This window comes from Kocuria atrinae, assembly GCF_039531425.1.
Lineage (GTDB): Bacteria > Actinomycetota > Actinomycetes > Actinomycetales > Micrococcaceae > Kocuria > Kocuria atrinae.
In genome coordinates, this window is record NZ_BAAAQA010000023.1 from 1 (window position 1) to 57,671 (window position 57,671).

49 protein-coding genes (1 of these 49 running past the window's edge) are annotated in these 57,671 nt (G+C 64.6%); 23 read left to right on the forward strand and 26 right to left on the reverse strand.

The window, feature by feature from the left end:
- Positions 1-416 precede the first annotated feature (416 nt).
- Genes ABD283_RS11050 through ABD283_RS11060 form a run of 3 tightly spaced genes read right to left on the reverse strand, consistent with a single transcriptional unit; the run spans position 417 to position 5,574 of the window.
- Entirely contained in the window at positions 417-2,168 is a 1,752-nt protein-coding gene (locus ABD283_RS11050; protein WP_344225077.1) for an AMP-binding protein, read from the reverse strand.
- 21 nt (positions 2,169-2,189) lie between these two features.
- The gene (locus ABD283_RS11055) at positions 2,190-3,428 is read right to left on the reverse strand and encodes an acyl-CoA dehydrogenase family protein (RefSeq protein WP_344225078.1); all 1,239 of its coding nucleotides are present in this window, start codon (positions 3,426-3,428) and stop codon (positions 2,190-2,192) included.
- 46 nt (positions 3,429-3,474) lie between these two features.
- Positions 3,475-5,574 carry a 3-hydroxyacyl-CoA dehydrogenase NAD-binding domain-containing protein gene (locus tag ABD283_RS11060; RefSeq protein WP_344225079.1) on the reverse strand — a complete coding sequence of 700 codons (2,100 nt, stop codon included), beginning with the start codon at positions 5,572-5,574 and terminating at the stop codon, positions 3,475-3,477.
- Positions 5,575-5,717: 143 nt separating this feature from the next.
- Between ABD283_RS11060 and ABD283_RS11065 the strand changes: the two genes are divergently transcribed.
- Positions 5,718-6,272 (forward strand): GNAT family N-acetyltransferase, encoded by a 555-nt coding sequence (locus ABD283_RS11065; protein ID WP_344225080.1) that lies wholly within the window; start codon positions 5,718-5,720, stop codon positions 6,270-6,272.
- On the opposite strand, the gene ABD283_RS11070 is transcribed toward ABD283_RS11065, so the two are convergent.
- Together ABD283_RS11070 and nagA are read right to left on the reverse strand one after the other, a co-directional pair.
- Complete coding sequence (locus tag ABD283_RS11070) at positions 6,236-7,003, reverse strand: TetR/AcrR family transcriptional regulator (protein WP_344225081.1); 768 nt, start codon at positions 7,001-7,003, stop codon at positions 6,236-6,238. The genes ABD283_RS11065 and ABD283_RS11070 overlap by 37 nt on opposite strands.
- 48 nt (positions 7,004-7,051) lie before the next feature.
- Positions 7,052-8,239: an N-acetylglucosamine-6-phosphate deacetylase gene (gene nagA, locus ABD283_RS11075; RefSeq protein ID WP_344225082.1), complete on the reverse strand. Its 1,188-nt coding sequence runs from the start codon at positions 8,237-8,239 to the stop codon at positions 7,052-7,054.
- A 153-nt stretch (positions 8,240-8,392) separates the two neighbouring features.
- Here nagA and nagB point away from each other — a divergent pair, with 153 nt between their 5' ends.
- Positions 8,393-9,184 (forward strand): glucosamine-6-phosphate deaminase, encoded by a 792-nt coding sequence (nagB, locus tag ABD283_RS11080; protein ID WP_344225083.1) that lies wholly within the window; start codon positions 8,393-8,395, stop codon positions 9,182-9,184.
- Positions 9,185-9,340: 156 nt separating this feature from the next.
- Here nagB and ABD283_RS11085 read toward each other — a convergent pair whose 3' ends face one another.
- From ABD283_RS11085 to ABD283_RS11100, 4 genes are all read right to left on the reverse strand, one after another.
- The gene (locus tag ABD283_RS11085) at positions 9,341-12,082 is read right to left on the reverse strand and encodes a beta-eliminating lyase-related protein (RefSeq protein WP_344225084.1); all 2,742 of its coding nucleotides are present in this window, start codon (positions 12,080-12,082) and stop codon (positions 9,341-9,343) included.
- 151 nt (positions 12,083-12,233) lie between these two features.
- The gene (locus tag ABD283_RS11090) at positions 12,234-13,148 is read right to left on the reverse strand and encodes an SMP-30/gluconolactonase/LRE family protein (protein WP_344225085.1); all 915 of its coding nucleotides are present in this window, start codon (positions 13,146-13,148) and stop codon (positions 12,234-12,236) included.
- On the reverse strand, positions 13,145-13,594 hold the full coding sequence (locus ABD283_RS11095; protein ID WP_344225086.1) for an acyl-CoA thioesterase: 450 nt from the start codon (positions 13,592-13,594) through the stop codon (positions 13,145-13,147). Before ABD283_RS11095 ends, ABD283_RS11090 begins: the two co-directional genes overlap by 4 nt.
- A 180-nt stretch (positions 13,595-13,774) precedes the next feature.
- Complete coding sequence (locus tag ABD283_RS11100; protein WP_344225087.1) at positions 13,775-15,382, reverse strand: AMP-binding protein; 1,608 nt, start codon at positions 15,380-15,382, stop codon at positions 13,775-13,777.
- A gap of 381 nt (positions 15,383-15,763) precedes the next feature.
- Here ABD283_RS11100 and ABD283_RS11105 point away from each other — a divergent pair, with 381 nt between their 5' ends.
- Positions 15,764-17,335 (forward strand): molybdopterin-dependent oxidoreductase, encoded by a 1,572-nt coding sequence (locus tag ABD283_RS11105; protein ID WP_344225088.1) that lies wholly within the window; start codon positions 15,764-15,766, stop codon positions 17,333-17,335.
- Positions 17,336-17,432: 97 nt separating this feature from the next.
- The gene (locus ABD283_RS11110; RefSeq protein ID WP_344225089.1) at positions 17,433-18,698 is read left to right on the forward strand and encodes an MFS transporter; all 1,266 of its coding nucleotides are present in this window, start codon (positions 17,433-17,435) and stop codon (positions 18,696-18,698) included.
- Between the two features lie 86 nt (positions 18,699-18,784).
- Here ABD283_RS11110 and ABD283_RS11115 read toward each other — a convergent pair whose 3' ends face one another.
- The gene (locus ABD283_RS11115) at positions 18,785-19,669 is read right to left on the reverse strand and encodes an SDR family oxidoreductase (RefSeq protein ID WP_344225090.1); all 885 of its coding nucleotides are present in this window, start codon (positions 19,667-19,669) and stop codon (positions 18,785-18,787) included.
- A gap of 64 nt (positions 19,670-19,733) precedes the next feature.
- On the opposite strand from ABD283_RS11115, the gene ABD283_RS11120 reads away from it, so the two are divergent.
- Positions 19,734-20,159: a Fic family protein gene (locus ABD283_RS11120; protein WP_344225091.1), complete on the forward strand. Its 426-nt coding sequence runs from the start codon at positions 19,734-19,736 to the stop codon at positions 20,157-20,159.
- Positions 20,160-20,256: 97 nt separating this feature from the next.
- Here the strand turns inward: ABD283_RS11120 and ABD283_RS11125 are convergent, their stop codons facing one another.
- From ABD283_RS11125 to ABD283_RS11135, 3 genes are read right to left on the reverse strand one after another with little or no spacing between them, the layout of a single operon-like run.
- Positions 20,257-20,763, reverse strand: a complete 507-nt coding sequence (locus ABD283_RS11125) for a MarR family winged helix-turn-helix transcriptional regulator (protein ID WP_344225092.1) — start codon at positions 20,761-20,763, stop codon at positions 20,257-20,259.
- Positions 20,760-21,422, reverse strand: coding sequence for a CE1759 family FMN reductase (locus tag ABD283_RS11130; RefSeq protein ID WP_344225093.1), 663 nt, complete (start codon positions 21,420-21,422; stop codon positions 20,760-20,762). Before ABD283_RS11130 ends, ABD283_RS11125 begins: the two co-directional genes overlap by 4 nt.
- 40 nt (positions 21,423-21,462) lie before the next feature.
- A complete protein-coding gene (locus tag ABD283_RS11135) occupies positions 21,463-22,641 on the reverse strand; it encodes an LLM class flavin-dependent oxidoreductase (protein WP_344225094.1) in 1,179 nt (392 codons plus the stop codon).
- A gap of 280 nt (positions 22,642-22,921) precedes the next feature.
- On the opposite strand from ABD283_RS11135, the gene ABD283_RS11140 reads away from it, so the two are divergent.
- From ABD283_RS11140 to ABD283_RS11170, 7 genes are all read left to right on the forward strand, one after another.
- Positions 22,922-23,329, forward strand: a complete 408-nt coding sequence (locus ABD283_RS11140) for a four-helix bundle copper-binding protein (RefSeq protein ID WP_344225095.1) — start codon at positions 22,922-22,924, stop codon at positions 23,327-23,329.
- Positions 23,330-23,416: 87 nt separating this feature from the next.
- Positions 23,417-23,896, forward strand: coding sequence for a transporter substrate-binding domain-containing protein (locus tag ABD283_RS11145; RefSeq protein ID WP_344225096.1), 480 nt, complete (start codon positions 23,417-23,419; stop codon positions 23,894-23,896).
- A complete protein-coding gene (locus tag ABD283_RS11150; RefSeq protein WP_344225097.1) occupies positions 23,893-24,870 on the forward strand; it encodes a cation efflux transmembrane domain-containing protein in 978 nt (325 codons plus the stop codon). The genes ABD283_RS11145 and ABD283_RS11150 overlap by 4 nt, the downstream gene beginning before the upstream one ends.
- Positions 24,871-24,941: 71 nt before the next feature.
- Positions 24,942-25,700, forward strand: a complete 759-nt coding sequence (locus ABD283_RS11155; protein ID WP_344225098.1) for a LamB/YcsF family protein — start codon at positions 24,942-24,944, stop codon at positions 25,698-25,700.
- Complete coding sequence (locus ABD283_RS11160) at positions 25,697-27,451, forward strand: 5-oxoprolinase subunit B/C family protein (protein ID WP_344225099.1); 1,755 nt, start codon at positions 25,697-25,699, stop codon at positions 27,449-27,451. Before ABD283_RS11155 ends, ABD283_RS11160 begins: the two co-directional genes overlap by 4 nt.
- Positions 27,448-29,187, forward strand: a complete 1,740-nt coding sequence (locus tag ABD283_RS11165; RefSeq protein WP_344225100.1) for an acetyl/propionyl/methylcrotonyl-CoA carboxylase subunit alpha — start codon at positions 27,448-27,450, stop codon at positions 29,185-29,187. Before ABD283_RS11160 ends, ABD283_RS11165 begins: the two co-directional genes overlap by 4 nt.
- Positions 29,188-29,207: 20 nt before the next feature.
- Positions 29,208-29,927 (forward strand): GntR family transcriptional regulator, encoded by a 720-nt coding sequence (locus ABD283_RS11170; protein ID WP_344225101.1) that lies wholly within the window; start codon positions 29,208-29,210, stop codon positions 29,925-29,927.
- 121 nt (positions 29,928-30,048) lie between these two features.
- Here ABD283_RS11170 and ABD283_RS11175 read toward each other — a convergent pair whose 3' ends face one another.
- From ABD283_RS11175 to ABD283_RS11190, 4 genes are all read right to left on the reverse strand, one after another.
- Complete coding sequence (locus ABD283_RS11175; protein WP_344225102.1) at positions 30,049-30,849, reverse strand: putative hydro-lyase; 801 nt, start codon at positions 30,847-30,849, stop codon at positions 30,049-30,051.
- Between the two features lie 5 nt (positions 30,850-30,854).
- The gene (locus tag ABD283_RS11180) at positions 30,855-32,123 is read right to left on the reverse strand and encodes an NRAMP family divalent metal transporter (protein WP_344225103.1); all 1,269 of its coding nucleotides are present in this window, start codon (positions 32,121-32,123) and stop codon (positions 30,855-30,857) included.
- Positions 32,124-32,426: 303 nt separating this feature from the next.
- Positions 32,427-32,882: a DUF4870 domain-containing protein gene (locus tag ABD283_RS11185; protein ID WP_344225104.1), complete on the reverse strand. Its 456-nt coding sequence runs from the start codon at positions 32,880-32,882 to the stop codon at positions 32,427-32,429.
- A gap of 73 nt (positions 32,883-32,955) precedes the next feature.
- Positions 32,956-34,563, reverse strand: a complete 1,608-nt coding sequence (locus ABD283_RS11190) for a hypothetical protein (RefSeq protein WP_344225105.1) — start codon at positions 34,561-34,563, stop codon at positions 32,956-32,958.
- A gap of 96 nt (positions 34,564-34,659) precedes the next feature.
- Here ABD283_RS11190 and ABD283_RS11195 point away from each other — a divergent pair, with 96 nt between their 5' ends.
- Both ABD283_RS11195 and ABD283_RS11200 read left to right on the forward strand, forming a co-directional pair.
- The gene (locus ABD283_RS11195) at positions 34,660-35,301 is read left to right on the forward strand and encodes a TetR/AcrR family transcriptional regulator (protein WP_344225106.1); all 642 of its coding nucleotides are present in this window, start codon (positions 34,660-34,662) and stop codon (positions 35,299-35,301) included.
- A 225-nt stretch (positions 35,302-35,526) separates the two neighbouring features.
- Positions 35,527-37,008 carry an ATP-binding cassette domain-containing protein gene (locus ABD283_RS11200; protein WP_344225127.1) on the forward strand — a complete coding sequence of 494 codons (1,482 nt, stop codon included), beginning with the start codon at positions 35,527-35,529 and terminating at the stop codon, positions 37,006-37,008.
- A 7-nt stretch (positions 37,009-37,015) separates the two neighbouring features.
- On the opposite strand, the gene ABD283_RS11205 is transcribed toward ABD283_RS11200, so the two are convergent.
- From ABD283_RS11205 to ABD283_RS11215, 3 genes are all read right to left on the reverse strand, one after another.
- Complete coding sequence (locus tag ABD283_RS11205) at positions 37,016-37,678, reverse strand: CPBP family glutamic-type intramembrane protease (protein WP_344225107.1); 663 nt, start codon at positions 37,676-37,678, stop codon at positions 37,016-37,018.
- A 64-nt stretch (positions 37,679-37,742) separates the two neighbouring features.
- Positions 37,743-39,200, reverse strand: a complete 1,458-nt coding sequence (locus ABD283_RS11210; RefSeq protein WP_344225108.1) for a tryptophan-rich sensory protein — start codon at positions 39,198-39,200, stop codon at positions 37,743-37,745.
- A 289-nt stretch (positions 39,201-39,489) separates the two neighbouring features.
- Positions 39,490-39,945, reverse strand: a complete 456-nt coding sequence (locus ABD283_RS11215) for an Lrp/AsnC family transcriptional regulator (protein WP_190782274.1) — start codon at positions 39,943-39,945, stop codon at positions 39,490-39,492.
- Positions 39,946-40,264: 319 nt separating this feature from the next.
- On the opposite strand from ABD283_RS11215, the gene pdhA reads away from it, so the two are divergent.
- The 3 genes from pdhA to ABD283_RS11230 are packed head-to-tail and all read left to right on the forward strand — an operon-like array spanning position 40,265 to position 44,133.
- Positions 40,265-41,485, forward strand: coding sequence for a pyruvate dehydrogenase (acetyl-transferring) E1 component subunit alpha (gene pdhA, locus ABD283_RS11220; RefSeq protein ID WP_344225128.1), 1,221 nt, complete (start codon positions 40,265-40,267; stop codon positions 41,483-41,485).
- The gene (locus ABD283_RS11225; RefSeq protein ID WP_344225109.1) at positions 41,485-42,495 is read left to right on the forward strand and encodes an alpha-ketoacid dehydrogenase subunit beta; all 1,011 of its coding nucleotides are present in this window, start codon (positions 41,485-41,487) and stop codon (positions 42,493-42,495) included. Before pdhA ends, ABD283_RS11225 begins: the two co-directional genes overlap by 1 nt.
- A 3-nt stretch (positions 42,496-42,498) precedes the next feature.
- A complete protein-coding gene (locus tag ABD283_RS11230) occupies positions 42,499-44,133 on the forward strand; it encodes a dihydrolipoamide acetyltransferase family protein (RefSeq protein ID WP_344225110.1) in 1,635 nt (544 codons plus the stop codon).
- Between the two features lie 56 nt (positions 44,134-44,189).
- On the opposite strand, the gene ABD283_RS11235 is transcribed toward ABD283_RS11230, so the two are convergent.
- Together ABD283_RS11235 and ABD283_RS11240 are read right to left on the reverse strand one after the other, a co-directional pair.
- The gene (locus ABD283_RS11235) at positions 44,190-45,311 is read right to left on the reverse strand and encodes a polyprenyl synthetase family protein (RefSeq protein WP_344225111.1); all 1,122 of its coding nucleotides are present in this window, start codon (positions 45,309-45,311) and stop codon (positions 44,190-44,192) included.
- A gap of 4 nt (positions 45,312-45,315) precedes the next feature.
- Positions 45,316-46,614 carry a cytochrome P450 gene (locus ABD283_RS11240; RefSeq protein WP_344225112.1) on the reverse strand — a complete coding sequence of 433 codons (1,299 nt, stop codon included), beginning with the start codon at positions 46,612-46,614 and terminating at the stop codon, positions 45,316-45,318.
- A gap of 138 nt (positions 46,615-46,752) precedes the next feature.
- Here ABD283_RS11240 and ABD283_RS11245 point away from each other — a divergent pair, with 138 nt between their 5' ends.
- Genes ABD283_RS11245 through ABD283_RS11255 form a run of 3 tightly spaced genes read left to right on the forward strand, consistent with a single transcriptional unit; the run spans position 46,753 to position 50,276 of the window.
- Positions 46,753-47,517, forward strand: a complete 765-nt coding sequence (locus tag ABD283_RS11245; RefSeq protein WP_095798509.1) for a succinate dehydrogenase cytochrome b subunit — start codon at positions 46,753-46,755, stop codon at positions 47,515-47,517.
- Positions 47,514-49,472: a fumarate reductase/succinate dehydrogenase flavoprotein subunit gene (locus ABD283_RS11250; RefSeq protein ID WP_344225113.1), complete on the forward strand. Its 1,959-nt coding sequence runs from the start codon at positions 47,514-47,516 to the stop codon at positions 49,470-49,472. The genes ABD283_RS11245 and ABD283_RS11250 overlap by 4 nt, the downstream gene beginning before the upstream one ends.
- A gap of 51 nt (positions 49,473-49,523) precedes the next feature.
- The gene (locus ABD283_RS11255; protein WP_016997465.1) at positions 49,524-50,276 is read left to right on the forward strand and encodes a succinate dehydrogenase/fumarate reductase iron-sulfur subunit; all 753 of its coding nucleotides are present in this window, start codon (positions 49,524-49,526) and stop codon (positions 50,274-50,276) included.
- Between the two features lie 60 nt (positions 50,277-50,336).
- On the opposite strand, the gene ABD283_RS11260 is transcribed toward ABD283_RS11255, so the two are convergent.
- Positions 50,337-50,921 carry a LysE/ArgO family amino acid transporter gene (locus tag ABD283_RS11260; protein ID WP_344225129.1) on the reverse strand — a complete coding sequence of 195 codons (585 nt, stop codon included), beginning with the start codon at positions 50,919-50,921 and terminating at the stop codon, positions 50,337-50,339.
- Positions 50,922-51,160: 239 nt separating this feature from the next.
- Between ABD283_RS11260 and ABD283_RS11265 the strand changes: the two genes are divergently transcribed.
- On the forward strand, positions 51,161-51,775 hold the full coding sequence (locus ABD283_RS11265) for a malonic semialdehyde reductase (RefSeq protein ID WP_344225114.1): 615 nt from the start codon (positions 51,161-51,163) through the stop codon (positions 51,773-51,775).
- A 92-nt stretch (positions 51,776-51,867) separates the two neighbouring features.
- On the opposite strand, the gene ABD283_RS11270 is transcribed toward ABD283_RS11265, so the two are convergent.
- The 3 genes from ABD283_RS11270 to speB all read right to left on the reverse strand — a co-directional run bounded on the left by ABD283_RS11270 (position 51,868) and on the right by speB (position 54,784).
- Positions 51,868-52,374, reverse strand: coding sequence for a MarR family winged helix-turn-helix transcriptional regulator (locus ABD283_RS11270; protein WP_344225115.1), 507 nt, complete (start codon positions 52,372-52,374; stop codon positions 51,868-51,870).
- A 194-nt stretch (positions 52,375-52,568) separates the two neighbouring features.
- Positions 52,569-53,744: an aminotransferase-like domain-containing protein gene (locus ABD283_RS11275; RefSeq protein WP_344225116.1), complete on the reverse strand. Its 1,176-nt coding sequence runs from the start codon at positions 53,742-53,744 to the stop codon at positions 52,569-52,571.
- Positions 53,744-54,784 (reverse strand): agmatinase, encoded by a 1,041-nt coding sequence (gene speB / locus ABD283_RS11280; RefSeq protein WP_344225117.1) that lies wholly within the window; start codon positions 54,782-54,784, stop codon positions 53,744-53,746. The genes ABD283_RS11275 and speB overlap by 1 nt, the downstream gene beginning before the upstream one ends.
- Positions 54,785-54,978: 194 nt before the next feature.
- Between speB and ABD283_RS11285 the strand changes: the two genes are divergently transcribed.
- Together ABD283_RS11285 and ABD283_RS11290 are read left to right on the forward strand one after the other, a co-directional pair.
- The gene (locus tag ABD283_RS11285) at positions 54,979-56,424 is read left to right on the forward strand and encodes a sodium:solute symporter family protein (protein ID WP_344225118.1); all 1,446 of its coding nucleotides are present in this window, start codon (positions 54,979-54,981) and stop codon (positions 56,422-56,424) included.
- Positions 56,421-57,671, forward strand: partial view of a thiamine pyrophosphate-binding protein gene (locus ABD283_RS11290; RefSeq protein ID WP_344225119.1) — the 5' portion only. It continues 378 nt past the right edge of the window; only the first 1,251 of its 1,629 coding nucleotides appear in the window; its start codon is at positions 56,421-56,423; the stop codon falls past the right edge of the window. The genes ABD283_RS11285 and ABD283_RS11290 overlap by 4 nt, the downstream gene beginning before the upstream one ends.

The following is a 57,671-nucleotide window of genomic DNA, read 5'->3' on the forward strand; positions in this document are numbered from 1 at the left end:
CCAAAAAATAAAACATTCTTGGTATCAACAAACTAGGCACACTATTGAGTTGACAAACAACAAACCACACAAGAAACCCGAAGGTCTTTTTGTCGGTTGGTCTTGCCGCTAAATTCGGAAGCTCTTCGCTTGCCCTTGCGGCAACCTCTCCAGCTTATCCATCCGTTTTCCTTTTCGCAAACTGACGTTCACGCCAAAGCGAAGCTCAGGAAGTGGTTGGAGGCTGTCGGCGGTGCCGGGAAGGCGATTTCTCGCTTGTCCGTCCTTGCGGCGACTCGGAATACTTTACACAGACTCCGACCACCGCGCAAAGCGGTGGCCGGAGTCTGTGTTATAAGTGGCCTGGGTCACTACGGTGCCCCTGCGCCCCTGGGGATGGCGCCTCTCTGACCAGTGGGCGCACCCGTCTGTGACCGCTACCCCCGCAGAAGGTTCTTTCGCACCTTGCCTGTGGCGGTTCGCGGTAGTTCGTCGCTGAAGGTCACGGTGTCCGGCACCTTGAATCCGCTCAGGCGTCCGCGCACGTGTTCACGCAGCTCATCCTCGGTCACTGAGGAACCGCCCGAACGAACCACGTGCGCTACCGGTCGTTCACCCCACTTCTCGTGAGGGACACCGATCACGGCCACATCGATCACGTCCGGGTGGGAGTACAGCGCCTGTTCGACCTCGATGGACGAGATGTTCTCGCCTCCGGAAATGATGATGTCCTTGGCGCGGTCGCGCAGCTGGATATAGCCGTTGGGGTGCATAACGCCCAGATCACCGGTGTGGAACCAGCCACCGAAGAAGGCCTTTTCCGTGGCCTCCGTGTCCTTGTAGTACCCGATCATCACGTTGTTGCCACGCAGCACTACTTCCCCGAGTGTCTCGCCGTCCGCGGGAACATCGTTCATGTCGGTGTCCACGATGCGCGCCGCTTCCGCCTGCACCATGCCCACACCCTGGCGGGACATCTGCTGAGCGCGTTCCTGCGGGGAAAGATCCTTCCACTCTTCTTGCGGCTCGCAAATAGTGATGGGTCCGAACACCTCGGTCAGCCCGTATACATGCACGATGCCGAACCCCGCATTCTCCAGACGCTCGATGATGCTCGGCGCCGGCGGGGCCCCCGCGGTGGTGATGCGAATGGGGCTCTCGAGTGAGTGCGCCTCCTCCGCGTCCACGATGATCGAGCACACGGCCGGTGCCCCACACAGGTGAGTAATGCCCTGGTTGTCGAACGCATCCCAGATGGCATCGGGGCGCACAGCACGCAAACACACGTGCGTACCACCGGCCGCGGTCACCGCCCACGTGGTGCACCATCCATTGCAGTGGAACATGGGCAGCGTCCACAGGTAGCGGGTCGCGCCGTCGAATCCGTTGTGGAACACCTCGCCCAGACTGTTCAGATACGCCCCGCGGTGCCCGTACAACACTCCCTTGGGACGCCCGGTGGTCCCGGAGGTGTAGTTCAACGTGATGGGTGAGTTTTCATCCGCCACCTTGTAGCTCACGCCTCGTTCGCCCGACGACGCCGCGCCGCCGACTTCCTGGGGCTCCATATCGATGAACTGGTCGAACGTGGGGATCTCGCCATAGGAGTGATCCCGCACGGGTTCGATACCGGCCTGCTCATCGGGCAGCTGGACGAGGGTGATGCCCTCCTTACCATCGATCGCGGAGACCACGGTGTCCAGTACAGAAGTGTCTGCGATGACCACGCTGGCCTCGCTGTGTTCGAGGATGTAGTCGAGCTCGCGCGTGGAGAGCCGCGGGTTCAACGGCACCAATACCGCTCCGGCCGCCGGCACCGCGTAGTGGGCCAGTAGCAGTGCAGGCAGGTTGGGTGCGATCACGGCCACTGTGGGGAGGGACCGCATCAGTTGCTCGGCACCCAGGTACTCCCCGTGCTCAGCCCCACCTCGTGCGGAGTCCTCACTGGAAGCTGCCGCACCGCCCGGTTTCCCGTTACCCGCGACGCCACTGGACGCGGCGGCGTCGTCAGAAGTGGAAACCGCCGGGAGGTGCGGCAGGAGCGCGGTGGCGAAGCGACGTACGTCTCGCTCGAACTCCTCGTAGGTCCACGATTGATCGCCGTAGACAATGGCCTCTCGCCGGGGAAATACTTCCGCGCTGCGCTCGATGAATCGCAGCGGGGACAGGGGCTGTGCGTTCGCGTACATGGTGCTCCTGTAATCGGTGACTTAGTTGTAGGCCGAGAAACCGGTGATGGACCTGCCGATGATGAGCGCCTGGACGGTTTCGGTGCCCTCGTAGGTGTGCAGGGCCTCGACGTCCGCAAAGTGACGCGCAACACGATTTTCCACCAGAATGCCGTTGCCACCCAAAAGATCGCGCGCATTGGCCGCAACACGACGGGCGGTGCGGGTCGCGGTGTACTTGGCCAGCGAGGCCTGGGGCCCGGTCAGGGTGCCTGCCTCTTCCTTGCGCGCCATGGCCATCACGAGCGTTTGCATGGAGGTCAACTCGCTGAGCATGCGGGCCAGCCGCTCCTGCACAATCTGCGACGCCGCCAGCGGTCGGCCGAACTGCTCGCGCTGGGCCGCGTACTGCACAGCGGTCTCATAACAGGCCACAGCCTGGCCCACGGCTGCCCAGGCCACCCCGATGCGCGTCGCGAACAGCACCGCGGAAGTGTCCCGGAACGAACCGGCACCCGGCAGAACGTTCTCGGTGGGCACGAACACATTGTCCATGCGGATGTGGGCCTGGTGGATGGCGCGCAACGCCAGCTTGCCGCGGATGGTCGTACCGGCGTAGCCCTCCGACTCCTGCGGGACCACGAACCCCTGCACCGCGTTGGTGGTGTCATTGCGAGCCCACACCACGGTGATGCCACCCATGGACCCGTTGCCGATCCATTTCTTCTCACCGTTGAGGATGAAACCGCCCTCAACGGGTGTGGCGCGGGTTTCCAAGCCGATCGAGTCGGAGCCGTGAGTGGGTTCGGTGAGCGCGAAGGAGCCCAACAGTTTGCCGGAGGCCATATCGGGCAGCCAGCGCTCACGCTGCTCATCGTTGCCACACATGGCGATCGAGCGCATGGCCAACCCGCCCTGCACGCCGCTCACGGTGGAGATGGAGCCGTCACCGCGCGAGAGTTCCATGGTCACCAGGCCCGCCGCCATTTTGGACATGGGTGCGTAACCGGTTACGTCCACGCCGTCGCGCAGCAGGTCAAGCTCACCCATGCGGTCAACCAGGTCCAGCGGGTACTCGCCGCGATCCCAGTGCTCATGGATCACGCCCAGCAGCTCGTCCTGCACGAACGCACGGGCGCGCATCCAATGGGCACGATCCTCGTCCGTGATGTCCGCGTAAACGCCGGCAGCATCCGTATCGAGCACGTCATTGAGTGAGTATTCGGGTTCGACCGTGCCCTGCGGGAACAGCTCCTGGTCGCCGGTGGGTTGCTGAGTCATGGTGTGATCTCTTTCGTGAATTCTCGGTGGTTCTCAGTGAGGTAAGTCAGTTCTGGGACGCGTCGAAGCGCTGGCCGCGCACGCGCTCGGCGGCGCCGCAACGGTCCAGGTACGGAGTGATGCCACCCAGATGGAACGGGTAGTTGGCGCCCAGAATCATGCACAGATCCACGTCACGGGCGGAGGCCACCACGCCCTCGTCGAGCATGTGCCCGATTTCGTCCGCGAGCGCGTCCTGGACACGCGTGAGCAACTGACCGTTGGCGCCGTCGTCCCCCGCCGACGACGCCGCCCCCTCACCTTGCGTGCGCTCCCGCGCCTGTTCGGCCTGCAGGGTGAGGTAGGTGTCGGATTCTTCGCCGCGCTTGGGCAGCACATTGGTGAGGCCCGCCTCGGCCACGGCGTCCAACCACGGGGACAGGGTGAAGCGCTCCGGGTAGGCATCGTTCATGGTGTGGGTGATGTGCACGAGCACCGCGGGGCCCACGAAGTCCAAGAGTTGCAGCGGCGACATGGGAAGGCCCATGGGCGCCAATGCCTGGTCTACGGTCTTGGGGTCACCGCCGGCGTCGATGGCGCGGCCGATCTCGTCATACATGCGGGTCAGCACCCGGTTGACCACGAAGCTCGGGGCGTCCTTGACGAGCACGGCAATCCGGCGCAGTTTGGCCGCGAGGTCGAAAGCGGTGGCCAGGGTGGAATCATCGGTGGACTCCGCAGCCACGATCTCGAGCAGCGGCGTGACCTCCACCGGGTTGAACACGTGGAATCCCACGAGCCGATCGGGGTGTTTCAGCCCCTCGCCCATGGCAGTCACGGACAGGGATGAAGTATTGGTCGCCAGGATCGCATCATCACGCAGTACCGGCTCCCACTGCGCGAAGACCTTCTTCTTGACCTCAAGTTCCTCGAAGACAGCCTCGATCACGAAGTCCGCGTCCGCCAGGTCCTCCGGTGACTCCGCGCCGGTGATCAGGGACCCCAGCTTCTCGGCCTGTTCGGGCTTCATACGGCCCTTTTCTGCCTGGGCCGTGAAACGGTCGCGGGTGCGCTGCACACCGGCGGCCAGACGCTCGTCGTCCAGATCGGTCATGACTACGGGGATCTGGGCGCCCTGGGCGATCAAACTCGCGAGCTGGCCCGCCATCAGACCCGCGCCAATGACGGCGGCCTTGCGGATGGGGCGCACGGGGGCGTCCGGCACGTTGGCGGCCTCGCGGCGGCGGGCGGTCACCAATTCGAACGCGTACAGGGAGGCCTTGGCGGCGTCGGTCCGAAGCACGGACGAGGCCAGCTGGACTGCGGCGGCAGCGTTGGCGTGTCGAGAATCCGTGCGGGCGCGGCCCACGAGATCGATGGCGGCCACGGGACCGGGCGCAGCTCCGTGCCAGGCCCGCTCGGCCTTGGCGCGGGCGGCGTCGACGGCGTCTTGCCAAGCGCCGTCGCCATCGGTGGTCTTGCGGGGCTCATGTTTGCCCTCGAGTGCGTCAACAACCCATTGCTGCCATTGTTGATCCCACTCTTCCGTGCCCGGTGAACCGTCCAGAACGGCGTCGACCATGCCGATTTCGAGGGCCTGTTGGGGCTTGAGGTTACGTCCACGCATGGAATCGGTGACGATCACGTCGAGCGCGGCTTTGGCACCGATCAAGTGCGGCAGCAGGTAGACGCCGCCCCAGCCCGGGAAGAATCCGAGGTGGCATTCGGGCAGACCGAGTTGCGCCTTGCCCGAGGTTGCCAAGCGATAGTCCGAGTGCAGGGCGAGTTCCATGCCGCCGCCAAGAGCCATGCCCGTGACGAGCGAGAAGGTGGGTACAGGCATGTCCGCGAGCACCGCGAAGGTCTCGTGGCCGGCCCAGATGTAATCTTCTGACACATCGTTGAGCTGAGCGTGGCGGATCTCCTTGAGATTTGCCCCGGCACCAAAGGACTTGGTGTTGCCGGTGACCACGACCGCCTCGACCGCGGCTGTGTCGATAGCGGTGAGTTCATTGCGCAGCTGCTGCAATGCCTCCGAGCCCCAGATGATCAACCCGTTGGAATCCGCGGAACCCAGGCTGAGTAGGGCAATCGGTCGTTCGCGACCGGGTAGGGCCGGATAATCCACGGTGATGGTCACGGTGGAGGGGAATTTGGACTCGGTCACGCTGAACTCCTGGGTACTGAAGGGGGCTGTGGCCCATGCCACATCATCATCCCCCAGATTGCCCTGAGACTGCGTCTCACGTCAAGATATTGCGTTTCATTCGGGGCAGCTTTTCAGGGCACCCCGTCGATAGGCTGAACGAGATGAAAAACGTGCTGCCCTTGCGCTCTCAGCGCCTGACTTTCCGCCGGCTCACCGAGGCAGATATTGAGCCGATGCACTCCTACCAATCTCATGACGATTACGCCGTCCACGCCTGGCGTGGACCGCGGGACATGGACGATGTCATAGGCATGGTCAAGGACCACCTGGGCGAACGCCCCTGGGCTGAGGACGGGGATCAATTCCGCCTTGCCGTCTCCCCCCACGACACGGACGAACTGGCAGGAGAAATCGTCCTGACGCTCGCCGATGCCGAGTCCGCCCAGGTCGAGATCGGCTGGGCGCTTCACCCGGACCACACGGGCAAGGGTTACGCCGCCGAGGCCGCCTACGCAGCCGTGGACGCCGCCTTCCAGAAGTTGGGCGCGCACCGTGTGTTCGCCCGCCTGGACAGCCTCAACGTGGCATCGGCCAAAGTCTGCGAACGCATCGGCATGCGCCACGAAGCGACCCTGCGCGAGAGCCACTTCCAGCTGGGCGAATGGCGCGATGAACTGATCTACGGGGTGTTGGTCTCGGAGCGCGAGTTCGACTGACGCCGGCCCGTAGCCAGGGCTTCGTAAACCGTGCGCGCCGTCTGCTCCGCGGCTTCCCGGGGGTCAGCCCCCTCCTGGAGCACCACGACGACAGGTGATGCCGACGCCGCTGCCTCTGGTTGGCGCGGCGCACTTGCTATACGGCCGGCCCCAGGCGACAGGCCGAAGGCCGTGCACAACCAGCCGATGCGCTGATTGAGTCCGGCGGCGAGCTGCTCACCGTTGTTCGCCTGCGGATCCCGCAGCCAGGTGCGGAGATAGGCGTTGTGCACGGCCACGGTGGCCGAGGCCAGGGATACCGCAGTGACGCGCTGATCCGCATTTTCGGGGAGCACCCTGCGCAGGAATCCTTGGAAGAGTCGCTCATAGCGGTGCGACGTAGCCAGCTCCCGGTCTCGGAGACTCTCCACCTGCTGCAGCAAGTGATGCCGGGCGATCGCGCGGTCCGAGTGATCCAGGTTGTGCCGGAAAACCAGCTGCACACCTTCCGCCAGTCCCGCCTGCGCGCTGAGACTCGGCCTGCTCAACAGTTGCTCGAGGCGTTCCAGGTTGGACGCGTGATCCGCGAAGACGATTTCCTCCTTGGACCCGTACTTACGGAAGAACGTGGCCCGACTGACCCCGGTAGCCTGGGCCAATTTGTCCACGGTGGTCGCGTGGTAACCCTGCGCGGCCAACAGGCGGATTGATTTGGTGACGACGTCGCCGGTCGTCCCGGGTGCGGTACTCATCTGGCCTCCTGCCGAGATGGTAGCCCTTGCCAGCACCCCTGTGGTGCTTCAGGTCGCTTTTTTACCGGCCACGTAGACGCTCTCTACGTTCAGGTCCTTGGTGAGCACCACGAGGTCGGCTCGCAAACCCGGCGCCAAACGGCCACGGTCTTCACCCGCGTTGATCGCACGCAACGGTGCCTGCGTAGCGGCATACACGGCCTGCTCCAGCGGTAGCCCCACTTCTTCGACCGCGCGCTTAACAACCTTGTCCATGGTGAGAGTGGAACCGGCAATGGAACCGCCACCGGCCAATCTCGCGACCCCATCTGTCACCGTGACCGGCAGTGAACCCAACGTGTAGTCGCCGTCGTGCATGCAGGTGGCGGACATGGCGTCCGTGATGAGCGCGGTGCGCTCCCGCGCGGAACCGAAGATCATGGCCATCACCTGCGGATGTACGTGCACCCCGTCGCAGATCAGTTCCAGCGTGATGTCTTCACGGGCCAGTGCCGCCACCACGGGCCCGGGGGCCCGGTGGTGGATGGCATTCATCCCGTTGAAGGCGTGGGTCAGGATTCGTGCGCCCGCATCAAAGGCCTGCCGTGCGTCTTCGTACGTCGCATCCGTATGCCCCACCGCCACGGTGATCCCCGCAGCGCACAGGTCGGTGATGGCACGTGCCGCCCCGTCCCGCTCCGGTGCCAGGGTGATCTGGCGCAGGGTTCCCCGTGCTGCTTCGATCAGTTCCACCGTGGCTTCCGTGGTGGGGTTGACCAGGAGCTTCTCATCATGAGCCCCTCGGTGGCCGGGATCCAGGAACGGGCCCTCCGCGTGGGAGCCGAGGACTGCGGGATGCTCTTCCGTGAGATGCGCGGCCCAGGCCAGTCGCTCGGCCATGGCCGGGACCGTGTCGGTCACGAAAGAAAGAACTGACGATGTAGTGCCGTGCTGTCGATGAACGTCAAGTGCTTTGAGCGCAGCGTCGGGGCCGTCATCGAAAGCGAATCCCCCCGCCCCGTGACAGTGAATGTCCACGAACCCGGGGGCCACCCAAGCCCCCTTTAGATCAACCACTTCCGTTTGATCATTCACGCCCGCCTGCGCAGTGGTCACCCGCGAGCGCCAAGACTCTCCGGTCCCCATGTCTTCGATCAGGCCGTCACGGAGCAGCAGCCAACCATCCCGAGTCACCTGGCCATCTGTGACCAAGTGGGCGCTGTGAAGCAGGATGCGCTCAGTGCGGTCCCGAATCATGTGGGGATTCCTCCTTGGACAGCCCGCGTGAAGTATGAATGTTCTTCATTATGCGTTCTTCGAGCGTCGATGTGACCACGTCTATTGAGGTTCCCTCAGGCATGAGTCACGCTGAATGAAACTGACGACCAAGAAGAGTGAAGGGCTGACGCCGTGCGACTGGTGCTGTGCGAATCCGTGGCGGAGACCGGGCAGGTTGCCGCGAGCATCTTTGCCGCGAGGGTCGAGCAGGGGCCCTGCGTACTCGGGCTCGCGACGGGGAGTTCACCGCTGCCCGTTTACCAAGATCTGATTCGCCGTTATCGCGAATCGGAGGTGTCCTTCGCCGAGTGCGTGGCCTTCACCCTCGACGAGTACGTGGGGCTACAGCCGTCTGATTCGCGGTCCTACAGGGCCACCATCCGCGACGGGTTCGTGGATCACGTGGATCTGCCCGTGGGTGCCCTGCACTCCCCCGACGCCGCCGACCCGGACCCCGAAGCACTGCGCCAAGCCGCCGCGACCTACGAAGAGACGATCCGCCTGTCCGGCGGGATCGACGTGCAACTGCTGGGAATTGGGGCCAACGGCCACATCGGCTTCAACGAGCCCTCTTCGTCATTGGCTTCACGCACCCGGATCAAGGCGCTGACGCAGCAGACCCGCGAGGACAACGCACGGTTCTTCGGTGAGGGCGAGACCGTCCCCAAGCTCTGCCTGACCCAGGGCCTCGGAACCATCCTGGACAGCCGTCACGCCGTGCTCGTGGCACAGGGAGAGGGAAAGGCCGACGCCGTCGCCGCGGCGGTGGAGGGCCCGGTCTCCTCCGCGTGCCCGGCCTCGGTGCTGCAAATGCACCCTCATGCCACCGTGATCCTGGACCCCGCCGCAGCGAGCCGACTGGAGAACGTGGATTACTACCGGCACGTCCAATCGCTCAATGACGAACTGGGGCTTTTGCCCTAGTCGAGCTGCCTCCGCCAGCGAGCGCGACCGCCATGGGCTGCGGGCGGAATTTCTGTCCGTGCTCGGATCCAAGGGCACCGAGTGCGCCGTACCCGCCCTGGAACGAAAGCGCCGCGGGGCACCGGGCCCCGCGGCGTCGTCGTACCCGAAAGTGAACTAGGAATCCCGCAGGACGCGGTAGCCCTTGCGCGGGTCGTAACCGTGGATCTCGCGAGTATCCAGCACCGCCATGAAATCCAGAACGTCCGGGGAAATGATCTGACCCGGAACCAGCACCGGGAAGCCTGGCGGGTATGGCGTCACGAACCCGGCCGAGACGGGTTTCTCACCGTTGGCCACCCGCTCGCGCAGCTCCTCGTGGGCAATGTGTTCCACGGACTTGCGGCGCTGGCCCTTGAAAAAGGCGGCCCGCATGTCACCGTCCGGAAGCTCCTCGTCCGTGGCGTACCCGGGAGCGAAGGAACTGAAGTCCGGCAGCGGCGGCATGGGGGTGTCATCGACCTTGGCCGCGAGCTCCGGATCGAGCTGAGAGTTCTCGTCCTCGAAACGCTGGGCGAGCTTGACGAGCACCTCCACGAGATACGCGATCGCGCTGCGCGAGGTACCGATGTTGGTCATGAACAGCACGGTGTTCCGGCTCGTCTTGTTCACCTGAATGCCGTAGCGGTCCATGAGCAGGTCGTGCTTGAACGTGTCACCGTCCACACCGGTCCGGCTGATCTCGATGGTGATGCGGCTGGGATCCACCACGAACTCATCCGTGGTCCACGCCTTCCACATGCTGGCCAGCCCGTCACGCAACGGCATGGGTCGGCCGACCTCGCGGTTCTCCCGGGGCACCAAATCGTGGGCCGTGAGTACGCGGAAGCTCCGGCGCAGCAGTGGATGGCGCGCGATGGCCTGGGACAGGCTCGTGGCCAGGTCCAGTTGCCGCTGCACAAGCTCGTAACCCTCGAGTTCCACCTGGCGGCGCCCGATGTCCAGGGACGTGAGGATCTGGTAGTTGGGTGAGGTGGAGGTGTGCGTCATGTACGCCTCGTGGAACGGCTCTTCGGCTTCCCGCACCCATTCGTCGTCGTGAACGTGGATCATGGACCCCTGCCGCAAGGCGGTGAGGGTCTTGTGCGTGGATTGGGTGGCGTACACGCGGATCTTGGCATCCGGGGCGGGGATCAGGCGCTCCTCCAACCACACCTCGTCCGGTGCGGGGTTCCCCTGTTCGTCGAACAGCCGCTTCTGCTGCTCGCGGTAGGCAATCTGATGGGCCCTGGTACCCATCCGTTCCTTGAGGTGGGTGGCCGCCCACATGGCAGTACGACGTCGCGTGACCGGGTGGAAGGTGGCAAAGGCAAACCAGGCCTCGTCCCAGAGGAAGACCAGGTCCGGCTTGATGGCCAGGCACTCCGCCATGACCCGCTCGGGGTCGTAGACAATGCCGTCGAAGGTGCAGTTGGTGAGCGTGACCAGCTGGACCTCGTCCAGGCGCCCCTGTGCCCGGTAATCCAGCAGCAACTGCTTGATGCGGGACAGCGGCACCGCCCCGTAGAACGCGAACTCGTTGCGCGGGTACGCCTCGAGGTAGGCCGGACGGGCACCGGTGAGAACCACCGCGTGGTGGTGGGACTTGTGACAGTTGCGGTCCACGAGCACCACATCATTGGGCGACAACAGTGCCTGGTGCACGATCTTGTTGGCGGTCGAAGTTCCATTGGTCACGAAGAACGTGTGCTTGGCCCCGTACGCACGAGCCGCCAATTCCTGGGCCTTCTTCAGGGTGCGCACCGGTGCGAGGAGCGAGTCCAACCCGCCGGAAGTGGCGGAGGTTTCGGCCAGCAGCAGATTCAACCCGTAGAAGTCCACCAGGTCCTTGATCCATTTGGAGCCCACCACGGAACCACCGCGGGCAATCGGCAGCGCGTGGAAGACTCCCACCGGACGCCGGGCGTGCTCCTGCACCGCGGAGAAGAACGGGGTGTCGTACAGGTGGGACACCCTGCGCAGCAATGTCAGGTGGAGCTCTAGCTTGTCCTCGCGCCGGAACACGCGACGGAAGCGGTGGGTCAAGGCACCGGACAGGCCCTCGATGTGCGCACCCGCCATGAGGTAGAGATCCATCTCCGGGCGCAGCGCCGCGAGGGTGTCGGCCAGGCGCAGCACTCGCTGGATCGACGCCAACGGGGTGCGGACGGATGCCGATTCCGGGCTCACCAGATTGCGAGCCATCTGAATCGAGTTCTTGAGATCGCGGCTCAGCGGCTGCCGGGAGCGCTCACTGAATCCGGGGCGGACCACGCACGCCAGAATGTTGGGGTTCGTCAGGACAGCGGCCACGGCGTCATCCGCGGAGGGCACGATCACGTACTCGTAAATGAAGTCGTCGGCGGAGGAACGCAGCCGCAGGCCCTCGGCGCGCAGGCCATCACGGTCCGCCTGAGTGCTCTCGTCCACGATCAGCACTTCGAAGCGGGGCCGCGGATCGGTGTCGATCAGCAGATCCGAATTCTCCGACTCGTCCGCAAAGTCATCGCGGGCGGTATCCGGCACGGTGTCGCCGCGCAGCCGGTTGACCACCTTTCCGATCCGGTCGAGGGCCATGTGGTAATCGTCCTGTTCCAGCATCTCGCGGATGGAGGCCACGTAGCGCTGACCGAATCCGGCCCAGTACATCTCGACCGTTTCCAGCGCGCGCAGGGAGCGCTGGAGTTCGCTGTCCGCGGCGAGGGCTTCCTTGTCCTCGTTGCCGAGCGCGATGCGCTTCATGGCGAACCGCAGATACTCCCATGCGTCGCTGCGCAGCCGCCACGTGCTGGCCGGCATTCCCGGGTCCGGTTCAAGGTTTCCGGTGGCACTCCCCCGACGGTTGTTCTGACCTAGGTGGTCCGTGGCCGGTGTCTCCATCGAATTCCTCCGCTTGCTCCATTGCCTGCGCCGAACTGTTGAACGTTCATCCTATGTCCGGGCCAATGGGGGCTCGCGGAACATAACAGTTTGCGACCGCGACTCCGTCTCAGCGGTCGAACCCATCCGGTGGAGGCGTGAGCAACCGGTTTCAGCCGGCGAACTTCGCCGTGGGCAGGCCCGGAACGGCAACGCGTACCGAATACAGGGACCCTGCGGTGGGCTGCACGTCGTCCGGCAGGTTCTCGCGGGAGGTGGTGATGTACAGGGTCCGCAGATCCTGACCACCCAGCGTGCACGCGGTGGTCTGCTTTGCTCCCACGCTCACCACGGTGTCCAGGGTCCCGTCCGGAAGATAGCGGTGGACCTGTCCTGCACCGTTGAGTGCCGTCCATACCGCGCCCTCGGAGTCCACGGTCAAGCCGTCCGGGTTGGCGGACACGCTGCCGGGTTCGTACTCTTCGTCCGCGTCCCACGCGCCGGCCGCGGCGTCGTCATCGATCACCGGCTTCACGAAGGTGCGGCGATTGTGCAGGCCGTTTGCCGCAGACCAGTTGAAGACCGAGATCTCACCCGTGGGGGTGTCGTTGTAATAGGCGAGCGAACCGTCCGGGGACCACGCAATGCCGTTGGAGATGGTGACGTTTTCAAGCACCGGTTCCCACTCCAGGCCCGGTGAGACCCGGTAGAGCGTGGCCGAGCCCTCGGACTGGTCGTAGGCCATGGAGCCAATGTAGAAGGTGCCGTCCGGGGCAATCCCGCCCTCGTTCATGCGAATCTCCGGCGATTCCCACAGGGTGATCTCGCGCTCGGGATGACCGGCGGCATCCGTGAGGAGCACGCCTCGTTCCACCGCGATGATCTGGCCGCCGTTAACGCGCGGACGCACACACGCGGCCACGGAACCTACGTGCTGACGGCGCGGCTGTTCGTCACGACCAAACGTGAGAATGTCCCCGGCCAGCATGTCGACCCACGCCAGGCCGCCCCATTCGGGGCTCCAGCAGGGGCCCTCACCGTGGTAGACCCAGCTCGGGGTCAGTCGCTGTGCACTGAGCCGGTTCATCGCTCGGGCCTGCGCAGTTCGTTGACGATCGGCACCGCGGTGGTGGGAATCCGGTCGCGATCGTAGGTGATCTCCGTGTACCCGTGCGGGGTCGGCTTGCCTTCCTTGTCCAGGTTCACGAACACGATCTTGTCGATACTCAGGATCAGTTCCCGGGTGATCATGTTCCGCACCTGCGCCCGCATGGTCAGTGACGTGCGGCCGAACTTGGTGGCGGTCAGACCCATCTCGATGATGTCGCCCTGCACGGCGGAGGCCACGAACTCGATCTCCGACATGTACTTGGTCACCGCACGCTGATTGCCCAGCTGAACGATCGCGTAAATCGCGGCTTCCTCATCGATCCACCGCAACAGCGACCCACCGAACAGGGTGCCGTTGGCATTGAGATCTTCGGGCTTGACCCACTTGCGGGTGCGGAATGTGATGTCCGTTTTCGGCTGCATGAGTTCAGCTTAGTAAGGTCGCGCGGCGCGGTCGCGGGTTTCGAGCGCCGGTCTTGGACGACGACGCCGCTCGCGGCCTTCGTGCCGCCGGCTCGGTGAGCTGCCGGCTCGGCAGGCTGGCGACGGGTGCACAGCTGGCCCGGGGCGACGTCAGGCTTGGAGCGGCGTCGTCATGGGATCTCAGCCTCGGACCAACTGGCGGCTCGCTACCTTGTCGAGTTTGCCGGAACCGTTGCGGGGCACCTCTTCCACGGCGACGAGATCCTTAGGGAGCTTGTAACGGGCCAAGCGGTCGCTGCAGAACTGTCGCAGTTCCTCGATGGAGGGGACCTCGTGCCCGGGCTGCGGTCGGAGAACTGCCACAATGCGCTCGCCCCACTGATCGTCCGGGGCGCCCACCACGGCGGCATCGGAAATGTCCGGGTGCTCAGCGAGGACACGTTCGACCTCCGCGGGATAAACATTCTCGCCACCGGTGATGATCATGTCCTTGAGGCGGTCCACGATGTAGTAATAGCCGTCCGGATCCCGATAACCAATGTCCCCCGTGTGGAACCAGCCGTCCGTGAAGGCTGCGGCGGTCGCGCGCTCGTCCTCCCAGTAACCGCTCGTGACGTTGGGCCCGCGCACCCACAATTCGCCACGGGTATCGGGGTCGGTGACGGGTTCACCCGTGCCGGGGTCCATGATCTGCACCTCTGTATAAAGCATGGGCATGCCCGCCGAACCGGCTTTCTCGTACGTCAGTTCAGTGGGCAGGTAGGTAGCGAAAGGAGCGGTCTCGGTCAGACCCCACGCCTGCTGAACGGGAACGTTCTTGGACTCGAACAGGGAGATCACGACGGGCGGTACGGGCGCTCCAGCGCAGATGAGGGCGCGCAGGGAGTCCAGTTTCGATCCCTTGAACTCGGAGTCGTGGGTCAGCGCGAGCAACATGGCCGGGACGAAGAATGCGTTGTTCACGCCGTAGTTCTCGATGTCCGCGAGCACCTGGGACGGCACGAATCCCCGCCGGACCACCGTGGTGTTGCCGCGCACCAGCGCACGCACCGTGAACGAATTCAACGCACCGATGTGGAACAGGGGCGCCACCGCGTAATTGATGTCCCGGCGGCGGGTGTCCACGAGCGAATCCACATTGAACGCGTTCCAGAAGATATTGCCGTGACTCAGCCGCACGCCTTTGGGCTTGCCCGTGGTGCCAGATGTGAACATGAGAATGGCCAGGCTGTCATCGGTGGTTTCCACTGGCTCGCCGAGTTCGACTTGAGCTGCGCCCTGCACGAAGCCGCTCAGGGGAGTCCAGTGCTCGGCAACTTCGAGGCCGTCGTTGAGCGGTGCCGCGGGATCATTGTCGATCAGGACGGTCTCTGTCTCGAAAGGCCATTCTGCGCCGTCCTGGCCGGAGCTGTCGAGGGTGCCGAGAGCGGCGTCGACAACCGGGACGTGACCGGGCTCCACAATCATCACGCGAGGTGCGGAGCGCGCCAGGAGCTCGCCGACCTCGCGCGGGGCAAGACGGAAGTTGAGCGGTTCGAACACGCCGCCCAGCCACCAGGTGGCGAACATGGTGCGCAGGAACATTTCGGAGTTCAGGCCCAGGTAGACCACACGGTCACCCTCACTCACGCCCGACGCCGCCAAGCTCGCCGCAAGTTCGCGCACGTTACCCGCGAAGTCGTCGTAGCTGAGGGTACGGCCCTCGTAAATGACCACCGCCAGGTCACGGCTGTAGCGCTGATTGGAGAGCAAGCCGCGGACGGGGTTGATGTTGACGGGGTGTGACACGGGTGAGCTCCTGACAATAGAGGATATTCTCTATCGTTGAGAATCTCAACGAGTGATGTGGTTCACATTATTAACACCCATGGCGTTCCGGAACCGGGTTTTGCTATCGGAAACGTACTGATTCGTCCCGTTACCGTGTGAGCGTCCTCGATTGCCGGAGGTGTTGCCGGCCGGTCGAGAGACACGAGTTGGCCGCCGCCCAGATCCTCCTTGTCGTCGATGACGGTTCCGCGCTCTAGGCCCCAGTCACTTTGCGGGCTAGGCCGGGATAGCGCCGGTCACACAATAATCCGGAACTTCAATCCACGGCCGATGACCGCTCGGCGTCTCGCAGGGCGCGGGCACGAGGGATCTGGGCCGTTGCCGCGTATCCTTGGTGACATGCCCTCATCCTCGGGCCGCACGGATTCTGCCGACGCAGCCGCTCCACTCACGCACCGCAGCTTCACCGGTGCCTGGCAGTTGCTGGGCGTGGCAGCGACCGCGCTGGCCGTGGGGATCGCCGAATTCTTCGCGTGGGTGACCGGACCCTTGGGGTCCCCACTGACCGCGGTGGGCGGAGTCATGGTGGATTCTGTCCCCTCGCCCGTCAAGGACATCGTGATCGCCGTGTTCGGCACCGGTGACAAGATTTTCCTGTTTGTGATGATGGCCGTGGGGCTCGTGGTACTGGGATTGCTCGTCGGCGTCGCGGAGCGGCGACGGCGCCGCACGGGTATCGCGGTCCTCGCCGCGCTGGGGCTGGTCGGACTGGTCGCCGTGATGACCCGAACGGGTGCGGACGCGGTCAACGCCGTCCCCGTGGTTGTCGGCACCGGCGTCGGCCTCGCATTCCTCAGCTACGCGGGTGGCCGTGCGGCAGCTTCCGCGGCCGGTGACCCGCTGGATCGCCGTAAATTCCTCCAGCTGTCCGCGGGAGCACTGACCCTGGGCGTGGTCGCGGGCGCAGTGGGGCGATGGGCAGCGTCGGCGGCCCGGAAAGTCCCCGACATGCGCGCCGCGCTGAGCATTCCAGCCCCGGTCGCTCGGGAGGCCATCCCCGCCGGGACCCAGGTGACAGTCGCCAGCACCGAGCCGTGGTTGACCCCCGCCGAGGACTTCTACCGGATCGACACCGCACTGAGCGTCCCCCATCTCGACGTGAGCCAGTGGCGACTACGCATCCACGGGATGGTGGACCGGGAGATCGAGCTGACCTTCGACGACCTCATCGGGCGTCCGCTGCACGAACGCACGGTGACGCTCGCGTGCGTGTCCAATCAGGTAGGCGGTGACCTCGTGGGAAACGCCGTGTGGACCGGCGTGCCGTTGCGAGAAGTGCTCACGGAGGCCGGAGTGAGCCCGGACGCGGACATGGTGCTCTCGACGTCCGAGGACGGTTTCACGGCCGGGACACCCCTGAGCGCCCTCATGGACGAAAACCGCACCGCCATGCTTGCCGTGACCATGAATGGAGAGCCACTGCCCTTCGAGCACGGCTATCCGGTGCGCATGGTGGTTTCGGGTCTCTACGGGTACGTCTCCGCGACCAAATGGCTCGTGGATCTCGAGGTCACCCGCTTTGACCAGGCCGAAGGCTACTGGACGCCCCGGGGTTGGTCCGCGAAGGGGCCCATCAAGATGTCCTCACGTATCGACGTCCCCCAAGAAAACGCGAGCGTGGACCCCGACATGACCCTCGCGGGCAGCGCGTGGGCCCAGAACACGGGAATCACCGCGGTTCAGGTGCGCGTGGATGGCGGGGAATGGGTGGACTCAACGCTCGCCGCAGTGCCGTCCGAAGACACCTGGCGGCAGTGGTCCGTGCGCGTCACCGATCTTCCTGCCGGTTCCCACACCGCCCAGGTCAGAGCGGTGGACGCGGACGGTCAAGTGCAGACCTCGGAGCGGGCACGCCCCGACCCCAACGGTTCCTCGGGCTGGCACGAGCGGGTCTTCACCGTGCGCTCCTGACCACCCCCTCACCGGACGGTGACGCCGAGCACCGAGCACGTGACATCGATCCGTGCGCGAGGATGCGCGCCGGCCCGTGATCGGTCATGATGCAGGCATGACGGATTCCTCCACCTCTGCGAGCGGCGCACTGACCGAACTCGAACAGCAGCGACTGCAACGCAAGGTCCTGATCGTGCTCGCGACCGGTCAGGTCATGGGCGGCTTGGGCGTGGGCGCCACGCTGGCTCTCGGTGCGCTCCTGGTGGCGGAGGTGTCCGGGTCCAGTGCGCTGTCCGGCCTGGCTGCCACCATGAACACACTGGGCGCTGCGATTCTGGCCATCCCGTTGGCCCGCCTCGCGCAACGGCGAGGGCGGCGGATCTCGCTGACCACCGGAGCGTTAGTGGCGATCCTTGGTGCGGCCGTCATCATTACTGCCGCGGTGCTCGGGTCGCTTCCCTTGCTGTTGATCGGTATGGGGTTGCAGGGCGCGGGCATGGCATTGAACCTGCAATCCCGTTTCGCCGCCACGGACCTGGCTCTGAAGAAGACTCGCGCCCGGGATCTGTCATTGATCGTATGGTCCACCACAATTGGTTCCGTGGTGGGGCCCAATCTCTTCGAACCCAGTGAGCTCCTGGGCCGCGCCCTTGGACTTCCCCAGTTCACCGGGGGGTTCCTCATCGCCATGGTCGCACAAATCCTCGGTGCCGCGGTCTATTTCCTGGGGCTGCGACCGGACCCCCTCAAGCTTGCCCTGGCCCAGGGAGCTTCGGTCAAGAACAAGCCCAGTCCCACCGGCGGGTTTGGAAGTCTGCGCTCCGTACCCGCTGCTCGCCGGGCCGTTCTGATCGTGGCACTCTCCCACGCGGTGATGGTAGCGGTCATGTCCATGACCCCGGTGCACCTGACCAGCCACGGCGCCACCCTGTCACTCGTGGGCCTGACCATCAGCCTGCACGTTGCAGGCATGTATGCGCTGTCCCCGGTCTTCGGGTGGCTCGCGGATAAGATCGGCCGCGCACAGACAGTGCTTCTAGGGCAGGTGACCTTTGCCGTTTCCCTGCTACTGACCTTCTTCGGCGCGGAAAATCAGACGGTGGTTCTGGTAGCCCTGATCCTGTTGGGGCTGGGCTGGTCCGCTTCTACCGTGGCGGGCTCCACCATGGTCACCGAGTCCGTTGCCGTGCAGGACCGTCCCGGGCTGCAGGGCACCTCCGACCTGGTCATGACCTTGTGCGGCGCCGCTGGTGGTGCGCTGGCCGGGCCGATCCTGGCCATGGTCGGTTTCTCCGGGCTGGGGTTGGTGTACCTGATCGCAGTGATTGTCGTGGCGGTTGCGGCCGTGAGGACCTTGCGCGCGCCGCGACCCGCCAACTGATCCGCCCGGCCATTTCATGCCCTCTTACTGCAAGGTAGCTCGGCCTACTCTGCAGTAAGACGGCATCAGATGGCTCGCCACCAAATTCACGCCAGATAGAACCCGCCATCCGAGGTGAGTACCTGACCGACGATCCAGGCGCCGTCGTCCGTGGCGAGCCAGCTGATCAGTTTGGCGGGGTCGGCCGGTTCACCGAAACGGCCGAATGGTTGAGCATCCAGCAATTCTTGGACGCCCTCGAGTGAGCGATCTGTGGCGTCCGGCGTGAGGTAGCCGGTGTCGACGGGGCCGGGGTTCACGGTGTTGAGCACGATGCCGAGCTCCAGTAGTTCCGCCGCGACCGTGGCAGTGACGCCCGCGAGCGCAGCCTTACTCGTGGCGTAGGCAACCTCGCCGCGCATCGGCCCGTGCCCCTGGCCCGACGTCATCCAGAACACGCGTCCTGTCGGCTTGGAGAATTTCTTACCGTGCCCGCTGCCCAATCGATCGCCCGGCCTCGCCGCTTCGGTGGGCACATCGGTCTTGAGCAGCGCGAAGGCCCGCGTCAACAGCAGGGTGGAGCGAGTGTTGGTGTCCCAGAAGGCATCCAGGGCCTCGGGCGTCATGTCCAGAATGGAGCCGTCCCCTCCACTCTTCGCCTGATTGCACACCAGGATGTCCAGAGATCCGGTGAGCGCGTGCGCAGCGTCGACGAGCGGTTGGATCTGCTCCGTATCCTGCAGGTCCGCGCTCATCTCACCCAGCACGGCACCTTCGGTGAGTTCGGCCTGCAATTCGCCGACGACGCCGCTCAGGTCGTCCGCGCCCCACGGCTGGTCCTCGTCGTGCGGGCTGTAGTGGTGAATGAAGACGCTGGCCCCCAGTCGAGCGAAGGCGCGGGCCACCGCGAACCCGATCCCGCGGCGTCGTGACACCCCGGTGACCAGGGCGGTTTGGCCGTGCAAGGGAAGCGTTCCGTGAGAAGTCGTCATGGCAACAGTCTTGCAAGAGCATCTTATTGAGACCAGAACAGCGGATTGTCTCAATAAAGGCCTCTTGCACGACATCGACGATTACATCGATGCGCTGAACGACTACCGCGCCGGAAACCCCGCGTCCATCGTGGACTGTTTTTCCCTTGCCGTCCTGGGATCCCTGGCTAACGCAGATCAGCTGATCGACGATGTCCGCGCCTTCCATCAGCAAGTCCTGGATTCACGACGCCGCGTCACCGCGCCCCTGCGCGCGCTTGCCGAGTTGTGCTGTTCGGAACCTGCCTTCACAGCAGGAATGGTGGAAAACATCGCGGGCATTTCGAAGGCAACCGCCTACCGCACGGTGGACTCACTGACCGAAGCTGGGTTGTTACGAGAAGAGCGGTCCATCAAAGTACGGGGCCAGAAAGTCTGGGTGGTGCCCGCCGTCGTGAGAGCCCTGGACGATTTCGCGGAGCGCGCCGGTCGCCGGAACTTCGGCTCCTGACAGCAGAACCACCTGATGCCGCCTTACTGCAGAGTAGGGGTGGCTACTTTGCAGTAAAGCGGCACCAAATGGCGGATGGCCTCCCAGGAGGCCGGAACTAACCCAACAACCCGCTCACGCGACGCATGAGGTCGGCCAAGCGAGCGGCGTCGTCGCCTTGAAGGGCTGAGAAGAAGAGCTCCTGAACGTCGCGGGCGTGGGCGGGGCGGAGTTCGCGGAAGGCGCGTAGGCCTTCGGCGGTGAGCACCGCTTCCCAGCCGCGGCCGTCACACTCCACACGGCGGCGTTCGACCCAGCCGCGCTTGCCCAGCACACCGACCTGGTAGCTGAGCCGGGACGGCGAAAACACCATGCGGTGCGCCAGCTCACCCATGCGCATTCGACGATCGGGGGCGTTGTAGAGCAGTAAAAGCACCTGATAATCCATCAGGGAACAGCCGTGGGCCTTGAGCCGATCCTCGATGCGCGCGGTGAGCTGAGCGGTGGTCTCGAAGTAGACTTGCCACGCCTCCCAATCCTGCTGGGACACGTCAGGAGCCCCCGTGCCTTCCGAACCCATCGCAGGCTCGGACGGCACGGATGCGCAGGTCACCGTGGCGCTCATGATCCCACCGAGGCAAGCAGGCTCGCGAAGTCGGGAACGTTGCTGAACTCGTCCTTGACCTCGCGGCGCAGACCGGGGCGGGCGGCGTCGTCGTCGAACGTGCCGGACGCACCGCCCGGCGAACCCGCGAGCAACATGGTGCCGAGCGAGGCGCCCACGCGATCGATCCGCCGCTGCAGGTCAGCGTGACCCCAGTCCTCGGAGGCCGCGTAGATGCCCAGCGGCAATACGAGGGCCTTGAGGTAGCTCAGTAGCGGTCGCATGGCCGTGTCGAGCACGAGCGAGTGGCGCGGCGACCCACCCGTCGCGGCGATCACGGTGGGCAGGTTCTCGAACGCAGATTCATCGATCACGTCGAAGAACTGCTTGAACAGCCCCGAGTAGGACGCCTTGTACGTGGGCGAGGCCGCGACCAGACCGTCCGCGTTGAGCACGGTGTCGATCGCGTCCTGCACGGCCGGGGAGGCCACGTGCGTGATCATCATGTCGGTCAGCCCGTGGGCCAGGTCGCGCAGCGAGATCACCTTGATATCCAGGTGCTGCCCGGCTTGTTCGGCGACGCCGCTCGCGGCCTTCGCGATCGCCTCACCCAAGCGCGTGGTCGTGGAGTCTTCTGATAGCCCAGCGGTCACCACCGCGAGGGTCAAACGATCAGTCATGGTGTCCTTCTCTCTACGTACTGCTTGTTACTGCGTGGAATTACTTGGAGTTTTCGTGGTCGCGCTGAGCGGCTTCTGCCTGCTTGGCACGATCCTTGGCCGCTTGGGAGTCCGGGCCGCCGCCGGGGATCGGGTCCTTGCCGGCCTTGTGGCGGGCCACCAGGGACTCGTGGGTCGGAGCTTCGGGCACGTGTGCCGGACGCAGGGCGTCGAACTCCTTGCGCAGCACGGGGAAGACCTCCTCGCCCAGCAGGTCCAACTGCTCGAGCACGGTCTTCAGCGGCAGACCTGCGTGGTCCATGAGGAACAGTTGACGCTGGTAGTCACCGGCGTAGTCGCGGAAGGACAGGGTCCGCTCGATGACTTCCTGCGGCGAGCCCACGGTCAGCGGAGTCTGGGAGGTGAAGTCCTCCATGGAGGGGCCGTGGCCGTAGACGGGAGCGTTGTCGAAGTACGGACGGAACTCACGCTTGGCGTCCTGCGAGTTCTTCCGCATGAACACCTGACCGCCCAGGCCCACGATCGCCTGGTCGTAGGAACCGTGACCGTAGTACTCGTAGCGCTGACGGTAGAAGTCCACCATGCGCTCGGTGTGTTCCTTGTTCCAGAAGATGTTGTTGTGGAAGAAGCCGTCACCGTAGAACGCGGCCTGCTCCGGGATTTCTGGGGAGCGGATGGAGCCGTGCCACACGAACGGAGCCACGTCATCCAGCGGACGCGGGGTCGCGGTGAAGCCCTGCAGCGGGGTGCGGAAACGACCGGAGAAGTCCACGTTCTCCTCGTGCCACAGGCGGTAGAGCAACTGGTAGTTCTCCACGGCCAGCGGGATGCCCTGACGGATGTCCTTGCCGAACCAGGGGTACACGGGGCCGGTGTTGCCGCGGCCCATGGTCAGATCCACGCGACCGTCGGCCAGGTGCTGCACGTAGGAGTAATCCTCGGCAATGCGCACCGGGTCCGTGGTGGTGATTAGGGTGGTGGCGGTGGACAACTGAATGTTCTTGGTCTGCGCGGCCACGTGCGCCATGAGGATGGGCGGGTTGGCCGGAGCCACGAACGGCGGATTGTGGTGCTGGCCGGTCGCAAAAACGTCCATGCCCAGCTCTTCGGCCTTCTTGGCGATCTCCACGGTCGCCTTGATCCGCTCGTTCTCGCTGGGAGTCTTGCCGGTGGTGGGGTCCATGGTGACGTCACCGATGGTGAAGATGCCGAGTTGCATGACTGCCTCCTGTGTCCTGGATGACGACGCCGCTGCGGTAGTCCCGTCGGCCCGCTCCGTTGGTCTTTCAAATTTGAACTACCCACATAATGCACCCGATCCGAGATTTATTCCACGGAAAGTTTCTGAATGTGGGCAAGGGCACTCATGCCCCCACACTCACCCTCTAGGGGGCTTCACCCAAGATAAACAGCAAGGCTACTGTTGATTTGAGGTTGTCCGGACCTCGCGACCCTGACCGCAGCGTCACGCGAGTGGCGCATTGGAGAAGGAAGACCGCATGACCCACATCAACCAGATGCTCGAGGCCTACCCTAAGGACCTGGGCGAGGTGAACCAGCAGAAGCTCGCCGACTGCATTGCAGCGTGCTTCGAATGCGCCCAAACCTGCACGGCATGCGCCGACGCCTGCTTGTCGGAAGACATGGTGGCTGAATTGACCAAGTGCATCCGCACCAATGCGGATTGCGCTGACATCTGCGCGACCACGGGCAATGTACTCTCGCGGCACACCGGATACGACGCAAATCTCACCCGATCCATAGTCGAAACCTGCCGGATGGCATGCAAGAGCTGCGCGAACGAATGCGAACAGCACGCCGAAATGCACAAGCACTGCAGCGTGTGCGCGGAAGCCTGCCGCCGCTGCGAACAGGCCTGCGCGGAACTGATTGATTCGCTGGGCTGACACCGGCACCCAGGAGCAACACGCATGCCAACGCTTCGCGCCATTTAGCCCCTACCGTGCCCCCTACTGCGGAATTACGGTTAACCCATGAAATCGGTGCTATCCCGTCTCATGCTGACCATCGGGCTGATTTTCGCCCTGACCGGCTGCGTGACGCACTATCCAGCGGACCCCAACGGCACTCTGGACAGGGTGACCAATGGGGTCCTTCGCGTGGGGGCCACACCCAATAAGTCCTTCGTGTCCACGGAAGGCGGTGAACCCACTGGCGAAGAAGTGCGCCTGGTGGAGGATTTCGCCGACACTTTGAATGCGCGCATCGAGTGGACCATCGCAAGCGAGGAACACCTGGTCACCGATGTGGAGCACGGTCAGCTAGACCTGCTGATCGGCGGAATGACAATGGACACCGAGTGGCAAAAGAAATTGGGCCTGACTCGACCCTATAAGGAGACGGTCAACGAGTACGGCGAGACCGAGAAGCACGTCATGGCCGTGGCCAATGGTGAGAACGCCTTCCTCCTGGAGCTCGATCAGTTCCTGCAGGCCCGCGGAGGCCAATCATGAAGCGCATGGAAAGCCCCGCAGATGACGAGCACTTGCCCGATGAGATCTCCCGCGCGATGAAAAAAGCGGTGCGTCTGGAATGGACCACCCTGGGCGTGCTGAGTGTGACGGTGGTTCTGGTCTTCCTGGTGATGGGCAACTCCCAAGCCATGAAGACCGCCTGGGTCGAGGACATGCTCTCCTTGGTCCCGCCCATCGCATTCCTGATCGGCGTGCGGGTCACCCGAAAACCGGCCAACGCGAAACATCCGTTCGGCTACCACCGAGCCATTGGCATCGCCCACTTGGTAGCAGGCACGGCACTGCTGGTCATGGGTGGCTACATGATCGTGGACTCGGCCATCAAGCTGATTACGGTGGAGCACCCGACCATTGGCGGCATCGACCTGTTCGGCCACACCATCTGGCTGGGTTGGCTCATGATCCTGGTGCTACTGGTCACCGGCATCCCTCCGGTAATCCTGGGCCACATGAAGCTCAAGCTCGCCGAGCCCCTGCATAACAAGGTTCTCTATGCAGACGCCGACATGAACAAGGCGGACTGGATGACCTCGTTGGCCGCGATCGTGGGCATTGCCGGGATCGGCCTGGGGCTGTGGTGGGCAGATGCCGCTGCGGCCATCGTGATTGCCACGTCCATCGTCAAGGACGGTGTCAGCAACCTCTCGGCTGCGGTCTCCGGGTTGATGGACGGCCGCCCCACCACTGTGGACAACAAGAAGCCCCACCCACTCCTCAATCATGCGCAAGAGTTCCTGCAGAACTTGGACTGGGTACGGGCAGCTAATGTGCGCCTCCGAGATGAGGGTCAAGTGTTCCAGATCGAGGGATTCGTTATTCCCACATCCTTGGAGTTGGCCACACCCGAACGGCTCGAAGCGGCCGAGAATGCCCTGTTTGAGCAGGATTGGAAGATTCGCGACGTGGTGATCGCGCCAGTCACACACCTCCCAAACGTGGTGGAGTCGGAGTAACCGGCCGTAATTGTTGAACAATCCTGCCCCGTCAGGCATCCTGGAACTCACCAATGAGACGGAGGTCACGCATGACGGTCATCGATCTGAACAGCGACGTGGGCGAGTCGTTCGGCAACTGGAGCATGGGCGACGACGCCGCGATCTTCCGATCCGTCTCCTCCGCCAACGTGGCGTGTGGGTTCCACGCCGGTGACCCGAGCGTGATGGCGCAAACCTGCCGGGACGCCGTCGCCGCCGGTGTGACCGTGGGCGCGCACGTGGCGTATCGGGACCTGGCCGGTTTCGGCCGGCGCTTTCTGGACTGCTCCCCGCAGGAGTTGGCGGACGACGTGCTCTACCAGATGGGGGCCCTCGAGGCCATGGCCCGTTCGGTCGGGACTGAGATCAAGTACGTGAAGCCGCACGGCGCCCTCTACAACACGATCGTGCATCACGAGGTTCACGCCCAGGCCGTGGTGGACGCGGTCAAGGCCTTCGGCGGTGACCTTCCCTTACTGCTGTTACCCGGTTCCGTTGCGCTCAAGAAGGCCGAGCAGGCTGGACTGCGCGCAGTCGCTGAGGCGTTCGCAGACCGTGGTTACACTCCGGAGGGCACGCTGGTGTCCCGCCGCGAGGAAGGTGCGGTCCTGCATGACTCGGCAGAGGTCACCGAACGCATGATCCGGTTGGCTGAAGAGGGCACGCTGACCGCCGTGGACGGTTCCACCGTGCGCATTCAGGCGGAGAGTATTTGCCTGCACGGGGACACCCCCGGTTCCGCGGCCATGGCCGCGGACGTCCGGACCGGACTGGAGCGCGCGGGCGTGAAGATCCGGTCATTCGCATGAGCCCGGACGCCTCCTCCACGCAGGGCGGATCCGCTTCGCGCGACCGATCCGTTGAACAGACACCGCCCGGCCTACTGAACGCCTCCGGCGGACCTGACGCTTCGCCGCACCCGAGCCGCTCCTCCGGTTCAATTGCATCGGAGCTTCCGCTCCGCTGGGCCGGCACCCGCGCATTCCTGATCGAATGTTCATCACTGAAAGAGGTCATGCGCTGGCACACGCAGCTGAGCGCACACCCCTACCCCGGCCAGCTCGACGTCCTGGCCGCCGCGGAGACCGTACTGCTGACCTTCTCGACGCACGCGGCCGCGCGGAAAGCCGCGAGCGACGTCGTTACCGCTCGCCTTGACCACGCCGACGCCGCCACCGGGAAGACCGTGGAGATCGACGTGATCTACGACGGCGAGGACCTGGCCGAGGTGGGTGAGCTGACCGGCCTTGGCGAGCGCGGCGTGATCGAGGCGCACACGGGTACCGAGTGGACGGCCGCGTTCGGAGGTTTCGCACCGGGTTTCGCGTACCTGGTAGCCCCCGGGGATCCATTAGAGGTACCGCGCAGAGATTCCCCGCGCACCGCGGTGCCCACTGGATCAGTGGCGCTGGCGGGGCGGTTCTCTGCCGTGTATCCGCAGCGGTCGCCGGGCGGGTGGCAGTTGATCGGGCACACGAACGCGCCGTTGTGGGACGTGAACCGTGAGGAGCCCTCCCTGATTCGCCCGGGGGACACGGTGAAGTACCGGGCGGTGCGGGAGCTTGCGGAGGTCACAAATGACAGGGCGGCGAGCGCTGAATCGGACGCTACTGAGGAAGTGACTCGAGCGCTCGTCATCGAGGATCCCGGTATGCAGTCGCTACTTCAGGATACCGGCCGACCAGGTCTGGGTGATCTGGGCGTAGTGGCCTCCGGAGCGGCAGATCATGCGTCGCCAGCACAGGCGAATCGGTTAGTGGGTAACTCCCCCGATGCCGCCGTCATCGAGACCATGCTGGGCGGGCTATCCGTCACGGCCCGCGGTCATCATGTCGTGGCGCTGACCGGCGCCCCCGTTCCCGCGAGGATCGAAGGCCCCAACGGGAATCGCTCCGTATCAATCAACGCCCCGTTCGCTCTGTACGACGGTGAACGACTGACTCTGGACGCTCCCTCCGCCGGGCTGCGAAGTTACCTTGCCGTGCGCGGTGGCTTTGCCACGGTGGAGGTTCTGGGGAGTCGCTCAACCGATGTGATGTCCGGGATCGGGCCGGAGCCGTTGGAATCCGGCGACGAACTCCCCGTGCCGAACGTGGCAGCGGGGCGCGCCGTCGGCGACCCAGAGAACCCCGCGGTCGCGTTCCCCGAAACTGACGAACCCACGGTGCTGCGCGTGACGCCCGGTCCGCGCGACGATTGGTTCACCCCGGAGGCCCTCAAAACCTTCAGCAGCCAGGAATGGACTGTGAGCAGCCAGTCCAACCGCGTGGGAGTGCGGTTCGAACCGCCGGCGGACGACAACCGGTTAGAGCGTTCCCGCGAGGGCGAACTCGCGAGCGAGGGTGTGGTTGCCGGTTCGCTGCAGGTCCCCCATTCCGGGGTCCCCGTGCTGTTCCTCGCCGACCATCCCGTGACCGGCGGTTATCCGGTGATCGCCGTGGTCGTTCCGGAAGACCTGCCCCGCGCGGCACAGTTACCGCCGGGTGTCTCGGTCCGGTTCACGATCATCGATTCGCCCCGCCCCGCGAACGCACCCCAAACCTCAGGAGAATCAGCATGAAGAAGGTCTTGATCGCCAATCGCGGGGAGATCGCGGTCCGGATTGCACGGGCCTGCGCAGATGCGAACCTGGTCTCGGTCGCCGTCTATTCCGAACCGGACGCCGATTCCTTCCACGTCCGCATGGCCGACGAGGCCTACTCGCTGCCCGGCTCGTCCTCGGCGGAGACCTACCTCAACATCGAGGCGTTGTTGGAGGCGGCCTCCCGCGCCGGAGCTGACGCGGTGCATCCCGGCTACGGCTTCCTGTCCGAAAACGCGGACTTCGCCCAGGCCGTCAGCGATGCCGGCCTCACCTGGGTCGGCCCGTCCGCCGAGGTCATCCGCACGCTCGGCAACAAGGTCACGGCCCGCGAAATCGCGGTGCGCGCCGGTGCACCTTTGGTACCGGGTACGGACGGCCCGGTCGACGACGCCGCCGCGGCCCGGTCCTTCGCCGAGGAGCACGGATTGCCGATCGCCATCAAGGCAGCCTTCGGCGGTGGTGGCCGCGGGATGCGCATTGCGCGAACCCTGGATGAGGTCGAGTCCGCGTTCGATGCGGCGGTGCGGGAAGCGACGTCGGCCTTCGGGCGGGGCGAATGCTTTGTGGAGCGCTTCCTCGACAAACCGCGTCACGTGGAGGCCCAGGTCATTGCGGACACCCACGGCAAAGTGACCGTGGTGGGCACCCGCGATTGCTCGCTGCAGCGGCGCAACCAGAAACTCGTGGAGGAGGCCCCGGCCCCGTTCCTGAGCGACGAGCAGCGCAAAACCATTCACGAATCCGCGCGGGACATTTGCCGTGAGGCCGGCTACACGAGTGCGGGCACGGTCGAGTACCTGGTGGCTCCGGACGGGCTGATCTCGTTCCTGGAGGTCAACACGCGCTTGCAGGTGGAGCACCCGGTCAGCGAGGAGACCACCGGGGTGGACCTAGTACGCGAACAGTTCCGGGTGGCCGAAGGGTTGGAGCTGAGCGTCGCCGAGGATCCGGAACCACGCGGGCACGCGTTCGAATTCCGCCTCAATGCCGAAGATCCGGCGCTGGGTTTCCTGCCGACACCAGGAACAGTGGAGGCCTTCGAGGCGCCAACGGGCGCGGGGATCCGCGTGGATACGGGCGTGCGTTCCGGGTCCGTGGTCCCACCCGACTACGACTCGATGCTGGCCAAACTCATCGTGTGGGGTGAGGACCGGCAGCAGGCGCTGCGGCGTTCCCGCGCGGCCCTGGCAGAGCTGAGTATCAAAGGGTTGCCCACGGTGGTGCCATTCCACCGGGCCGTTGTGGAGCACCCCGATTTCACTTCCCCCGATGAGTTGGGGGTGTACACCACGTGGATTGAGGACGCGTTCACGGAAGAGCTGGAGGCCTCGCCGTATGTGACTTCCGGTGCCGCCGATCGAACCACCCTGACCGTGGATCTCGACGGCAAGGCCGTGCAGCTCGGACTTCCCACCGCCATGGTGGAGGCCCTGCTGCACGGTGGTGGGGCGCGTGCGGACGGTGAGGGGACGGCGTCGTCGGGCGTTGACGAGGCGTCGGACAGCACGCTGACCGCGCCCATGGACGGGACGGTCGTAAAGTGGTCCGCCGAGGACGGCGCGAAGGTTTCCGAAGGCGACACCGTGCTTGTGCTCGAGGCCATGAAGATGGAGACCCCCGTGCGTGCACACCGCAACGGCACGCTGACTCGCGGCGAGCTGGGCGAAGGTGATGCCGTCAGCAAGGGGCAGGCCCTGGGCGAGATCGCCTAGACCGGTGAGAGGATGAGCCGGTGACCAGCAACTTTGCATTCGAACCCGCCGACGCGGCGGCTTCCTCTTCGCCCGTGTCGCCCTCCGGGGCGCCGATGCCGATCCCTGCCGAAGGCGCGCAGGCCAGTGGTCTCGCGGCGGCCCAGCTCCGCGCACGTATTTCGGGAGGCCAGTTGGCACCCGGATTAAAGCTGTCGGAGCAAACGATTGCGCGGGAACTGGGCGTTTCGCGGAACACGCTGCGGGAGGCGTTCACGGTGCTGGCCGGCGAGTCGTTGGTTGACCGGGTGCCCAACCGCGGAGTGTTCGTGGCGCGCCCGACCGCGGACGATGTGCGAGAGATTTACAGCGCTCGTCGCATCATCGAACCGGGGGCTGTGTTGTGGGGCTCGTGCCCTTCGGAGGTGCTGACCGAGTTGAGCGCCGTGATAGCAGCTGCCCGGAGCGCTCGCGAGGCCGGGGACATCAAAGGCATGGGTGACGCCAATCAGCGTTTCCACCGCGGACTCATGGCCCTGACCGGTTCGGACACCCTGGTCACCACGATGGATCGGTTGCTCGCGCGCATGCGGCTCGTGTTCCACTCCATGTCTGCGGATCCCGACTTCCACGGAGACTACGTGGACCGCAATGCCGATCTCCTGCGCCTATTGCAAGCGGGGCAGCGCGCCGAGGCTGCGGAGGTGCTGCGCGATTACCTCACGTTCGCGGAAGCGCAGCTGTTGGAGAACATGGCGTAGCTGCGAGCGGGGACACGGAGATCTGAGGCGCCCTGAAGCCACCCGCAAGACTCCGGACATGAAAAAGCCACTCCGGGCGTACCGGTGTGGCTTTTCCATGTCTCAGTTCTGAACCGGCTGGTTAGGGCACCTGATAGTCGGAATCCTTGGCATCCGTGATGAGCATGTGGCCGGGAGCGTGAGAGATCGCGAACGGCGGGCGGGATTCCATCACGGCCGCCTGCGGAGTCACACCGCAGGCCCAGAACACCGGGATGTGACCAGGCTCGAGGCGTACGGGGTCGCCAAAATCCGGTTGATTGATGTCCTCGATCCCCAGACCTTCGGGGTTGCCCACGTGCACGGGAGCGCCGTGGACGGCGGGATAGCGGGAGGTGATGCGAACGGCGTCGGCCACCTGGGACGCGGGAACCGGACGCATTGAGACCACGAGCGGACCGGATAGTGACCCCGCCGATGCGCAGCGGCGGTTGGTGCGATACATGGGCACGTTGACGCCCTGATCGTTATGCGCCATGCGGATGCCGTTATTCAGTAGAGCGTCCTCGAACGTGAAGGAACAGCCGACTATGAAGGTGACCAGGTCGTCGCGCCAGTACTCCGTGACATCGGTGGGACGAGCGATTTCCTGACCGTTCTCATAGACGACGTACTGCGGGAGGTCCGTGCGGATGTCACCGTCCTTGAGAAGTTCTCCGGTGGTCTCGCCCGCGTCCAGCACCCCGAGCACGGGGCAGGGTTTGGGATTGAGTTGGGCGAATAACAGGACATCGAAGGCGAGTTCCCTCGGCACAATGATCAGGTTGGCCTGTGCGTATCCCGCGGAGATCCCGGAGGTGGGGCGCAGCAAGCCCTCGCGGAACCGCCGCCGGGCCTCTTGGGGAGTGAGACGGGAAAGGTCAGAGTCTGAAACGTTGTTCATGTCGCTCAGCTCCACAGCCGGGTGAGTCCGGCCAGGGAGTTCCACCCCAGGAACAGGGTGAGAAGCCACGCCAGCACACCAATAGTCAGTAGCCACTTGGGATACACGTAGCCGTGCAGCAGATCTTTACGGCGCCAGGCCACCCACAACAGGATGGCGAACCCGAACGGCAGGATCAGCCCGTTGAAGGCACCCGCGAAGATCAGCAGAGTTTGCGGAGCTTGGCCGAGGAACAGGTAGACCACGGCACACACGAAGATGAAGGCGACCGTCAACAGGTTTCGGGTGCGCGGGCTGCCGGAGGACTTGGTCACGAAGGAGATGGACGTGAAGGCTGCGCCAATGACAGAGGTCAGGGCCGCGGACCACAGCACCACACCGAAGATTCGCATGCCGATCTCACCAGCGGCTGCGCCGAACGCTTCAGCAGCCATGTTGTCGCTGGTCAACGCCACTCCCCCGGCGACCACTCCGAAGATGGCAAGGAACAACAGCACGCGCATGATGCACGTAACCAGGATGCCCAGCACGGAGCTGCGGCTAATCTGTTTGACGCTTTCCACGCCACTCACACCGGAATCGATCATGCGGTGAGCACCGGAGTAGGTGATGTAGCCACCCACGGTGCCGCCGATCAATGTGGTGATCACCAGGAAATCGATCTCCTCCGGAAGCACGGTGTTCTTCAGTGCAACACCCACGGGAGGCGCGGCGACAATTGCCACATAGAGCATCAGGAGAATCATGATGGCACCCAGGAACACCACGATCCGGTCCAGCGCCATGCCTGCGCGTTTGGAGAGGAAGATCAGGATCGCCACGGCCGCGGAAATACCGCCGCCGATCTTCGGATCCAACCCGATCATGGCGTTGAGCCCAAGCCCGGTACCGGCAATATTGCCGATGTTGAACACCGCTCCGCCCACAAACACGAGCGCAGCCAGGACAATGCCTGCGCCGGGAAGGACCTTGCTGCCCAGTTCCTGCGCACGCTGGCCCGAGACGCCGATGACCCGCCAGACGTTCAGCTGCACGGCAATGTCCACCAGGATGGACACGAAAATCGCGAATGCGAAAGCTGCCCCTAGTTGGACTGTGAACACGGTGGTCTGAGTGATGAATCCGGGGCCGATCGCGCTGGTGGCCATGAGGAACATGGCACCGAGGAGCGCAGTGCGGTGGCCTCCGGACTTCGCCTTGCCCGCCTCGACCCCTAATGGGGAGGACTGGGAAGGCTGGGCAGATTGCCCGGGCTGGGGTGCTTCTGTCGACATGTCTTCATCCGATGGGTCGGGTGACTGGCGTCACAGATTGATGTATTGCCGGAAGACTACAGGTTGTTCAACAATTCGGGCAAGAGATTGTTCAACAACTTTGCCCGGCTGCGCGATGCACTACGCTGCGGCGCGTGCCCTCGCCACGCTCATTTCGGTTCTGACGACCATCGAAGTTCGATCCGGGGACTCCTAAGCCGCCCCCAAAATTCTGGGCACGAAAAAGCCACTCCGAGCGTGCCGGAGCGGCTTTTCCATGTCTCAGATTTCAGAGCTTCGGCCATCAGCCGATACTCCCCACGCTCAGCGCAGAATGGGCAACTGCATCGGGTAGCGGTAGACCTCACCGTTATTGGCGCGCGCGGCAGCCACAATGTGGCAGACCAGCAGCAAGATCCAGTAGGCCGCGATCAGAATCAGACCAACGGGGATCAGAATGACCGTGAAGATGCAGATCCAACCGATCACATTGATGATCCACAGGGTCACGTTGAAGTTGAACGCCCCGGCGGCCGCGGCACGCAGGAACGGGCTCTTGTCCTTGTAGATGAACCAGACGCTCAACGGGCCGAGGAAGCCCAGCCAGCCCACCGAGATGATCGCGGCAATGGGTCCGGACAGGTGCGTCAGGATGGCCACGGTCTTCTCGTCGTTCTGAGGATCGCTGGAACCGGTGCGGCGGTGGGTGTCGTAGTTGTCGTAGCCGCCGGCACCGCCGGAGCGGTAGTCCGGGCGGGGTTGCTGCGGTTCGTAACTCATGGCATCTCCGTCAAGGTTGAGTTCCACCGGGGGGTGGAGGGGGCGGGGGTTTCCCGTTACCTCAAGCCTAAAGTCAGGAACTTGCCACTGCACTGGGGTTTTCCCCACTCTTCACCGCAGGCTGACCTCCGGTCACAGCCGGATGTGCAGCATCCGTCGCAGGCGACTCCCCACGGTGTGCAGCGTGCTTGCCCGGACCCCGGGGGCCTCGCCTGCCGAACTTCCGGTCGTAAGCCCACCCCGCGGCGAGAGCCACGAGTACGGCGATGATGAGGATCAACGAAATGCCGATCAACCCGGACTGCAATCCGGCATCAGCCTGGGCATCGAAGTACAGAAGTGAACGGATCATCATGAAGATGTGATGCAGCGGTTCAATTGGCGCAATCACCCGGAAGAAGTCCGGCACGGCCTGCAGCGGAACCACTGCACCCGCGGACGGCAACCCCATGAACACCAGGTAGATCATCGAGAGCACCATGCCCGCGGAGCCACCCAGTGTGATGAGCGCGAGCACCACGGCCGAGACCGCGGACAACGACAGCCATCCCGCGAAGAACACCGCCACACCATGCGGCATGGGCATACCCACTGCCGCGCCGACCCACAGCATCAGGGCCGAAGTGGGTGCGGCCGCCACGGTGAATAGGCCCCACTTCATCAGGAAGTTCAACCACCGCGGCAGCCCCACGCGCGGCAGATCACGGAACACCGGGCCCATCTCGAACGGGGCCATGCCCATACGGCCATCCATCAGGACGTTGACCGCAATGGACCCGGAGAGACCGATCACCAGCAGGATGATCGCGTAGTAGAACGCGCCCATACCCAAGGCCGTACCCTCTTCAAGTTCTTGGTACGGCTTGGTGTCCACATTCACCGGATCTCGCAGCAGGTCCGTAGAGACGGAGCTGACCTTGGGCGCCAGCTGATCGGCCACCTGTTTGGGGGTGCCGGATTGGGCTTGTTGAATCTGCTGCGCAAACTGCTGCACCGCCGGACCACCCTGTGCCGCTGACCGTGCCAGCTCTTCGGACTGCTTATCCTGCTGCGACTCCAGCTCCGTCAGCACCTGGTCATAAGCCTCCTGCTGGGCTGATTGTGCAGACTTCACCAGAGACTCACCCATCGTGGAGCTCGCCCGCTCAAGGCCGGGTTGCACCGCTTCCGTGGCGATCCGAGTTCCCAGAGAACCCGCTTGTGGATCCGTATACAGCGTGATTTCCGGTCGCGCCGCAGATTCCTGCGTGAGCGATCCCTTGACCATGCTCACCGTGTCCTCCGAGAAGGACTCGGGGATGACCACCACGCCGAACAGCTCACCACGTTCCAATTGGTCCTGCGCCTGATCCCAATCCAGCCGGCGCAGGTCCAAACGCTCATCCTTACCCGCCTCGGATGCGAAGCCGTCCTCGATGCGATGACCGTAGTTCTGTTTCTCGGTACCATCGCCCGCTCGCGGCACTTCGGCCCCGCGATCCTGATTGACCATGGCCACCGGGAAGTCCTTGAGGTGGCCTGCCGGATTGGATAGCCCGCCCAAATACAGGGCCGTCCCGAGAACCGCCAGAACCATGATGACCACCGCCGGAAGTGCCCAGAAGGTGGCTGAGTAGAACGGGCCTCGCCCCTTTCCCGCAGCTTGGTGCGATGCGCGCTCGCCTAGTTTGTCGTCTGCCATAGTGCCCCCGAAAGAGATTTGGATACATTGATGTATCGAGTTTTCAGATTCACGATACACTCATGTATTGAGACTGCAAGAGGGAGGCGGGCGAAAGTGACTGAGCAGACATCACAGGCAACGGTCCAGGACGCGGACAAGCGCTCCCGGACAGCCACGCGCAGACGGCTGATTGCGTCGTCGGAGGGGGTTTTCGCCGAGAAGGGGATCGACGGCGCATCCATTGGCGAGCTGTGCGCGGCAGCCGGTTTCACGCGCGGCGCTTTCTACTCCAACTTCGCAACCAAACTGGACTTGGCGGTGGCTGTCTTCGAGAACTTGGTGGACAGCCTGATCGACCGCCTCGACTCGGAGCTGGAACAGTGGCTCGATTCGGATGCGAACACGGATGAGGTCGTCACCCGCATCATCGAAGGCGTCACGGACCAGTCCTCCAACATGAACGTGCAGGCTGTGCGGCTCGAATTGTTCCTCGCGGCCTTTCGCTCGAGCGAGGTTCGCGAAGTCGTCCGACCGTTGCGCGGCAAGCTCTACGGCGCCGTTGAAAATGCCCTGGGCCGCGTGGCGGAGAGCCAGCACTTGGAGTTCACCATCCCCGCCGCGGACATGACCCGACTCATGCTCACCAGCTACAGCGGCCAGCTCACCGATCGCATGGCCATGGGCGAAAACACCGACCAGCGCGTCATCCCGACCATGTGGCTCGCGTTCACCCGCCCCGCAGCGCAAAAACCCTAGCTTTCGAGGCGGTCCGGGGTTAAGCTGCTCGGGTCTTGTTGTCCACGAAAGGTGAGCGCTGTGAAGCTTGCAGGTTCTCTCTGAGCCCGCCGCTGCACGCGCTTCTTCACGCCTTCGTTCTTTCTTTAATTGACGACGCCGCTCTGGCCTTTCATGTTTCTGCCCGCCTTTCGTAGGCGGTTGCTGGGGGTCATTTCATAGCGCAGCAGCAGTAAGTCCACACTGCTGCGAGTCCTCACGGGACAACTCGAACCGACGGCAGGGTCGCTACACCGCGCAGCCGGCATCGCGTACGTCCCACAGGACATCACCGCCCAGTCCGAATCCACAATGGATCAACTTCTGGGTATCGGCCACATCCTGAAAAGTCTCCGCGCGATCGAGGCGGGCAGCGTGGAGGAGGCGGAGTACGACGTCGTCGGCGATGACTGGGATATTGAGGAGCGTGCGCAGGCGGAACTGGCCGCGCGCGGGCTTCCCACCGATCTGAAACGGCGCGTAACGGAGCTGTCCGGCGGCGAAATCATGCGGGCGGCGTTGGCAGGCGCGGTGCTGCGGCGAGCGCAACTGACCGTTCTGGACGAGCCCACCAACAATTTGGACGCCGCCGCGCGCGAGGACCTCTTCGCAACTGTGCGGGGGTGGAAGGCGTCGCTGTTGATCGTGAGCCATGACCGGCAACTGCTGGAACTCGTGGATCAGATCGTGGAACTGCGGGATGGGCAACTCACCGAATTCGGTGGCACGTACAGCGAATACGAGACCTACCTGGCCACCCAACAGGAGGCGGCGCTGCGCGAAGTGTCCCGGGCGGAGGCTGAGGCCAAGAAACAGAAGCGCGAACGCATCGAAGAGGAGACCAAGCTGAGCCATCGGGCGACCCGGGGTGAGAAGTTCAAGCGGCAAAAGCGCAAGCCCGGCATGGCCATGGGTAACGACGCGATGTCCGCTCAGGTTCAGGCGGGTAAGTTACGCGGCATCCTTGCCGAGAGGGAGAAGACGGCCGCTGCTGCGGCAGCCGAAGCTCGGGATGCCTTGCGTGCGGATCGGCACATCCGCGTTCAGCTGCCCCAGACCGCCGTGGCCAATGGGACCAAGGTTCTGGAGTTGGAGCGATCCCTTACCGATGGTGACACGGAACGGTTCGATATGGCCGGCCCGGAACGGGTGCGGCTGGCCGGTCGGAACGGTTCCGGGAAAACCACGCTGCTTGAACGAATAGTCGCGTGGACGGCCGATTCCGCCGAGGGGCCACGCGATGCGGATCTAGCGGGTGTGGCCCCGTGGACCGTGCGCTACCGGCTATCACCCGTGGGGTACATCCCGCAGCGATTAACCGTGGAACGTCCGGAGCTGACTTTGGTTCAGGAGCTGCAGCTGGCCAACCCAGCGGCAACCGAGCATGCGTGCCGCGAGACCCTGGCCCGATTCCTGTTCCGAGGTGCGCAGTCTGACAAGCAAATGAGTGAACTATCCGGCGGTGAACTGCTGCGCGTTGCCTTGGCGCGGGTGCTGACCTCGGAACCCGCTCCCAAGCTACTCATTCTGGACGAGCCCACTAACAACCTGGACCTGCGGTCGGTGGATCAGCTGGTGGATGCGCTCAATGCGTTTGAGGGTGCCCAGCTGGTGGTCAGCCACGATGACAGTTTCATCGAACGAATCGGGGTGACGGCAGAATTGGCACTTGATGTCGAAGGTCGCTAACACCCGATCAAACCACCTGCGGCAACACCACGAGCATGCTCACGGACCAGATGAGGTGGGCGATGATCGGCGGTGTCAGCGACTGAGTCCGCTCACGCAGCACGGCCACCAGCACACCGAGGGCGGCAGCGGCGAAAGCCAGCAGCGGCACTCCGGCCAAGGCCGTGACTGCGGTGTACAACACCGTGGTCACGACCATTCGGTATCCAGGCTTTACAGCCCGCCACAGCGCGCCTCTGTAGAACATCTCCTCCGCAACACCATTGACCGCGGTGGTGATCAACACGAATACCAGGCTGCCAACCCGGGCATGGTCCAGGAGTTCATCCACGGGGTCGCGCAGAAACGGAATGAACCGCACCAAGAAGGCGCCCGCGAAGAAGACGAGGGCTAAGAGCCCACCGCCCACCACGGCGTCGCGAATCCCCCGCCGTGAGACGTGCCAACGAAATCTGCTGCCCACCAACCGAACCGCCACGAGACTGCCCACGATGTAGATCGCGGCAAGAATGAAGGTGGCCGGGTAGAACCATGGGTCCCCGGCTTCGATGCGCAGGGACCACGCGAGCGCGGCAGCCGCCAGCACCCCCGTGGCGATGACGGCCACGCGAGAAGCCCCTCCGGGCAGTACCGGGGGCGCATCGGTGGGCTGTGCGTCGGAATCCCTCACGGTGGTGCCTTTCACAGGGGTTGTGGTCGGGTCGCTAGGTTGTCGGTCCGCACGGGTGCGGATGTCAGTCCCTGCGGGGGTTCAACGCGCGAATGGTTCCAGTAAGCACCGCAGCGAACGCGGTCCACCCGGCATACGGCGCGAGGACCACCGCCTTTTCCTTGGACACCTTGCCGGAACGGCGCACCAGGTCGGCCGTGCTCGCGGCCAGCGCGATCGATTCTACGGCGGCTGGGCCCAGCTTCTTGCGGTCGAAGAACAGGACGCTCCAGCCGGCATTGAGCACCAGATTGGTCGCCAGCGCTGCCACATAGTTGCGCTGCTCCTTGGTGCGGTCCTGCTCCCCCAGATCCGCAATGGTCAGGGAGCCGATCGCGGCGATGTCCGCATAGAGTGCCGGCCAGGCGACGGGGAACAGCCACGCAGGCGGCTGGAAGGCCGGCTTCTTCAGGGTCTTGTACCAAGCCGAGTTCGGCTTGGTCGCCAGCGATCCGACGACGGCGGTCGCGGCCACTCCCGCCGTCGTCGCCCAGAAAATCTTGGCCCAGCGGGAGGTGTCCAGATCCTTGACCGCGGTTCGCACAGCGGTTTGGAACGAGGTGTGACCGCCCGGCGGCGGGCCGACATAATCGTCCAGATCGCGCTCGCGCACCACGGTGTCGTGTTGGAGGCTGCCGATAAGCGGGCGGACCAGGGTCGACTTCACCGGCGTGACCAAACCGATCCAGTACGCTGCCAGTTCCGTCGTGGTCACCGGGGCCGTCAGCATGAAACGCGGGATCTTGTTGAGTGCGCTCGCGTATTCCTTGAGCATGTCGGCGTACTCGAGGGGTTCGGGGCCGCCCACGTCGAAAGTGCGGTTCACGTCTTCCGGCAGGTCTGCGGCGCCCACCAGGTAGTGCATGACATCGGCCACCGCGATCGGGTGGATGTGGTTACGGACCCACTTGGGAGCTATGGCACCGGGAAGCCGCTCGGACAAGTGCCGAATCATGGTGAAGGACGAGGACCCGTCCCCAATCACCACACCGGTCTGCAATGCGGCTGTTGGAACGCCGGAGTCCATGAGCACCTGTCCGACTTCCACCCGGGAACGCAGGTGGTCGGACAGCTCTTCAGTGGTGGTGTCTGCGGGGTGAAGGCCACCCAAGTAGATGATCCTGTTGACGCCCGCATTGCGCGCCGCCGTGGCGAAGGTGTCCGCCATGGACTTCTCTTCCTCCACGAAATCATCGGTGTCACCCATCGAGTGCAACAGGTACCAAGCGACGTCCACGTTCTCCATGGCGCGGGCAATGTCCTTAGCGTCCGAGGCATCACCTTCAACAACCTCAGCCTGACCAGGCCCAGCCTCTTGGCCGTTTGCAACTACGCGGTCACCCCACGGCAGACCGCGGACTTTCTCCGCGCTGCGGCTGAGCACTCTGACCCGCCAGCCCCGGTCGAGCAGTTCCTGCGCCACGTTGCCGCCGATGTACCCCGTGGCACCGGTGACCAGTGCCAACCGTGAAGTGTCGCTCATGAGAACCCCTCATTCTGATGGACCTGGCGCGGACACGTTGCCGCGCAATAGTTCGCCTACTGAGCATCGCACCACTGACCGCACCTGCGCGGAACCACACCTGGAAATCTACTGTGTGCGCCGCATTCCCATCGACGTTACGACCCAAATCCCTGACGCCCTGCAAATCCATCGACGTTGCGTCCCTAGAAGTCGAGAATTCTGGTTATATCGTCGACTACTTTGCAGATTCGGGCCGCGCATGGTTTTACCGTCGATCAGTGGGCAGCACTCGCCGCAAACGGACTAACTACCCCCGCGCATCCACGTCCTCGAAAATCAAGAAGGTCTGGGTGTCCACCACCTCGGGCATGGGTTGGATCATCTCGAAAATCACGTCGCGCAGTTCCGTGGTGCTACTGGCCCGCACCAGCAACATCACGTCGAACGTGCCACCCACCAACGCCACGTGCTGCACCTGAGAAATTTGCCGCAGCTTGGCGCACAGGGACGGCCACGTGTTTTGCTTCAGCCGCACGGTCACGTACGCGGACGCGTCCAGTCCCGCCCGCACCGGATCGATCACCGCCGTGTACCGCAGAATCACGCCCTGATCGTGGAGCTTCTTGATCCTTTCGTAGGCGTGCGCACGCGAAATATGCACCCTGCTCGCCAGCGCCGTCACCGACTGCCGTGCGTCCCGGGTCAGTTCGTCCAGGATCCGTCGATCCGTATCGTCCAGATCCGCCCGCCGCTTCTCGGCCATCCCGTTCTTCTTTCTTCACACACTTCGCCGACGACGCCGCTCGCCGCCTTCTCGCCTCCGCTCATCGGATACATCTGCACCCATCCGACAAACCGTCATGACGTAGGTCACATCAGATCATATTGTCCACGATGAGCCCCTGAAGCGCACTTTCGTCCAGTGCATCCCAGAACTGTGGAGACAACAGGCCGATAGTTCCCATACTTGGATCACGAAACGTCTGAACCAACCATGGAAGGGGTCGGCCATGAGCGAGCCCACTTCACCCGGCGGCGATCCCGCCACCGAGGCCTCCACGACGGACTCCAACGCGTCGGACATGCAGGACAACTCGACAGTTGAAGAGACCACCCCCGGCGCCGTCGACGAAACCCCCGCAGAGGACACCGCACCCGTGATCCCCGCGGTGGAAGCGTCCAAGAACTTCGGCATCACCCCGGAGGCCTACATGCTTCCGGCAACCAACGAGATCCAGCTGCTGGCCCCGGATGGACAGCCCGTCCCGGACAGCGAGCAGGGCCCCGAACCGGGTCACGAGTACCCCATGCCCTCGACCGAGCAGTTGCTCAAGGCGTACGAGAAGCTCGTGGTGGGTCGCCGCATCAACGACCAGAACATGGCGTTGGTCCGTCAGGGGCGCATGGCCGTCTACCCTTCGAGCCAGGGCCAGGAAGCCTGCCAGGTCGCAGCGGCTATGTGCTTGGGCGATAACGACTGGCTATTCCCCACCTACCGCGACTCGGTGGCCGTGATGTCCCGCGGCGTGGATCCGCTCGAGGTCATGAGCACCTTCCGCGGTGACTGGCACGGCGGTTTCGATCCGCGCGAGTACAAGGTCAGCATTCAGGCCACCCCGCTCACCACCCAGCTCCTGCACGCCGTGGGTGTCGCGCACGCGGCCAAGCTGCGCGGCGAGGACACCGTCACCCTGGCGATGTGCGGCGATGGCGCCACCTCCGAGGGCGACTTCCACGAAGCCCTCAACTTCGCCGCCGTATTCCAGCTACCCGTCCTCTTCCTGGTGCAGAACAACGGCTACGCGATCTCCGTGCCGCTGTCCTCCCAGACTCACGCCCCCACGCTGGCGCACAAGGCCGTCGGGTACGGCATGGCCGGCGAGCGCGTGGACGGCAACGATCTGGCCGCTCTGCTCTCCGTGCTGGGCCGCGGCGTGGAACTGTGCCGCCAGGGCAAGGGCCCGCTTCTGGTTGAGGCCATGACCTACCGCATGCAGGCGCACACCAACGCGGATGACGACACCCGTTACCGCGAGCGCGACGAGGTCTCCGAGTGGGTGGCCAAGGATCCGATCACGCGCATGCAGCGCTACCTCAACGATCAGGACGCCCTGGACGACGCCGCGTCGGAGCAGATTTCCGCGCACGCCGAGGACATGGCCAAGCGCCTGCGTGAAGCCATGGCCACCAAACCGGAGCTGGATCCCCAGGACCTGTTCCGCCACGTCTACAGCGAACCCACCACCCAGTTGCGCGAGCAATCCGACCTGCTGGCCGACGAACTGTCCCGAGAGGAGGCGTGATGAGCGTCCAGAAAATCAGCTTTGCCAAGGCGCTGAACACCGCTCTCGCGGACGCCCTGGAAACCGATCCGAGCGTTCTGATCTTCGGTGAGGACGTGGGAACCCTCGGTGGCGTTTTCCGCATCACCGACGGCCTAACCGCTAAATTCGGCCGCGAGCGCTGCTTCGACACTCCCCTCGCGGAATCCGGCATCATCGGTACAGCCGTGGGCATGGCCATGAACGGCATGCGCCCGGTGGTCGAGATGCAGTTCGATGCCTTCGCCTACCCCGCCTTCGAGCAGATCGCCTCACACGTGGCCAAGATGCACAACCGCACCCGCGGCAAGCTGGCCATGCAGATGGTCATCCGCATTCCCTACGGCGGCGGCGTGGGCGGTGTGGAGCACCACTGTGATTCCTCGGAGTCCTACTACGCCCACACCCCGGGCCTGAAGGTCTTCACCCCGGCCTCCGTCACCGATGCCTACCTCATGCTGCGTGAGGCCATCGACTCCCCGGACCCCGTGGTCTTCTTCGAGCCCAAGCGCTTGTACTGGTCCACCGCCCAGATCGACCTGGACGAGCTGCGCGAGCAGTACGCGAACGGGACCGCGCAGAAACGCGAGGGGCACGCCGTCGTCGCCCGTGAAGGTACTGACGCAACCTTGATCAGCTACGGCCCGTCCGTGCCCGTGTGCTTGTCCGCGGCGGAAGAAGCCGCTCAGGACGGCTTGAACGTGGAGGTCATCGACCTGGGCACCATCGTGCCCTACGACGACGAAACGGTCGCGGCCTCCGTACGCAAGACCGGCCGCGCCGTGGTGGTTGCCGAGGCCCAGGGCTTCGCGTCCGTGGCCTCGGAAATCGTGGCGCGCACCCAGCAGCGCTGCTTCCATTCGTTGGCCGCGCCGGTCCTGCGGGTTACAGGGTTCGATATCCCCTACCCCTCGCCGGCCTTCGAACACCATCACATCCCCAGTGTCGAGCGGATCCTCGACACCCTGGACGAACTGCAGTGGGAGGACTGACCCGTGAGCATCAATGTGTTCCATCTGCCCGACCTGGGCGAAGGTCTCACCGAGGCGGACATCCTGCACTGGCTGGTCGCCGAGGGTGACACCGTGGCCATGGACCAGCCGATCGTGGAGGTCGAAACCGCCAAGTCGGCGGTCGAGATCCCCAGCCCCTTCGAAGGCACCGTGCACAAGCTGCACGGCACGGAGGGCGAGACGCTCACCGTGGGTCAGTCGCTGATCTCGGTGTCCGACGGCGCCGAGGCCCCGGCTTCGGAGGACGCCCCGGCACCCACCGCGGAAGCCTCAGCTGCCGAATCCGATGACTCTCCCGAGCCCACCCAGGGCGCGAGCTACCGCGAGGAAGAACGCGCGGGCACCCACCCGTCGGCCGAGGAGTCCGCGGACGATGAGTCCGACGAGTCCTCCGGCAACGTGCTGATCGGCTACGGCACCACTTCGGGTGGCTCCTCCCGCCGACGCCGCCGCGGCAAGTCCGCGCGCACCTCCGGCGGTTCCGCGACCGGCCAGTCCGGTGCCGCGTCCCACACCCACGACGCACTGACCGCAGCCCCGCGGATGGCCCCCACGGTCATCTCGCCGCTGGTGCGCAAGCTCGCCAAGGAGCACGGCGTGGACATCACCGCGCTCACCGGCACCGGACCGGGCGGGTTGATCATGCGCCAGGACATCCGGGCCGCCATGGATCAGGTGGACGATCAACGACGCCGCTCGGATGCGGCCGGTCCCGCGCCCACCGGTCTCGCAACGGCGCCTCCCGCACCCCCGGCTCCGGCTGCGCCGGCGCCGTGGCCCGCCAATGCCTCTGACCCGGGCCATTCAACCGTCCCGACCAGGGGTGGCGCGGCACCGGCGGCGGCAGCTGCGGCGGCGTCGTCGAATGTTGGCGGCACACACGGCCAGGACGTGGACTCGCGAACCGGTCTGACGGTGGCCCAGCGCGAACCAGTGAAGGGCGTGCGCAAGGCGATTTCCGATGCCATGACGCGCTCCCGCACCGAGATCCCCGAGGCCACCATTTGGGTGGACGTGGATGCGACCGAGCTGCTGAATCTGCGCGCGAGCTACAAGGCCAAGGACCCGGAGAACGCGCCGAGTCTGCTGGCCCTGCTGGCCCGTTTCACGCTGGCTGGACTGCGGGCGTACCCGCAGTTGTGTTCGCGGATCGAGACTCACGAGGACGGCACGCGTTCGATCGCGCGCTTCGACGGCGTGAACCTGGGCCTGGCCGTGGAATCCGAGCGCGGACTACTGGTTCCCAACCTGCGCAATGCGGACAAACTCAGCACGCTGGAGCTCAACCAGCGTATGCGCGAGGTCATTGAGGTGGCCCGCTCCGGCAAGGCGAGCCCGTCGGAGCTGTCAGGCAGCACGTTCACGCTCAACAATTACGGCGTGTTCGGCACGGACGGAGCCACGCCCATCATCAACCACCCCGAGGTGGGCATCCTGGGCATCGGCCGCATCATCGACAAGCCCTGGGTGGTCAACGGTGAACTCGCGGTCCGCAAGGTCACCACGCTGACGCTGGCCTTCGACCATCGCGTGTGCGACGGCGGTTCCGCGGGCGGGTTCCTGCGCTTCATCGCCGACGCCGTGGAAGACCCGACCAGCGCGTTCCTGCGGATGTAACCGCTCGGGTTCTTGCGAATGCAGTACTGACTGCGGCGACGAATAGTGCGGTGGGCCTACCTGGTCCGCCGCACTATGTCGTCCGTGGTCTCCACCAGCTTCTCGACCAACGTGGCCGGCAGTTCTGAGTCCTCGAGCAGACCCTTGGCTCGCTGGGCGGCTTGTTCGGCCATCCGTTCCACACCGGCGCGGGCGCCGCAGCGTTCCAGTAGGTCCTTGGCCGTGTGGGCGTCCTCATCGCTGAGGCCTTCAACGGCCGCCCGGTCCAGGATCTCCTTCAGCTTGGGCCCGTACGGTCCGTGCTCGGCCAGCGCAACGAGCATGGTGCGCTTGCCTTCGCGCAGATCAGACTGCGCGGATTTCCCGGTCTGTTCGGGGTCACCGAACACGCCCAGGACGTCGTCCACGAGCTGATACGCGGTGCCCATGGCTCGGCCGACACTGCTGAGCGCCTTGACGTCCGCCAGGGGGGCGCCGCCCAGCACCGCACCCGCGGCGAGCGGGGCTTCAAAGGAGTACGCGGACGTCTTCAATCGAGTGGCCGACAGAATCTCCTGATGGGACACCGTCAGCCCCGGCAGGGCGTGTTCCACGTCCAAGAACTCTCCGGCCGCGGATCGGAACACCGCTTCATCCAGGATCGCGAGCAACCGCAACAGGCGCGATTCCGGCGCGTGAGAGGTGGCGATCAACCGGTACGCACCCGTGAGCGCCAAGTCCCCGGCCAGAATTCCCACGCTGCGGCCGTACTGTTTCGCGTGTTCCGTTCCCACTGCCGACGCAGCTCGGCCGCCCAACGCCATGCGCGTCGCCGCGCGCCGTTCGGCCGCCGCATTGACCGTGGGTTGGTGGCGGCGCAGTTCGTCCTGATCGATCACGTCGTCATGGATGAGCAGCGCGGTGTGCAGCAGCTCGAACCCGGCGCCCACGGCGTTGATGACCGGGTGCACGGGACGGGCAGGGTAGGAGTTAGTGGCCATGTGCAGCAGCTGCGGGCGCACCCCCTTGCCGCCGTTAGCTACGCGGGCGATCTCTCGCCACAGCTCGGCAAAGCGAGGGTTGACCTCTTCCGCACGCTCGATCGCATTGTTCAAGAACCCCTGCAGGGTCTTGGATGCGGTGAACTCCTCCACGGGCCGGCCGATGCCGCTCTGTGTGTAAGAGGAGTACTTTTTCATATTCCTATTTCAGCACACCGCTCTGACCGGCTGAGGCAAGGCCCACGCGCAGGCCCTCCACCCGGTAACCGGCAATCAAAGCGTCAGTGAACAGCTCGGGTTCGGACAGTTTCTCGATCCCGCGGTTGAACAGTTCACGCAGGAACACGTCGGTCTCCTGGATGGCCACGAAGTGACCGGGGCAGCGGTGAGCGCCGTCGCCGAAAGCCCCGCCTTCGGGACGAGTTCCCCGCGGAAGCTTGCGCTCGGGGCACACCGCACGCGGCTGATCGAAGACCTCGGTGTCCACGTTGGTGTCCTTGATGGACATCGAGATCATGTCCCCGGCGTGAATCGTGTAACTCTGTCCCTCGTGTTCGAGCTCGATATCCTCAGTGGCCCGCCGGTACAGTAGCCCCACCACGGGCTCCAACCGGAGGATGTCGTGCAGCATGGCGTACCGCTCGCCCTTGCCGGCCACCGTGAACCGCTCGAGGAGCGGTGGGTTGTCGAGCAAGTGCCACGCGGCCATGGCGATGAATTCGCGTGTGGTGACCATTCCCGCCGCGGCATAGGTCAGGCACTCGGTGGCGATCTCGGCTAGGGTGTAGTTCTGGTCCAACAGGTGTGAGATCACGTCCTCCCGCCGTTCCTTCTTGCGGACCTTGACCGCGGGGCGGACGTCGTGCCAGGTGAACGTGACCACCGGGAGGTTGCTCAAGGTCGAGCGGACCGCGAACCGTACCTTGTCCACCGCGTTGCGAGGTGCCGCGGTGGGATCGCCGTCGTTGGCGAAAAGTTTCATGAGTCGTTTGCCCATGGCATCCGGGTCCGTGCCGTCCACGCCCACGATGTGGGCGGCCACGCGCACCGAGTACCCCATAGCCGCCTCACCCAGATCCAACGATCCGGTGCGGTCCAACTCGGCCAGCGTTTCTTTGGCGTACCGGTCCATGAGCTCGCGGTAGGTGGTGTCCACGGTGGTGGGCGCGAAGAAGCGAGCGATCATGGAGCGCTGCCTGCGGTGCTCGGGGCCGTCTGCGAAGAGCACGGGGTGGCGTGACTTGCGCAGTCCGGCACGCACCTGCTCGGCTCGAAAGCCAGCCTGCAGGGTCTTCTGGTTCCGCAGTACCTGGCGTGCAAGGTTCAGCGAACTGATGCGCCAGCCGTCACCCACCCTCTCGATGGGGATGCCGGTGTTCCATTCACCGTCGGTGGCTTTTCGCTGATCCATATCCTGGCTGTCGCTCCGCCCTGTCACCGGGCACTGGTTCGCAGTCGGGGCCCCCGCGGGGCCGTCCGCCGCCATACGTTCGGCACTCACATCCCCCATTGTCACTCACGAAAGCACCTGTGGATACGGCGCGCCATACCCCCAATGCTGAGGACACCCCGGATAAGCTGGGGTGAGAGGTCGCCGGGAGCTGCGTCCGCAGCTTCCGTCTACGAAGCTGGAGCCGCCATGTCAGCACCCGCCCCTGCCCGTCCGAGTGGATCCGCGCCCGTCACGCGCGCCGGTCACCGCAGCCGGTTCTCATCCGTGGCTGCCAAATACATCATGGCCATCACCGGTCTGATTTTCTCGGCCTATGTCCTGGTCCACATGATCGGCAACCTCAAGGTCTATCAGGGCCCCGAGGCCTTCAATTCGTACGCGCACTGGCTGCGTAACGCGTTCTACCCCGTGCTCCCCTACGAGGGGCTGCTCTGGATCCTGCGCGTGGTGCTGCTGGTCAGCGTGATCGCCCACATCGTGTGCGCCCTCATTCTGAAATCCCGTGCTCGGCGCGCCCGCGGCGGTGCCCGCGCGCCCAGCATTCGCCGACGCCGCGGCCTGGGCCTTTCCGTGTTCGCCGGCCGATCGATGCTGGTCACCGGTGTGGTGCTGTTGCTGTTCGTGATCTTCCACATCCTGGATCTGACCACGGGCACCTCCCCCGCGGCCCCGGACGGCTTCCAAGCCGCCACGCACGAATCGTCCTACGCGTATTCGAACCTGGTGGACTCGTTCAGCCGCTGGCCGGCCTCTCTGATCTACATCGTGGCCATGCTGGCCCTGGCCCTGCACCTGCTCCACGGCCTGGTGAGTTCGGTGTACGACCTGGGCATCGGCGTGGGTTCCAAGGCCCGCAACATTCTGGCCGCGGTGGCCCTTCTGGTGGCCCTGGTGGTCGCTCTGGGCAACATCACCATTCCCGTGGCTGTTCTGACAGGACTGATTTCATGAGCTCCCCGTTGACCGACCGCGCCTCCGAACCCCTGGACGGCCGCATTCCCGACGGCGATCCGGCCACCGCATGGGCCCGCCGGAAACTCGATTACAAACTGGTCAGCCCGCTCAACCGGCGTAAGTTCCGCGTGATCGTGGTGGGTACGGGACTGGCCGGGGCGGGATGTGCTGCCGCGCTCGGGGAGCTGGGCTACGACGTCGTCGTCTATACCTTCCACGACGCCGCCCGCCGTGCCCACTCGGTGGCGGCCCAGGGCGGTATCAACGCGGCCCGCGCGAAGAAGGTGGACAACGATTCACTCGAGCGGTTCGTCAAGGACACCGTGAAGGGCGGGGATTTCCGCGGGCGCGAGGCCGATTGTTTCCGTCTCGGGGAGGAATCCGTGCGCGTCATCGACCATATGGACGCGATCGGCGCACCGTTCGCCCGAGAGTACGGCGGGCAATTGCGCACCCGGTCGTTCGGTGGCGTGCAGGTCTCGCGCACCTATTACACGCGTGGCCAGACGGGTCAGCAGCTGCAGGTGGCGGCGTCCCGTGCGCTGCAACGCCAGGTGGGCACGGGCAGCGTGGATCTGCGCACGCATCGCGAGATGCTGGATCTGATCGTCAAGGACGGTCGCGCGCAGGGCGTGGTGTGCCGCAACTTGTACACCGGCGAGATCGAGGCGGAGACCGCTCACGCCGTGGTGCTGTGCACGGGCGGCTACGGCAACGTGTATTTCCGCTCGACGCTCGCGCACAATTCGAACGTGACCGCGGCCTGGCGGGCGCACAGGCGCGGAGCGTATTTCGCGTCCCCATCCTTCATCCAGTTCCATCCGACCGCGTTGCCGGTGAGTTCGCACTGGCAGTCCAAAACCACGCTGATGAGTGAGTCGCTGCGTAATGACGGACGCATCTGGGTTCCGGCGCGGGCCGGTGACGACCGCCCACCCAACGAGATTCCCGAGGACGAGCGCGACTACTACCTGGAGCGCAAGTACCCCGCGTACGGCAACCTGTCCCCGCGAGACATCTCCTCTCGGGCGGCGCGCGAACAGATCGAGGCGGGCCACGGCGTGGGCCCGCTTAAGAACAGCGTGTACTTGGATTTCCGAGACGCCATGGAACGGCTGGGCAAGCCGACCATCAAGGAGCGCTACGGAAACCTGTTCTCCATGTATTTCGATGCAACAGGTGAGGACCCCTACACCCAGCCCATGCGCATCGCTCCGGGCGCGCACTTCGCGATGGGTGGGCTGTGGAGCGACTACGACATGATGACCTCAGTACCCGGCTTGTTCGTGGGTGGCGAGGCCGGATGGGGCTATCACGGCGCCAACCGGTTGGGCGCCAACTCACTGCTCTCGGCGTGCGTGGATGGCTGGTTCACCCTGCCGTTCTCCGTCCCCAACTTCCTGGCTTCGCACCTCGGGACCGCTCCCCTGTCGCTTGACGACGACGCCGTGCGCGCCACGATCAACGACGTCAAGGCCCGCACGGAGCAGCTGCTGTCCATCGGTGGAACCCGCGGTGCAGACGACTTCCACCGGCGACTCGGCGACATTTTGTACACGGGTTGTGGAGTGTCCCGGACGGTGTCCGGATTGGAAACTGCCCTCAACGAGATCCGCTCCTTGCGTTCGGAATTTTGGAATGACTTGCGAGTTCCGGGAACGGGGCGGCAGCTGAACCAGGAACTCGAGCGCGCGGGTCGCGTGGCCGACTATCTGGAAATGGCCGAACTCATGTGCCTGGATGCCTTGGACCGCGACGAGTCCTGCGGCGCGCACTTCCGTGAGGATCACCAGACCGAAGGCGGCGAAGCGCAGCGCGATGACGAGAACTGGGCGTTCGTATCCGCGTGGGAGCACGTGCCCGGCACGCCCGAGCACCCGGGCACGCCCATACGGCACGCGGAACCACTGTCGTTCGAGACAGTTCCGCTGCAGACCAGGAACTACAAGTGATGGCGGTTCGTGAGAGATTGCGATTCGTTGTCACGTGTGAGGAGACCGACCGTGAAACTGACCATTGAGGTATGGCGCCAAGCATCCGATGAAGACGCCGGGGAATTCGTCACGTACACCGTGGATGACGCCGCGGCGGAGATGTCCCTGCCCGAGCTGCTGGATCGACTCAACGCGCAGCTGGTCGAAGCCGGGGATGACCCGATTGCCTTCGATACCGATTGTCGCGAGGGCATCTGCGGAACGTGCGGCATCACGGTGGACGGCGTCCCGCACGGGCCGGAGCCGCACACACCCATGTGTCGTCAGCACCTGAGGTCATTCTCGGACGGCGCTCATATTCGGATGGAGCCGTTCAGGTCTTCAGCTTTCCCGGTGGTTCGTGACCTGGTGGTGGACCGTTCCGCGATGGACCGTGTGGTGGCTTCGGGCGGATTCGTATCCGTGGACGCCGGCACGGCCCCGGATGCGGACACCCGCCAGATCCCGTTCGACATGGCGGAGCGAGCCCTGGATTTCTCGGCGTGCATCGGCTGCGGCGCGTGCATTGCAGCCTGCCCGAACGGGTCGTCGCACTTGTTCACCGGCTCGTTGCTCACTCATCTGGCCACGCTTCCCCAGGGCAAGCCGGAGCGCGGACGACGTGCCCGCGGCGTGGTGGAGTCCGCCGAGGAAGAGTTCGGCCCGTGCTCGGTCTACGGCGAATGCGCAGAGGTCTGCCCCGCGGGCATTCCCCTGTCAGCCATCAGTGCCGTGAACCGTGAGGCTGCCCGTGCCGCCGTGCGGCGGAATCGGGATGACTGACTACTGCGCCTCGACAACCGCAGAAGGGGAAAGTTTGACCCCGTGGCCCAGTCCCGATGATTAAACCGCCGGGCTCAGCGCCAACTTTGAGGCAATGGCCAGCATGACCACGCCCACCATGATGTCCACGATGCGCCAGGTCAGAGGGGTATTCAAGACCCGCGAGAGCGCTTTGGCGCCCGCACCCAGTGCGATGAACCAGATGACGGACCCCATGATGGCTCCTGCTGCGAAGACCCATCGTTGATCGCCCTGTTGATTGGCCAGGTTGCCCAGCATGATCACGGTGTCCAGGTACACATGGGGGTTCAACCAGGTCAGCCCCAAGGTCGTCAGGACCACTGTCCTGAGAGACCCACCGCCTTCCTCGGCTGCCTGTAGGCCCTGGGGCTTCATGGCTGAGCGGAACGATTGAATCGCGAAGCCCACCAGGTAGACCACGCCACCCCAGCGGAAGATTTCAAGTAACCACGGCACGCGTTCGATGAGAAACCCGATCCCCGCGGTTCCCACGGAAATCAGAAACACGTCCGAAGCGATGCAGATGAGCACCACGGCCCACACGTGCTGACGCCGGATGCCCTGCCGCAGCACAAACGCGTTCTGGGCACCGATCGCCACGATGAGGGCCAGCCCGGTCAGCATGCCGGGGATGAAGACGGAAGTCACTCGACAAAACTAGACCCTGCCCCTGACCGGCGGAAACCAGTTGCGGCATGCATAGTCACAAATTACTGCGCGGGCGAGTGCAGGAGTTACTTTCCTTACATCGGGACTACATCGGACGTTTCCGCCGTTATGCTTTCCGACGAAACAATTTCCCGGGAGGTGTGCGCGTCGTCGGCGTGGGCACCCGAACCGAGAGAACGACGAGAGGACGCTAGATGACTGAGACCGCAACCGCTGATCTGACCGTGGCCATCGACCAGGACGCCGTGGATCGCTTGTTCTGCGATGCCCGCACCGCGAGCCACTTCACGGACGCCCCCGTGACCGATGAGCAGAAGCGCACCATCTACGAGCTCACCAAGATGGGCCCCACCGCGTTCAACTCCCAGCCCATGCGCATCACCTGGGTCGAGTCCCCGGAGGCCCGCGAGCGCCTGGTCAAGCACATGAGCCGCGGCAACCAAGAGAAGACCCGCAACGCTCCGCTGACCGCCATCCTGTCCTACGACGAGAACTGGCACGAGCACTTCCCCGAGTTCCTGCCGGCCGCCCCGCAGATGAAGAGCATGTACGACGAGAACGACGACATGCGCATCACCAGCGGCAAGGCCAACTCCCACATCCAGGTGGGCTACTTCATCATTGCCGCCCGCACCGCAGGCCTCGCTGCAGGCCCCATGACCGGCTTCAACCCGGCCGGCGTGGACGAGGAGTTCTTCGAGGGCGCCGGCAAGCACTCCATCGTGGTCGTCAACCTGGGCACCCCGGTCGAGCCGGAGTACGCGCGCAACCCGCGCTTCGACGCCGAGGATGTCACCGAGACCATCTGATCTCGCCCCATATGAAAAGCGAGCCGGACCTGCCCAGTGAGGCGGAACCGGCTCGCTTGGTTTTTGAGTGCAGATGTTGCTTTAGCTGTTGCTCAGTCCTTTCGGACTCCCGGACGGGGCTGATGCTCCCCCGTCATGCCGCCGAGCGGGTTGGCGAGCTTTTCGAGAACGGGCATGGCGGCATCGAGCGCGGCCAGTTCTTCGTCATTCAGCCGTGCCAGAACCTTGGCAACCACCTCGTTGCGGTGGCGGTCTTCAGCGGCGATCACATTGTGACCACGGGGCGTGAGCTTCACGAGGACCGCGCGGGCGTCGGCGGGATCGGGTTGCCGTTCCACCAGCCCAGACTTCATGAGGCGGTCAACGCTCTGGGTTGCGGTGGGGGTACGAACTCCGAGGTTCGCTGCAATAGTCGTCATGCGGACCCCGCCGTCTGTCAACATAGACATGAGGCTGATCTGCTGGCTGGTGAGCTCCCGCGTATTGTCCAAACGCCGGAGGAAGAACACCCCGTGACGCAGCGCCGTGCGAAGTTGTTCGGCACTTCTAATGGGCACGGAGCCCTGGGACTGGCTCTCAACAGCGGGAGTCTTATCCATAGTTAGTTAACCTAATTTATGCTTCAGAAAATAGCAACTTATTGAAGCACGTGAAGCAGTGGAAATGTCAGGGGAGGGAAGTGCTGAAATCCGTGAAGATTTCAGCACTTCCCTCCCTTGAGACCCGCTGGTTGCGGTTCCCTCACATATGACTCAACCGGACCGGCGAATCGCGGTGGAGAACGCGGTCTGACTTACAGAATCTGCGCGAACCGCTTCACACCTTCCCGGATGCGCACCGGTGAGACGCCGGAGAACGCGAGGCGCACGGCGTCGGAGGACCGGCCGTCTGAGTAGCATGCGGAGCCGGGTACCAGGACAACTCCCTGCTCGATCGCATCCCGCAACAGATCGTCCTTGTCGGCCAGTCCGGGCACCGTAACCCAGGTGAAGAAGCCACCGGTCGGTTCGGTCCACGAGGCGTGCTCAGGCATGAACTCCTCCAGCGCCGCCTTCATGGCCTGCCACCGCTCCCGGTAGAACTCCACAGCCCGGTCCAGCGCTGGCTCCCACTGCTCCGATCCGACCCACGAGGTCACCAGCGACTGGGCCAGATTGGACGGGTGGATCACCACGGACTCGGCGGCGATCTGCAGGCGCCCTCGCACCTCAGGCGGGGCAACGAGCCAGCCCACACGCAGCCCCGGAGCGAAGATCTTGGAGAAGCTGCCCAGGTGAATCACGTGTTCCGGATCCATGCCGTGCATCGAGGGCAGCGGTCCGGAGCGATCGAAGGACAACAGCGGGTACGGGTCATCCTCCACGATCATCACGTCGCGTTTGGCGCAGACACGCACCAATTCACGACGCCGCTCGGCCGGCATGGTCACGCCCGTCGGGTTCTGGAAGCTCGGGATCACGTATACGAACGGGACCCGTTTACCCTCCGCAGCCAGCTGCTCCAAAGCGGTAGCAACACGTTGAGGATCAAGACCGTGCTCATCGACTTCCACATGACGGACGTCCACCTCGTAGGCACCGAAGACGCCCAAGGCACCCACGTAAGTGGGACCCTCAGCGAGAATCACGTCCCCCGGGTTGCAGTACAGCTTGGTCACCAGGTCCAGGCCGGCCTGTGATCCCGTGGTCGGAAGGACATCCGCGGAGGTGATATCCGAACCACCCCGGGACATGAGCTGCACGACCAGGTCTCGCAGCGGCGTCGTCCCCGCGCCGGAACCGTACTGCAGAATCTCTCCGCCGCGTTCGGCCAACAGGGACGAGGCCAAGGCACCGATGTCCCCGCCCGGCAACACCGACAGGTCCGGGTTGCCGCCGGCCAGCGACACAACGGACGGGTCCATGGCGGTTTCGAAGACGGCGCGGACCGGCGAAGGGCGAAACTCCGCCGCGCGTGATGCGAACTCCATTACTTCGCCCCCTCGCCGTATTGCGCGCCGGAGATGCCGTACGCGGGGCCGTCGGCAGCTGCGTCGGGGCCCAGGCTGATGAGCGTGATCAAGTCATAGACCACGTGAGCTGCGGCAATGCCGGTGATCTCGGCGTGATCGTAAGCGGGGGCGACCTCCACGACGTCGCACGCAATCACATCGAGTCCACGCAAGCCACGCAGGATCTCGAGGACCTCGCGGCTGGTCATGCCACCGGCCTCGGGCGTGCCCGTTCCGGGTGCGTGGGCGGGATCCAGGACGTCGATGTCCAGGGAGATGTAGAGCGGGCGGTCGCCCACGCGCTCGCGCAATGTCTGGACAACGGCATCCACACCGGAGCGCATGACATCCGCGGAGGAGACGATCTCAAACCCGAAGGAGGAATCGTCCTCCAAGTCCTGAGTGCCGTAGAGCGGGCCGCGGGTACCCACGTGCATCACGGCGTCCGTATCGATGATGCCCTCTTCGAAGGCCCGGCGGAACGGCGTGCCGTGCGTGAACTCCGCGCCGAAGTAGGTGTCCCACGTATCCAAGTGAGCGTCAAAGTGCAGCAGCGCAATCTTGCCGTGCCGAGAATGAGCGGCGCGCATCAGGGGCAGGGCAATGGTGTGATCGCCACCGATGGCCACGATCTTGGTGTCAGAACCCATCAACTCCAGCGCACCGGTCTCGATGGCCGTGATGGCGTCCTTGATGTCGAACGGGTTACCCACCAGATCACCGGCATCCGCGACCTGCAGGTGGGCGAACGGTGAGTGATTCTGAGCGGGATTGTAGGGCCGCAGCAGCCGCGAGGATTCGCGCACATGATTGGGGCCGAAGCGAGCACCGGAGCGGTACGACACTCCGGAGTCGAACGGGATTCCCACCACAGCAATGTCCGTGTGTTCGACCTGATCCGTACGCGGTAAGCGGGCGAACGTGGCGGGTCCGACCCACCGCGGGGTGAGGGCCGCATTGACCGGCCCCACGCGTTCTTGCCCGTCAGCCGTGGTTTCCACAATGCGTTCCGGTTCCACGGTTCTCCCTTCTTCCCGAGGATCGCTCGGGACACCACACGCTCCGCGGGCAACCAGGATGTGATCGGCCCAACGTCGCTGCAGTGATATTTTTCTGTGACCTGGTGCATAAACCCTATGCCCTGTACCGGTTCCGCGAGATCAACCCGTCTCGCACCAGCGGCCCCCCGTCATGTCTCGAGGAGTATCCCTTCATGAATGTGCTTGTCATTGTGCTGTACCTGGTGGCCATGGTGGCCATCGGGCTGTGGGCGGCACGCCGCGCCAAGACGGCAACGGATTACCGTGTGGCAGGCCGGCGGCTCGGTCCCGGTCTCTACACCTCCACCATGGCCGCCGTCGTTCTGGGTGGCGCGTCCACCGTGGGAGGCGTGGGCCTGGGTTACCAGTACGGCATCTCGGGCATGTGGCTCGTGGTCGCCATCGCGACCGGCCTGGCCGCACTGAGTCTCTTCTTCGCCGGACGCATCCAGTCGCTCAAGGTCTTCACGGTCTCGCAGATGCTGCAGTTGCGCTATGGCGACCGGGGCGGGGCCAGCGCGTCCTCGTTCGTGATGCTCGCGTACACGCTCATGATCTCGGTGACTTCCACCGCGGCCTACGCGTCGATTTTCTCCGTGCTGTTCCCGATTTCCCGTCCGTGGGCCATCCTGCTGGGCGGTGCAGTGGTGATCGGCTACTCCGTGTTGGGCGGAATGTGGTCCATCACCCTGACGGACTTGATGCAGTTCGTGTTCATGACCATCGGCATGTTCCTGATCCTGCTGCCGTTCTCGCTCTCCGCCGCCGGCGGCATCAACGGACTGACCGAACGCCTGGACACCACCTACTTCCATTGGGGCTCCATGGGCTTCCAAGCGATCATCACGCAATTCGTGGTCTACGGCTTTGGCATGCTGATCGGTCAGGACATCTGGCAGCGTGTGTTCACCGCCCGCTCCCCGCAGGTCGCCCGCTGGTCCGGCCTGGGCGCCGCCGTGTACGTTGCGCTGTACGGCGTTGCCGGTGCGCTGATCGGCACCGCCGCGGCAGCCGTACTCCCCGACCTCTCCGTGCCGGAGGAGGCATTCGCCGCCATGGCCCAAATGCACGTTCCCGCCGGCCTGGGTGGCGTGGTGCTCGCCGCCGGTGTCGCGGCCATGATGTCCACGGCCTCCGGCGCAATGATCGCCGCATCCACGGTCGCGCGCGTTGACGTGATCCCCACCCTCAAGGGCCTGTTCGGGGCTTCCCACGACGACGTCGCTCGCGCCCGCTCCGAGGACGCCTCCGTCTTCAAGGATCGCGTCTACGTGGTGGTCGTGGGACTGGTGGTCACGTTCATCTCCATGCTCGTCCCCTCCACCGTGGTGGCCCTGACCACTGCGTACAACGTGCTGGTCGGTGGCCTGTTGGTCGCCATCCTGGGCGGTCTGGTTTGGAAGCGCGGAACCGCGATGGGCGCCGCAGTCTCCATGGCCGTGGGCTCGCTGGTCACCCTGGTGTCGATGGCGGTGTTCGGCGTACTCGCCAACGTCCCCATCTACCTGGGCCTGCTGTCCTCGGTCCTCGTCTACGTGGTGGTGTCGCTTCTGACCAAGCGCACCTCGTCCGAAATCTCTACTGAGTGGTCCCAGCGGATCAAGGAGGCCAAGTCGTGAGCGAAAACTTAGACAACCAGGCGACGTCGTACCCCGAGCGCACCGTGGCCCGCGCGGTCCTGGAAACCCTGCGCGGCTACGGGATCGACACGGTGTTCGGCATTCCGGGCACGCACTCGCTCGAGTTCTACCGGCCGCTGCGCGCGCTGGGGATCCGGGCGATCACCACGCGGCACGAGCAGGGCGCGTCCTACGGCGCGGACGGCTGGTCGCAGGTAAGCGGGCTGCCGGGCGTGGTCATCACGACCTCCGGGCCGGGGCTGCTGAATTCGCTCTCCGGTGCGGCCACCGCCTACGCCGAATCCCGACCCATGATCCTGCTGTCCCCGGGACGCCCGGTGGGGCAGGATTTCCGGGACATCGGGTCGCTGCACGAGACCAAGAACCCTTCCGCGGCCGTCAACGCCATCGTGGGTCAGTCCCGCCGCGTGACCTCCGGGGCCGAGGCCGTGATCATGATTCACGACGCCATGCGCGATTTTGCTCATTCCCGTCCACGGCCCATTCACATCGAGATTCCGCTGGACATCCTCGAGGGCCCATCGGACGTGCCTGCCTCCGCAACGGCCCCGCGTCCACTGGGCGCGCCGCAACCCGCACCGGCGTCCGACGTCGATGCGGCAGCAACCGCGCTCGCCGCAGCTTCCCGACCGGTCATCCTGGCCGGCGGTGGCTCGTTGGCTGCTGGCCCTCAGTTGTTGGAGCTGGCGGAGTTGCTGGAAGCTCCCGTCATCACCACGACCAACGGCAAGGGCGCGATTCCGGAGAAGCACCGATTGTCCTTGGGCGCGGACCTGCGGCTGAGCACCGCGCATTCGTTCCTGCGCACTGCGGATGCTCTTTTGGTCATCGGCTCAAAGGTGGGCGAGGCCGAATTGTGGGGCGGCGACATCGCGCCCCAGGGGCCGATCATTCGCGTGGACATCATGCGCGATCAGATGCTGTGCAACCTCACCCCGGATATCGAGGTTCCGGGCAACTCGGCGGCCGTGGTGCCGCAGTTGCTGGGGGCCTTGCGTGCGGACGGGGGGAGCGGCGTCGGCGATCGGGAAGCCCGTGACCTGCGCGAGGTATTCGACGCCATGGACAACGAGGGGCGCCAGTGGGCTCCCGACCTGGCCGCGCTCAACGAAACCATCATGGAAGTGGTCCCGGACAACACGATCATGGCCGGTGACTCCTCGCAGGTGACGTACATGGGCTCCACCACGTTCTTCCGCGCACCCACCCCGCACTCGCTGCTGTAC

Coding starts and splice junctions, on each gene's coding strand:
- ABD283_RS11050 (WP_344225077.1), bottom strand. CDS start 2,168: ATGTACGCGAACGCACAGCCCCTGTCCCCGCTGCGATTCATCGAGCGC.
- ABD283_RS11055 (WP_344225078.1), bottom strand. CDS start 3,428: ATGACTCAGCAACCCACCGGCGACCAGGAGCTGTTCCCGCAGGGCACG.
- ABD283_RS11065 (WP_344225080.1), top strand. CDS start 5,718: ATGAAAAACGTGCTGCCCTTGCGCTCTCAGCGCCTGACTTTCCGCCGG.
- ABD283_RS11070 (WP_344225081.1), bottom strand. CDS start 7,003: ATGAGTACCGCACCCGGGACGACCGGCGACGTCGTCACCAAATCAATC.
- nagA (WP_344225082.1), bottom strand. CDS start 8,239: ATGATTCGGGACCGCACTGAGCGCATCCTGCTTCACAGCGCCCACTTG.
- ABD283_RS11085 (WP_344225084.1), bottom strand. CDS start 12,082: ATGGAGACACCGGCCACGGACCACCTAGGTCAGAACAACCGTCGGGGG.
- ABD283_RS11090 (WP_344225085.1), bottom strand. CDS start 13,148: ATGAACCGGCTCAGTGCACAGCGACTGACCCCGAGCTGGGTCTACCAC.
- ABD283_RS11095 (WP_344225086.1), bottom strand. CDS start 13,594: ATGCAGCCGAAAACGGACATCACATTCCGCACCCGCAAGTGGGTCAAG.
- ABD283_RS11105 (WP_344225088.1), top strand. CDS start 15,764: ATGCCCTCATCCTCGGGCCGCACGGATTCTGCCGACGCAGCCGCTCCA.
- ABD283_RS11110 (WP_344225089.1), top strand. CDS start 17,433: ATGACGGATTCCTCCACCTCTGCGAGCGGCGCACTGACCGAACTCGAA.
- ABD283_RS11115 (WP_344225090.1), bottom strand. CDS start 19,669: ATGACGACTTCTCACGGAACGCTTCCCTTGCACGGCCAAACCGCCCTG.
- ABD283_RS11125 (WP_344225092.1), bottom strand. CDS start 20,763: ATGAGCGCCACGGTGACCTGCGCATCCGTGCCGTCCGAGCCTGCGATG.
- ABD283_RS11130 (WP_344225093.1), bottom strand. CDS start 21,422: ATGACTGATCGTTTGACCCTCGCGGTGGTGACCGCTGGGCTATCAGAA.
- ABD283_RS11135 (WP_344225094.1), bottom strand. CDS start 22,641: ATGCAACTCGGCATCTTCACCATCGGTGACGTCACCATGGACCCCACC.
- ABD283_RS11140 (WP_344225095.1), top strand. CDS start 22,922: ATGACCCACATCAACCAGATGCTCGAGGCCTACCCTAAGGACCTGGGC.
- ABD283_RS11145 (WP_344225096.1), top strand. CDS start 23,417: ATGAAATCGGTGCTATCCCGTCTCATGCTGACCATCGGGCTGATTTTC.
- ABD283_RS11150 (WP_344225097.1), top strand. CDS start 23,893: ATGAAGCGCATGGAAAGCCCCGCAGATGACGAGCACTTGCCCGATGAG.
- ABD283_RS11155 (WP_344225098.1), top strand. CDS start 24,942: ATGACGGTCATCGATCTGAACAGCGACGTGGGCGAGTCGTTCGGCAAC.
- ABD283_RS11160 (WP_344225099.1), top strand. CDS start 25,697: ATGAGCCCGGACGCCTCCTCCACGCAGGGCGGATCCGCTTCGCGCGAC.
- ABD283_RS11165 (WP_344225100.1), top strand. CDS start 27,448: ATGAAGAAGGTCTTGATCGCCAATCGCGGGGAGATCGCGGTCCGGATT.
- ABD283_RS11175 (WP_344225102.1), bottom strand. CDS start 30,849: ATGAACAACGTTTCAGACTCTGACCTTTCCCGTCTCACTCCCCAAGAG.
- ABD283_RS11180 (WP_344225103.1), bottom strand. CDS start 32,123: ATGTCGACAGAAGCACCCCAGCCCGGGCAATCTGCCCAGCCTTCCCAG.
- ABD283_RS11185 (WP_344225104.1), bottom strand. CDS start 32,882: ATGAGTTACGAACCGCAGCAACCCCGCCCGGACTACCGCTCCGGCGGT.
- ABD283_RS11190 (WP_344225105.1), bottom strand. CDS start 34,563: ATGGCAGACGACAAACTAGGCGAGCGCGCATCGCACCAAGCTGCGGGA.
- ABD283_RS11210 (WP_344225108.1), bottom strand. CDS start 39,200: ATGAGCGACACTTCACGGTTGGCACTGGTCACCGGTGCCACGGGGTAC.
- ABD283_RS11215 (WP_190782274.1), bottom strand. CDS start 39,945: ATGGCCGAGAAGCGGCGGGCGGATCTGGACGATACGGATCGACGGATC.
- pdhA (WP_344225128.1), top strand. CDS start 40,265: ATGCAGGACAACTCGACAGTTGAAGAGACCACCCCCGGCGCCGTCGAC.
- ABD283_RS11225 (WP_344225109.1), top strand. CDS start 41,485: ATGAGCGTCCAGAAAATCAGCTTTGCCAAGGCGCTGAACACCGCTCTC.
- ABD283_RS11235 (WP_344225111.1), bottom strand. CDS start 45,311: ATGAAAAAGTACTCCTCTTACACACAGAGCGGCATCGGCCGGCCCGTG.
- ABD283_RS11245 (WP_095798509.1), top strand. CDS start 46,753: ATGTCAGCACCCGCCCCTGCCCGTCCGAGTGGATCCGCGCCCGTCACG.
- ABD283_RS11250 (WP_344225113.1), top strand. CDS start 47,514: ATGAGCTCCCCGTTGACCGACCGCGCCTCCGAACCCCTGGACGGCCGC.
- ABD283_RS11260 (WP_344225129.1), bottom strand. CDS start 50,921: ATGCTGACCGGGCTGGCCCTCATCGTGGCGATCGGTGCCCAGAACGCG.
- ABD283_RS11265 (WP_344225114.1), top strand. CDS start 51,161: ATGACTGAGACCGCAACCGCTGATCTGACCGTGGCCATCGACCAGGAC.
- ABD283_RS11270 (WP_344225115.1), bottom strand. CDS start 52,374: ATGGATAAGACTCCCGCTGTTGAGAGCCAGTCCCAGGGCTCCGTGCCC.
- ABD283_RS11275 (WP_344225116.1), bottom strand. CDS start 53,744: ATGGAGTTCGCATCACGCGCGGCGGAGTTTCGCCCTTCGCCGGTCCGC.
- ABD283_RS11285 (WP_344225118.1), top strand. CDS start 54,979: ATGAATGTGCTTGTCATTGTGCTGTACCTGGTGGCCATGGTGGCCATC.